The 41,077-nt window shown below is 71.2% G+C and carries 40 protein-coding genes, 6 tRNA genes and 1 pseudogene; 31 read left to right on the top strand and 16 right to left on the bottom strand.

Translation table 11 applies throughout. The features are described 5' to 3' along the window. Window positions 1-163: 163 nt before the first annotated feature. The 3 genes from AB0J04_RS30010 to AB0J04_RS30020 all read right to left on the bottom strand — a co-directional run bounded on the left by AB0J04_RS30010 (window position 164) and on the right by AB0J04_RS30020 (window position 3,595). Complete coding sequence (locus tag AB0J04_RS30010) at window positions 164-1,864, bottom strand: heme peroxidase family protein (RefSeq protein ID WP_363171709.1); 1,701 nt, start codon at window positions 1,862-1,864, stop codon at window positions 164-166. A 142-nt stretch (window positions 1,865-2,006) separates the two neighbouring features. After that, a complete protein-coding gene (locus tag AB0J04_RS30015; RefSeq protein WP_363171710.1) occupies window positions 2,007-2,588 on the bottom strand; it encodes a pyridoxamine 5'-phosphate oxidase family protein in 582 nt (193 codons plus the stop codon). 116 nt (window positions 2,589-2,704) lie between these two features. Then, the gene (locus tag AB0J04_RS30020) at window positions 2,705-3,595 is read right to left on the bottom strand and encodes a hypothetical protein (RefSeq protein WP_363171711.1); all 891 of its coding nucleotides are present in this window, start codon (window positions 3,593-3,595) and stop codon (window positions 2,705-2,707) included. A gap of 191 nt (window positions 3,596-3,786) precedes the next feature. On the opposite strand from AB0J04_RS30020, the gene argH reads away from it, so the two are divergent. The 4 genes from argH (at window position 3,787) to AB0J04_RS30040 (ending at window position 8,520) form a co-directional block, all read left to right on the top strand. Continuing rightward, the gene (argH, locus tag AB0J04_RS30025; RefSeq protein ID WP_363171712.1) at window positions 3,787-5,217 is read left to right on the top strand and encodes an argininosuccinate lyase; all 1,431 of its coding nucleotides are present in this window, start codon (window positions 3,787-3,789) and stop codon (window positions 5,215-5,217) included. A gap of 165 nt (window positions 5,218-5,382) precedes the next feature. After that, a complete protein-coding gene (locus tag AB0J04_RS30030; RefSeq protein WP_363171713.1) occupies window positions 5,383-6,354 on the top strand; it encodes an aldo/keto reductase in 972 nt (323 codons plus the stop codon). Window positions 6,355-6,436: 82 nt separating this feature from the next. Next, a complete protein-coding gene (locus tag AB0J04_RS30035; RefSeq protein ID WP_363171714.1) occupies window positions 6,437-7,000 on the top strand; it encodes a helix-turn-helix domain-containing protein in 564 nt (187 codons plus the stop codon). Beyond that, the gene (locus AB0J04_RS30040) at window positions 6,997-8,520 is read left to right on the top strand and encodes an MFS transporter (protein ID WP_363171715.1); all 1,524 of its coding nucleotides are present in this window, start codon (window positions 6,997-6,999) and stop codon (window positions 8,518-8,520) included. The genes AB0J04_RS30035 and AB0J04_RS30040 overlap by 4 nt, the downstream gene beginning before the upstream one ends. A gap of 91 nt (window positions 8,521-8,611) precedes the next feature. On the opposite strand, the gene AB0J04_RS30045 is transcribed toward AB0J04_RS30040, so the two are convergent. After that, a complete protein-coding gene (locus AB0J04_RS30045) occupies window positions 8,612-9,283 on the bottom strand; it encodes a lysophospholipid acyltransferase family protein (protein WP_363171745.1) in 672 nt (223 codons plus the stop codon). Window positions 9,284-9,684: 401 nt separating this feature from the next. On the opposite strand from AB0J04_RS30045, the gene AB0J04_RS30050 reads away from it, so the two are divergent. The 3 genes from AB0J04_RS30050 to AB0J04_RS30060 all read left to right on the top strand — a co-directional run bounded on the left by AB0J04_RS30050 (window position 9,685) and on the right by AB0J04_RS30060 (window position 11,986). Beyond that, window positions 9,685-10,869 (top strand): glycerophosphodiester phosphodiesterase, encoded by a 1,185-nt coding sequence (locus AB0J04_RS30050; protein ID WP_363171716.1) that lies wholly within the window; start codon window positions 9,685-9,687, stop codon window positions 10,867-10,869. A gap of 67 nt (window positions 10,870-10,936) precedes the next feature. Next, entirely contained in the window at window positions 10,937-11,443 is a 507-nt protein-coding gene (locus AB0J04_RS30055; RefSeq protein WP_363171717.1) for a sigma-70 family RNA polymerase sigma factor, read from the top strand. A 45-nt stretch (window positions 11,444-11,488) separates the two neighbouring features. Continuing rightward, on the top strand, window positions 11,489-11,986 hold the full coding sequence (locus AB0J04_RS30060) for a GNAT family N-acetyltransferase (RefSeq protein ID WP_363171746.1): 498 nt from the start codon (window positions 11,489-11,491) through the stop codon (window positions 11,984-11,986). On the opposite strand, the gene AB0J04_RS30065 is transcribed toward AB0J04_RS30060, so the two are convergent. Both AB0J04_RS30065 and AB0J04_RS30070 read right to left on the bottom strand, forming a co-directional pair. Continuing rightward, complete coding sequence (locus AB0J04_RS30065; protein WP_363171718.1) at window positions 11,976-12,410, bottom strand: hypothetical protein; 435 nt, start codon at window positions 12,408-12,410, stop codon at window positions 11,976-11,978. The two genes, AB0J04_RS30060 and AB0J04_RS30065, sit on opposite strands and share 11 nt — an antisense overlap. Before the next feature lies 1 nt (window position 12,411). After that, window positions 12,412-12,771, bottom strand: a complete 360-nt coding sequence (locus tag AB0J04_RS30070) for a hypothetical protein (RefSeq protein WP_363171719.1) — start codon at window positions 12,769-12,771, stop codon at window positions 12,412-12,414. 140 nt (window positions 12,772-12,911) lie between these two features. Between AB0J04_RS30070 and AB0J04_RS30075 the strand changes: the two are divergent. The 9 genes and pseudogenes from AB0J04_RS30075 to AB0J04_RS30115 all read left to right on the top strand — a co-directional run. Then, window positions 12,912-13,046, top strand: a pseudogene (locus AB0J04_RS30075) (HAD family hydrolase); the annotation flags it as partial. A 387-nt stretch (window positions 13,047-13,433) separates the two neighbouring features. Continuing rightward, entirely contained in the window at window positions 13,434-14,465 is a 1,032-nt protein-coding gene (locus AB0J04_RS30080) for an ATP-binding cassette domain-containing protein (protein ID WP_363171720.1), read from the top strand. Next, window positions 14,462-15,217, top strand: a complete 756-nt coding sequence (locus AB0J04_RS30085) for a methionine ABC transporter permease (RefSeq protein ID WP_363171722.1) — start codon at window positions 14,462-14,464, stop codon at window positions 15,215-15,217. Before AB0J04_RS30080 ends, AB0J04_RS30085 begins: the two co-directional genes overlap by 4 nt. A 67-nt stretch (window positions 15,218-15,284) precedes the next feature. Beyond that, window positions 15,285-16,121: a MetQ/NlpA family ABC transporter substrate-binding protein gene (locus tag AB0J04_RS30090; protein ID WP_363171723.1), complete on the top strand. Its 837-nt coding sequence runs from the start codon at window positions 15,285-15,287 to the stop codon at window positions 16,119-16,121. Between the two features lie 155 nt (window positions 16,122-16,276). Further along, a complete protein-coding gene (locus tag AB0J04_RS30095; protein WP_363171724.1) occupies window positions 16,277-16,915 on the top strand; it encodes a GNAT family N-acetyltransferase in 639 nt (212 codons plus the stop codon). 97 nt (window positions 16,916-17,012) lie between these two features. Then, entirely contained in the window at window positions 17,013-18,230 is a 1,218-nt protein-coding gene (cbiE, locus tag AB0J04_RS30100; protein WP_363171725.1) for a precorrin-6y C5,15-methyltransferase (decarboxylating) subunit CbiE, read from the top strand. Window positions 18,231-18,597: 367 nt separating this feature from the next. Further along, a complete protein-coding gene (gene cobT, locus AB0J04_RS30105) occupies window positions 18,598-22,569 on the top strand; it encodes a nicotinate-nucleotide--dimethylbenzimidazole phosphoribosyltransferase (protein ID WP_363171726.1) in 3,972 nt (1,323 codons plus the stop codon). 141 nt (window positions 22,570-22,710) lie between these two features. Next, on the top strand, window positions 22,711-23,943 hold the full coding sequence (gene cobA / locus AB0J04_RS30110; RefSeq protein WP_363171727.1) for a uroporphyrinogen-III C-methyltransferase: 1,233 nt from the start codon (window positions 22,711-22,713) through the stop codon (window positions 23,941-23,943). 77 nt (window positions 23,944-24,020) lie between these two features. After that, entirely contained in the window at window positions 24,021-24,839 is an 819-nt protein-coding gene (locus tag AB0J04_RS30115) for an RNA methyltransferase (RefSeq protein ID WP_363171728.1), read from the top strand. Here AB0J04_RS30115 and AB0J04_RS30120 read toward each other — a convergent pair whose 3' ends face one another. After that, window positions 24,840-26,189: a serine/threonine-protein kinase gene (locus AB0J04_RS30120; protein WP_363171747.1), complete on the bottom strand. Its 1,350-nt coding sequence runs from the start codon at window positions 26,187-26,189 to the stop codon at window positions 24,840-24,842. 196 nt (window positions 26,190-26,385) lie between these two features. Between AB0J04_RS30120 and AB0J04_RS30125 the strand changes: the two genes are divergently transcribed. From AB0J04_RS30125 to AB0J04_RS30140, 4 genes are all read left to right on the top strand, one after another. Next, window positions 26,386-26,661 (top strand): hypothetical protein, encoded by a 276-nt coding sequence (locus AB0J04_RS30125; protein ID WP_363171730.1) that lies wholly within the window; start codon window positions 26,386-26,388, stop codon window positions 26,659-26,661. Window positions 26,662-26,858: 197 nt separating this feature from the next. Continuing rightward, window positions 26,859-27,053, top strand: a complete 195-nt coding sequence (locus AB0J04_RS30130) for a hypothetical protein (RefSeq protein WP_351907957.1) — start codon at window positions 26,859-26,861, stop codon at window positions 27,051-27,053. 201 nt (window positions 27,054-27,254) lie between these two features. Continuing rightward, complete coding sequence (locus tag AB0J04_RS30135) at window positions 27,255-28,190, top strand: aminoglycoside phosphotransferase family protein (protein WP_363171731.1); 936 nt, start codon at window positions 27,255-27,257, stop codon at window positions 28,188-28,190. Window positions 28,191-28,271: 81 nt separating this feature from the next. After that, window positions 28,272-28,565, top strand: coding sequence for a zf-TFIIB domain-containing protein (locus AB0J04_RS30140; RefSeq protein ID WP_363171732.1), 294 nt, complete (start codon window positions 28,272-28,274; stop codon window positions 28,563-28,565). A gap of 65 nt (window positions 28,566-28,630) precedes the next feature. Here AB0J04_RS30140 and AB0J04_RS30145 read toward each other — a convergent pair. The 5 genes from AB0J04_RS30145 to AB0J04_RS30165 all read right to left on the bottom strand — a co-directional run bounded on the left by AB0J04_RS30145 (window position 28,631) and on the right by AB0J04_RS30165 (window position 29,079). After that, window positions 28,631-28,702: transfer RNA gene (locus tag AB0J04_RS30145), tRNA-Val, on the bottom strand. Window positions 28,703-28,725: 23 nt separating this feature from the next. Further along, window positions 28,726-28,797: transfer RNA gene (locus AB0J04_RS30150), tRNA-Val, on the bottom strand. A 23-nt stretch (window positions 28,798-28,820) separates the two neighbouring features. Further along, window positions 28,821-28,892, bottom strand: a tRNA-Val gene (locus AB0J04_RS30155). A 1-nt stretch (window position 28,893) separates the two neighbouring features. Continuing rightward, window positions 28,894-28,967, bottom strand: a tRNA-Cys gene (locus AB0J04_RS30160). A 39-nt stretch (window positions 28,968-29,006) separates the two neighbouring features. Beyond that, a tRNA-Gly gene (locus AB0J04_RS30165) sits at window positions 29,007-29,079 on the bottom strand. A 189-nt stretch (window positions 29,080-29,268) separates the two neighbouring features. On the opposite strand from AB0J04_RS30165, the gene AB0J04_RS30170 reads away from it, so the two are divergent. From AB0J04_RS30170 to AB0J04_RS30180, 3 genes are all read left to right on the top strand, one after another. Then, window positions 29,269-30,339: a chorismate-binding protein gene (locus AB0J04_RS30170; protein WP_363171733.1), complete on the top strand. Its 1,071-nt coding sequence runs from the start codon at window positions 29,269-29,271 to the stop codon at window positions 30,337-30,339. Continuing rightward, window positions 30,336-31,157, top strand: coding sequence for an aminodeoxychorismate lyase (locus AB0J04_RS30175; RefSeq protein WP_363171734.1), 822 nt, complete (start codon window positions 30,336-30,338; stop codon window positions 31,155-31,157). The genes AB0J04_RS30170 and AB0J04_RS30175 overlap by 4 nt, the downstream gene beginning before the upstream one ends. An 87-nt stretch (window positions 31,158-31,244) precedes the next feature. Beyond that, window positions 31,245-32,069: a GNAT family N-acetyltransferase gene (locus AB0J04_RS30180; protein WP_363171735.1), complete on the top strand. Its 825-nt coding sequence runs from the start codon at window positions 31,245-31,247 to the stop codon at window positions 32,067-32,069. 32 nt (window positions 32,070-32,101) lie between these two features. On the opposite strand, the gene AB0J04_RS30185 is transcribed toward AB0J04_RS30180, so the two are convergent. Next, on the bottom strand, window positions 32,102-32,665 hold the full coding sequence (locus tag AB0J04_RS30185) for a DsbA family protein (RefSeq protein ID WP_363171736.1): 564 nt from the start codon (window positions 32,663-32,665) through the stop codon (window positions 32,102-32,104). Window positions 32,666-32,929: 264 nt separating this feature from the next. Here AB0J04_RS30185 and AB0J04_RS30190 point away from each other — a divergent pair, with 264 nt between their 5' ends. Then, window positions 32,930-33,376: a hypothetical protein gene (locus AB0J04_RS30190; RefSeq protein WP_363171737.1), complete on the top strand. Its 447-nt coding sequence runs from the start codon at window positions 32,930-32,932 to the stop codon at window positions 33,374-33,376. A 143-nt stretch (window positions 33,377-33,519) separates the two neighbouring features. Further along, window positions 33,520-33,723: a hypothetical protein gene (locus AB0J04_RS30195; protein ID WP_093774321.1), complete on the top strand. Its 204-nt coding sequence runs from the start codon at window positions 33,520-33,522 to the stop codon at window positions 33,721-33,723. Window positions 33,724-33,827: 104 nt separating this feature from the next. Here AB0J04_RS30195 and AB0J04_RS30200 read toward each other — a convergent pair whose 3' ends face one another. Both AB0J04_RS30200 and AB0J04_RS30205 read right to left on the bottom strand, forming a co-directional pair. Beyond that, entirely contained in the window at window positions 33,828-34,388 is a 561-nt protein-coding gene (locus AB0J04_RS30200) for a CGNR zinc finger domain-containing protein (protein WP_363171738.1), read from the bottom strand. Between the two features lie 296 nt (window positions 34,389-34,684). Beyond that, window positions 34,685-35,098, bottom strand: coding sequence for an SsgA family sporulation/cell division regulator (locus AB0J04_RS30205; RefSeq protein WP_004002642.1), 414 nt, complete (start codon window positions 35,096-35,098; stop codon window positions 34,685-34,687). A gap of 191 nt (window positions 35,099-35,289) precedes the next feature. Between AB0J04_RS30205 and AB0J04_RS30210 the strand changes: the two genes are divergently transcribed. Together AB0J04_RS30210 and AB0J04_RS30215 are read left to right on the top strand one after the other, a co-directional pair. Beyond that, window positions 35,290-35,751 carry a TIGR02611 family protein gene (locus AB0J04_RS30210; RefSeq protein ID WP_363171739.1) on the top strand — a complete coding sequence of 154 codons (462 nt, stop codon included), beginning with the start codon at window positions 35,290-35,292 and terminating at the stop codon, window positions 35,749-35,751. 77 nt (window positions 35,752-35,828) lie between these two features. Next, window positions 35,829-35,900 (top strand) — tRNA-Val (locus AB0J04_RS30215). Between the two features lie 247 nt (window positions 35,901-36,147). Here the strand turns inward: AB0J04_RS30215 and AB0J04_RS30220 are convergent. Further along, window positions 36,148-36,426, bottom strand: coding sequence for a hypothetical protein (locus tag AB0J04_RS30220; protein ID WP_363171740.1), 279 nt, complete (start codon window positions 36,424-36,426; stop codon window positions 36,148-36,150). 672 nt (window positions 36,427-37,098) lie between these two features. Between AB0J04_RS30220 and AB0J04_RS30225 the strand changes: the two genes are divergently transcribed. From AB0J04_RS30225 to AB0J04_RS30240, 4 genes are read left to right on the top strand one after another with little or no spacing between them, the layout of a single operon-like run. Then, window positions 37,099-38,388 carry an extracellular solute-binding protein gene (locus AB0J04_RS30225; protein ID WP_363171741.1) on the top strand — a complete coding sequence of 430 codons (1,290 nt, stop codon included), beginning with the start codon at window positions 37,099-37,101 and terminating at the stop codon, window positions 38,386-38,388. Then, complete coding sequence (locus AB0J04_RS30230) at window positions 38,388-39,389, top strand: sugar ABC transporter permease (RefSeq protein ID WP_363171742.1); 1,002 nt, start codon at window positions 38,388-38,390, stop codon at window positions 39,387-39,389. Before AB0J04_RS30225 ends, AB0J04_RS30230 begins: the two co-directional genes overlap by 1 nt. Then, window positions 39,389-40,306 carry a carbohydrate ABC transporter permease gene (locus tag AB0J04_RS30235; protein WP_363171743.1) on the top strand — a complete coding sequence of 306 codons (918 nt, stop codon included), beginning with the start codon at window positions 39,389-39,391 and terminating at the stop codon, window positions 40,304-40,306. Before AB0J04_RS30230 ends, AB0J04_RS30235 begins: the two co-directional genes overlap by 1 nt. Window positions 40,307-40,311: 5 nt before the next feature. After that, the gene (locus tag AB0J04_RS30240) at window positions 40,312-40,923 is read left to right on the top strand and encodes a hypothetical protein (RefSeq protein WP_363171744.1); all 612 of its coding nucleotides are present in this window, start codon (window positions 40,312-40,314) and stop codon (window positions 40,921-40,923) included. Window positions 40,924-41,077 lie beyond the last annotated feature (154 nt).

Genomic DNA, 41,077 nt, shown 5'->3' on the forward strand with positions numbered 1-41,077 from the left:
TCCTCGTACTGGACGTACTTGGGCTTTCGGCCGGTGCGGCGAGAGTGCGTGCCGGGCGTCGCGACGGGGCGAACGTTGCCTGCCGCGGCACTAGAGCGGGCCGACGGCACCGGCAGGCCGGGTGGGCCGACCGGGCACGGTGCCGCCTTCCCGCGGGCGACGCTCAGACCACCGGACCCAGCGGGTTGAGCTGGTCCGCGCGGCCCTCGAAGGCGTAGAGCAGCAGGTCCGTCATGTCGAACACGTCGTCGGAGTTACGCGCCTCGACCGGGCTGAGGAAGGGACGCCAGAAGGGGTCGCGCACGATCGAGTGCCGGCTGCCCTCCATGGCCCGGTGGAACACCTCGGCGACGATGCGCCCGCCGACGCCGGTCAGCTTCCCGCCGCCCTTCACCTCGGCCTCGCGCAGGATGTAGAACCACAGCGGCGCGTTCTTGGCGACCGCCTTCGCGAGCCCGGCGGAGAGCTGCGCGCCGCCGCCCTGCGCGAAGTCGGCGGCGGTCAGCGGCTCCACGTCGACCTTCCGGCTGACGAAGTACTCGGCCATCTGCTGTCCCGTCGCCAGCCGCAGCATGGAGGCCCGGGTGAGGTTGCGGAAGGCGAGGTTCAGCTCGATCTCCGGGGGCTTCGGCTGTCCCCGCCCGCCGAAGGCGCCGAGCGGCAGGTTGGCGAGCGGATTGACCAGCAGCGTGTCGATGCGCTTGGCGAGGTTGAACTGCGCCGCGGGCACCTGGAGATCGGCCCGCTCCGGCGCCGCCTCCTGGAAGGCGAACAACCGCCTGAAGTCGGCGATCCAGTTGGTGGGCAGCCGCTCGAAGTCGCCCGCCTCCGGGTCCGTCGGGTCGGCGGGCGGCGGGGAGAGGATGCCGCTGGTGCCGCTGAACCGGAACAGCAGCTCCAGCGTGCCGCGGCCCCGGTCGAAGATCCGGTTCCAGTTGTAGGCGCCCCGGACCATGCTGTGGCCCAGCCGGTAGGCGGCCACGGAGAACTCGATCGGCATGGTCGGCAGGTTCTGCTCGCCGGTCGTCGTTTCGAAGACCCGTCGGCCGTTGCTGAACACGTCGTCGACGATCTCGGGGTCGACGATCCGCTTCAGGAAGTCGTGGCGCAGCATCCACTGGTAGTGCTTGACGACCGTCTCGCGCGCCGACTCGAACAGGACCGCGCTCGACACGCCCTTGCCGACCAGATCGGCGACCACCCGGTTGTGGAAGCGGATGAAGGCGGTGTGGATCTGGGCGACGATCAGGTTCTCGTCGTTGCGCGGGTCCGGGATCAGGGCCCGGCGCCGCTCGGACTTCAGCGAGCCCGAGCCCGTCCGCGGCAGGTCGAACCCGGTGAGGGGCAGGCCCACGACGGACGGGTCGTCCGGTATGCCCTGCGTGGTCCCGGTCTTCAGCCTGAGCCCGTCGTCTTCGTAGAACCGGCGGTCGAAGCGGTGGTCGGGCCCGAGGCCGTAGAGGGAGTCGAGGTCGAGGGCCGGGGATCGGCCCTGGAGGAGCTGACGCACCGTGATCTCGTCCTCGAGGCGCACCGCGGTGGCGTCCAGGGTGAGGTCGTGGTCCACGAACTGTCCGAGGTAGGTGAACCCCGCGGGGACGTCCGGCTGGTCGGGATGGGTCGCCGCGGCGTTCGTCATCGCCTGGGCCAGCTCGGTGCGGGCGGCGCGGTCGAGCTGTTGGGCCGGCCGGGACTGCGGGCCCAGCCGCGAGAAGCGGAACTTGCGCAGGTCCGCCACGGACGAGGCGGGCTGCGCCGCCGCGGGCTCGCCGTCCCGGGACTCGGCGAGGATGCCCTCGCCGACGACGTAGAAGGAGGAACGGACATGGCGTTTGCTCTGTGGTTCACGTGCGGGTCGGAACATGAATCCCCCATGTGGTTCACGCATGCGCGAGAGCGCGCACGGATGAGCCCACGCTAGGGGACGACAGCGGCGGAAGGGCGAATTCCGTCAATTACCTCAAGAAGCCCAAGAGTTGACGGTCTGTACACATGGCCTATGCGCGTCAAAGCGGACTCAACGGCAACGGCAGTCCGGGCAGTCCGTCCATGCTCGTGGCGATGTGCTCCTTCTTCGCGAAGTACGCGCTGAGCGAGTCGTCGTCCTCCCGCGCGAACCGCTTCGCGTGCAGCTCGCGGTCCTCGTCGTACGTCATGAAGGGCACCGCGTAGCCGCAGCTGTCCCGGACGCGTTCGGCGTGCACGACGATGATCGCGCGCAGTCCGTGCGGGGTCGCCTCGATGTCGGGGAAGCGGGCGAGGAGCTCCCGGAAGCGGGGGTCGTCGCGGAAGACCGGCTCGCCGCGGCCGTGCACCCGCACGATGTTCGGCGGCCCCTGGAAGGCGCACCACATCAGCGTGATCCGGCCGTTCTCCCGCAGATGCGCGATGGTCTCCGCGTTGGAGCCGGCGAAGTCGAGGTAGGCCACGGTGTGCTCGTCCAGCACGACGAACGAGCCCTTGAGGCCCTTGGGGGAGAGGTTGACCGTGCCGTCCCCGGCCAGCGGCGCGGTCGCGGTGAAGAAGAGGGGCTGCTCCTGGATGAACGTACGGAGTCGGCCGTCTATGCGCTCATAAGTCTTTCCCATGTCTCACGATTATCCGGGAAGGTCTTCGCGTGTCCAAGGGGAAGAGTGTGGTGCGCACATGCCACAGCGGCCGCCCCGGTCGGCGCTGTGCCGGGGCGGCCGCTGTGCCTGTCACGTCACTGGTTCAACGTGCAGGCGGCCAGTGCCTCGAGGCCCTGCGGCTTGGTGCCCTGGCGGCCGATCGAGATGGCGATGCGGTCGATCGTGGACGCGCGCTTGCCCTCCAGCGGGCCGAGGATCGCGTTCTGCACGAAGTTGGGGCCGCCCTGGCCGACGGTGTTGACCAGCCGGGTGTTGGCCTCGGCGAGCTGCGTCTGGAGCAGTGCCAGGTTGCGGTCGACCTCGGCCTGGGCGGTGGCGGGGATCGCGGGCAGCTGCGAGGCGACGTCCGGGCAGCTGATCGTGCCGGCGGCGCCCGCCTCGGCGCCCGTGTCCTCCGCCGCGCCGTCCTCGGCCCCGCCCGCGCCGGCGGTCTCTTCCGCGCCCGGGGTGGCCTCGGCCTCGTCGCCGGCCGCGTCGCCGGCGCCGGCCTCCTCGCCGGTGTCCGCCGCGCCGCCCGCGTCGAGGGCGCACGTGGCGAGCGCCTCGAGGCCCTGGGGCTTGTCCGCGGTGCGGCCGATGGCGGTGGCGATACGGTTCACGACGGCGATCCGCTTGTCCTCCAGCGGGCCGAGGATCGCGTTCTGCACGAAGTTGGGGCCGCCCTGGCCGACGGTGTCGATCAGCCGCTGGTTGGCCTCGTCGATCTGCGTCTGGAGCAGCGCGAGGTTGCGGTCGACCTCGGCCTGGGCGGTGGCGGGGATCGCGGGCAGCTGCGAGGCCACGTCCGGGCACGAGATGGTGCCGGGGCCGGCGGCGAGCGTGTTGGCGTTGGTGGTGTTGTCGCTCTTGGACGACTCCCCGGCGAGCGCGGAGTTGACGACGACCGCGCCGGACAGTGCCAGAGCGGCGGCCGCGCCGATGACCACCACGCGACGCTTGTTGTACTTCGGAAGAGCCCTGGACATGGGGGTGCCTCACTTGGGTCAGGAGTGGGTTTACAAACACGCGGCCGGCGTTCAGCGGTGAGTACGGGTAAGCGGTTGTCGTTGTTCAAGGCGTCTTCAAATCTCTTGCCGAAGTTCGCCGAATTGACGAATCATGCATGACACTGCATAATCATGCATGACCTTGAGCGCAGCGGTGAGGAGCAACGCAAGTGAGCAGCAACAGCGGTGACGTACGGCTCTGGGGCGCCCGTTTCGCCGACGGTCCCGCCGAGGCCCTGGCGAAGCTGTCCGCGTCCGTCCACTTCGACTGGCGGCTCGCGCCCTACGACATCGCCGGTTCGCGGGCCCACGCGCGCGTGCTGCACAAGGCGGGCCTGCTCACCGAGGACGAACTGAACCGGATGACCGCCGGACTCGACCAGCTCGCCGCGGACGTCGCCGACGGCTCCTTCGTCGGCACCATCGCCGACGAGGACGTCCACACCGCCCTGGAGCGCGGTCTGCTGGAGCGGCTCGGCGCCGACCTCGGCGGCAAGCTGCGCGCCGGCCGCTCCCGCAACGACCAGGTCGCCACCCTCTTCCGGATGTACCTGCGCGACCACGCCCGGATCGTCGGCGGCCTGATCGCCGACCTCCAGGACGCCCTCGTCGGCCTCGCCGAGGCCCACCCGGACGTGGCGATGCCCGGCCGCACCCACCTTCAGCACGCCCAGCCGGTGCTCTTCGCCCACCATGTCCTCGCGCACGTCCAGTCCCTGTCCCGGGACGCGGAGCGGCTGCGCCAGTGGGACGAGCGCACGGCCGTCTCGCCCTACGGCTCCGGCGCGCTCGCGGGCTCCTCCCTGGGCCTGGACCCGGAGGCGGTGGCCGCCGACCTCGGCTTCGAGAACGGCAGCGTCGGCAACTCCATCGACGGCACGGCGTCCCGCGACTTCGTCGCCGAGTTCGCCTTCATCACCGCGATGATCGGCGTGAACCTCTCCCGGATCGCCGAGGAGATCATCATCTGGAACACGAAGGAGTTCTCCTTCGTGACGCTGCACGACGCGTTCTCCACGGGCTCGTCGATCATGCCGCAGAAGAAGAACCCGGACATCGCGGAGCTGGCGCGGGGCAAGAGCGGCCGCCTGATCGGCAATCTGACGGGCCTCATGGCCACGCTCAAGGCGCTTCCGCTGGCCTACAACCGTGACCTCCAGGAGGACAAGGAGCCGGTCTTCGACTCCTGCGACCAGCTCGAGGTCCTGCTCCCCGCCTTCACCGGCATGATGGCCACCCTCACCGTCAACCGCGAGCGCATGGAGGAACTGGCCCCGGCCGGCTTCTCGCTCGCCACCGACATCGCCGAGTGGCTGGTCAAGCAGGGCGTGCCGTTCCGTGTCGCGCACGAGGTCGCCGGCGAGTGCGTCAAGGCGGCGGAGGCCGAGGGCAAGGAGCTGGACGAACTGACGGACGACCAGTTCGCGAAGATCTCCGCCCACCTCACCCCCGAGGTCCGCACGGTCCTCAACGTCAAGGGCGCCCTGGCCTCCCGCAACGCCCGAGGCGGCACGGCCCCGAGCGCGGTCGCGATCCAGCTGGCAGAGGTGAAGGCGAACGTGGCGGCCCAGCACGAATGGGCAACTGCCAAGAAGGCCTGAGGGGAACGCCCTCAGGGGCGCGGGGCTGTGTCGATGTGCGGCTCCGCCGCGTGGGCGCGAACAACCACAACGCACCCGCCCCCGCCGAACCACCGCACAACCCGAGCTCTGAAGCGAGGGCCGTCGCGGGTTACGTTGGTCGCAGCCGACCGAACGGAGCCTGCGATGCCCTTCGCCCGCCTGGCAGCGGCAACGACCCCCACCTGTCACATCGGCTACGGCCTCGCCGCAGTCGGCCGCCCCGGCTACATCAACCTCGGCCGGGACGCCGACCTCGGAGCGGACCGCAGTGTCGAATCGCTGCGCACCCGCACCCACGAACTCCTCGACGCCGCCTACGCCCAGGGCGTGCGCTACTTCGACGCGGCCCGTTCCTACGGCCGCTCCGAGGAGTTCCTCGCCGACTGGCTGAACGCCCGCCCCGACGTCGACGACATCGTCGTCGGCAGCAAATGGGGCTACACCTACACCGCTGAGTGGACCACGGACGCGGAGAAGCACGAGGTCAAGGACCACGGCCTCGCGACGTACGAGCGTCAGCGCGCCGAGTCGGAGGAACTGCTCGGCGCCCGCCTCGACCTGTACCAGATCCACTCGGTGACCCCGGACAGCCCGGCCCTCTCCGACAAGGAACTCCACGCGAAGCTGGCCGAAGCCGCCGCCCAGGGTCTCACCGTCGGCTTCTCCACGAGCGGCCCCGCCCAGGCCGACGCCATCCGCGCCGCCCTCGCCGTGACGGTCGACGGCACGCCCCTCTTCCGCACCGTCCAGTCGACGTACAACGCGCTGGAGACCTCGGCCGGCCCGGCGCTCGCCGAGGCCCACGACGCCGGACTCACGGTGATCGTGAAGGAGGGCATGGCCAACGGGCGGCTCGCGGGGCCGCACGCGCCGGACGCCCTCAGGGTCGTGGCGGGAGAGACCTCCCTCGGCTGTGACGCCGTCGCCCTCGCCCTGATCCTGCGCCGGCCGTGGGCCGGCGTCGTCCTCTCCGGCGCCGCGACCGCCGCCCAACTCGCCTCCAACCTGCACGCGGCCGTCGTCGATCTCGACGACGACCAGCTGGACCGACTGTCCGGGCTGGCCGAGGACCCGCGTGCGTACTGGGAGCGGCGCGGCAGCCTGCCCTGGCACTGAGAAACCCCGCCTGGCCCGCCGACGGTGAGCCACACACGCCCGTGATGAGACATAGACGTCTCATATGGGCTATCCTCGTCTCATGGCCGTCGACCGTGACCACGTACTCCGCAGCGCCGCCGCCCTGCTGACCCGCAGATCCACCGCCACGATGGACGAGGTCGCCAAGGCGGCCGGGATCAGCCGCGCCACCCTGCACCGCCACTTCGCCGGACGCGACGCGCTGGTCCGCGCCCTGGAGGCGCTCGGCATAGCGGAATGCGAGAGCGCCCTGGACCGGGCCCGGCTGGAGGAGGGCCCGGCGGCCGGCGCCGTACGCCGACTCGTCCAGGAGATGGAACCGGCCGCCGCCCTGCTCGCCTTCCTCTACTCGGAGAACCAGCTCTTCGAGGGCGACCAGCACCAGGGCTGGGCGCGGATCGACGACCGCATCGCGACCCTGTTCCGGCGCGGCCAGGCCGACGGCGAGTTCCGTATCGACCTCACCCCGGCCTGGCTCACCGAGGCGCTCTACGGCCTGCTGGCCTCCGGCGCCTGGGCGGTCATGGAGGGCAGGGTCGCGCCCAAGGACTTCACCCACATGATCGTCGAGCTGCTGCTCGGCGGTGCGCTACGGCCTTCGGCACAGCGGAGAGCGGAATCATGACCAGCGCCCTGCAGCGGGCGACCACGACCGAGGCGGTGAAGCGCCCGGACCGTTGGCTCGCGCTCTCCGTCCTCGTGCTCGCCGTGCTGCTGGTGGCCGTCGACGCGACCGTCCTCGGTCTCGCGACCCCCTACATCAGTGAGGACCTGCGCCCCTCCGGCACCCAGCTCCTCTGGATCGGCGACGTCTACTCGTTCGTCATCGCCGGTCTGCTCGTGTCGATGGGCAGCCTCGGCGACCGCATCGGCCGCAAGCGGATCCTGCTCGTCGGCGCCACCGCGTTCGGCCTGATATCGGTCCTCAACGCCTATGCGACGACCCCGGAGACGATGATCGCGGCCCGGGCCCTGCTGGGCGTGGCCGGCGCGACCCTGATGCCCGCCACCCTCGCCCTGATCCGCAACCTCTTCCACGACCCGCGCGAGCGCAGCCTCGCGGTCGGCATCTGGGGTGCGACCGCCTCCGCCGGCACCGCGGTCGGCCCGATCGTGGGCGGCTTCCTCCTCGAACACTTCTGGTGGGGCTCGGTCTTCCTGATCAACCTGCCGGTGATGGTCGTGCTCGTCGTCGTCGGCCTGAAGACACTGCCCGAGTCGAAGAACCCCGACCCGGGCCCCTGGGATCTGATCAGCGTCGTCTTCTCACTGGTCGGCATGATCGCCGTCGTCTACGCGGTGAAGGAGGCCGCCAGTCACGGCCTGACCTGGGAACCGCTGACGGCGGGTCTGCTGGGCGCGGCCGCGCTCCACGGCTTCGTCCGCCGCCAGCTCACCCTCCCCGAACCGCTGCTGGACATGCGCCTGTTCCGCGGTCGCGGCTTCAGCGGCGCGGTACTGGCCGACATGCTGACCGTGCTCGGCATGTCCGGCCTGGTGTTCTTCCTCTCCCAGTACCTGCAGTTGGTACAGGGCAGAGGGCCCCTGGAAGCCGGCCTGGCCGAACTCCCCGCCGCCGTGGGCGCGGTGGCCGCCGGCCTGACGGCGGGCCGTGTGGCCCGCCGCTACTCGGTACGCGCCGTGGTCTCCGGGGGCCTTGCGGCGATCGGCCTGGCCCTGGCCGCGCTGACGACGATCGACGCGACGACCGGCTATCCGATCCTGGGCGCTGCCCTGCTGGCGGTCGGCGTCGGCGCGGGCTTCTCCTTCACGGTGACCTCCGACGTCATCCTGTCCTCGGTCCCCAAGGAGCAGGCGGGAGCGGCCTCCGCGGTCTCCGAGACGGCGTACGAACTGGGCGCGGCCCTCGGCATCGCGGTGCTCGGCTCGATCGTGACGGGCGTCTACCGCGGCTTCCCGTCCCCGACGGGCACCCCCGAAGGCGCACACGAGTCACTGGGCGGCGCGGTGGAAGCGGCGGGCCACCTGCCGCCGACCGAGGCCGAGACCATGCTGGCCTCGGCACGGGAGGCATTCGTCGACGGCCTCGGCGTGGCATCGGGGGCAGGCGCAGCGGTCCTCCTGGCAACAGCGCTGGCAGCGTGGTTCCTGCTGAAGCAACAGCGCCTGGAAGACGCGGGGTGACCTCCGGGGGCGGGCGCCGGGACAGCGCCGATATGCGGCTCCGCCGCGGGGCGCGACCAGCCACAACGTAGCCGCACCCGACAACGAACCCCTAAGCCGCTTTGGCCTTGGTCGCGTACATGTCCACATACTCCTGCCCCGACAACCGCATGACCTCGGTCATCACGGAGTCCGTCACAGCCCGCAGCACATACCGATCCCGGTCCATCCCCTCGTACCGGGAGAACTCCATCGCCTCACCGAACCGGACAGTGACCCGCCCGGGGCGGGGCATCCCCGCACCCCCCGGCTGCAACTTGTCGGTGCCGATCATCGCGAAGGGAACGACCGGCGCGCCCGTCATCAGCGTCAGCCGCGCGATGCCGGTACGGCCCCGGTACAGCCGGCCGTCGGGCGACCGGGTGCCCTCGGGGTAGATCCCGAAGACCTTCCCCTCCTCCAGCACCCGCCGCCCGGTCATCAGCGCGGCGACACCGCCGCGCCCGCCGTCGCGGTCGACGGGGATCATGCCGACGCCGATGAAGAACCAGGCCATGAGCCGGCCCTTGAGGCTCTCGCCGGTGACGTACTCGTCCTTGCCGATGAAGAAGACCTGCCGGTCGCACACGAGCGGCAGGATCATCGAGTCGATGAACGTGAGATGGTTGCCGGCCAGGATGACCGGGCCGTCGCCGGGGATGTGCTCCGCGCCCTCGACCCGGGGGCGGAACATCAGGCGCATGACCGGTCCGAGCACTGTCTTGATCAGCGCGAAGCGGGACAACGAGCCCTCCGATGTCAAGGGAAAACGGTATGAGTCTGTGCAGGTGAGGACGATACTCGCGGCCGTGGGGGTGGCGCACATCGGGTCACCCAGGTCTTACGCACTGTTGACGTACGTTTACCTGTACGGCCGTATCGACCCCGCTTCGTCGCCTGCCCGTCACGTGCGCGGAACGCTGCGAGCCGGCGCTCTCGACTGAGCGCCTTCCCGGCCCGAACCCGTTCAACCGGCCGCATCCAGCCTCGATCCGGCCGTATCCGGCCGTATCCGACGACCCGTCAGGCAGTCGTGCCGCACAAGCCATCCACCGTCACCCGCGTGTTAGGACCGAGGTCTCCCGACGGTCATGTCCACGCCCCTACGATCGGCGCGCACGGACGAGCCGACGGCAGGAGGCCCTCATGGGAACGCAGGACACGCAGGAGTCGAACCATCAGGCGAGCGTGAGCGGAACCGGACGGCGGGCGTTGCTCGGCGCGGCCGTGCTCGGCGCCACCGGAGGCGTCCTCGGCCTGTCGGGCACGGCGAGAGCCGCCGACGCGCGGCACGGGGGAGGCGGCGGTCTGAAGAGCCTGCCCGTCCCGACGGTCATCGGTCACCGCGGCGCCAGCGGCTACCGCCCCGAGCACACCTTCGGCTCCTACCAGCTCGCCCTCGACCTGGGCGCCGACATCGTCGAGGCCGGTGACCTCGTCCCCACCAGGGACGGCCACCTGGTCTGCCGGCACGAGCCGGAGATCGGCGGGACGACGGACGTCGCCGACCACCCCGAGTTCGCGAGCCGCAGGACGACGAAGGTGCTCGACGGCGTCTCGCTCACCGGCTGGTTCACCGAGGACTTCACGCTCGCCGAGCTCAAGACCCTGCGCGCGGTCGAGCGCATCCCGGACTACCGCCCGCACAACACGCTCTACAACGGTCGCTGGGAGATCCCCACCTTCGAGGAAGTCCTGAAGTGGCAGGACGAGCAGACCCGCAAGCGCGGCAAGCAGGTCTGGGTCTACCCCGAGACCAAGCACCCCACCTACTTCCGCAAGCTGGGCCTGGGCCTGGAGGAGCGGGTCGCCAAGCTGCTGCACAAGCACGGCAAGGACAAGAAGAACTCGCCGGTCATCCTGCAGTCCTTCGAGCCGAGCAGCATCCAGCGCCTGAACAAGCTGGTCGACAACCCCCTCGTGGTCCTGCTGTCGGCCGCCGGCACCCGCCCCTGGGACTTCGTCGAGGCGGGCGACCCGCGCACGGTCGACGACCTCGTCACCCGGGCCGGCCTCCGCGAGATCGCGGGCTATGCGAACGGCGTCGGCCCGACCCTCGACCTGGTCATCCCGAAGGACGCGAGCGGCAACCTCACCACCCCGACCGCCCTGGTGAAGGACGCCCACGCGGTCGGCCTGGTCCTGCACCCGTACACCATGCGCAACGAGAACCCCTTCCTGCCGCCGAGCTTCCGCAAGGGCACGGACGCGGACGCCTACGGCGACTCCCTCAGCGTCTTCCGCACCTACTTCGCGACCGGCATCGACGGCGTCTTCACGGACAACCCGGACACCGGGCTGCTGGCTCGCGCGGACTTCGTCAACGGCTGAGTCCTCGTTGGAGTGACAGTCGGCCGCCCGGGCAACCAGCCGCCCGGGCGGCCGCATCGTTCGGCATATGACGTCCGACCTTCTCACCGCCCTGCGCCCGCTCCTCAGCGCGGAGGCCTCCGCCGAGGCCCATGCCACCGGCACCGAACCCGGCGACCTGGAACAGGCGGTCTGGCTCCGCCTGCTGGAGCACCTCGCCGCCGAGGGCCCGCCGCTCGACCCCCAGGGCTGGCTGCGCCGGGCCGTCCGCGCCGAGGTCCGCCGCACCCGTCGGACCATCCGCCGGGAACAGCCGTACGCGAGCGACCCGGCCGACGACACCGCCCGCGGCCCGGAGCAACTCGCCCTCGCCGCGGCCCGCCACCGCGCCCTGCGCGAGGCCGTGCACCGGCTGCCCGGCCGGTGCTCCCGCCTCCTCCAGGCGCTGCTCTCGCCGGAGGACCTCACCTACCGCGAGATCGCGGGGGAGTTGGGTATCTCACAGGGCAGTCTCGGACCGGAACGCTCCAGATGTCTGGGATGTCTGCGACGTTTGCTGACTCCGGAGGTTGCGGCCGGTGAAGTGCGGGGATAGGAGTGAAGGACCACAGGCGATCAGGTGAGCGGGAGGCGTGCGCACATGGGCATGAGCGTGACCATCTCGGTGGCGACCGAGCAGGACACCGAGCAGATCTTCAGGCTGCAGTACCTCTGCTTCCAGAGCGAAGCCGCGCTGTACGGCAACTACCGCATCGCCCCGCTCGTCCAGACCCTCGACTCGGTCCGGCAGGAGCTCACCACCGACTGCGTCTTCGTGGCCCGGCTGGGCGACGAAGTGGTGGGCTCGGTACGCGGCAACCTCACGGAGGACGGCGCCGCGGCCATCGGCAAGCTCTGCGTCCACCCCCGCCTCCAGGGCCACGGCATCGGCGCACGGCTGCTGCGCGCGGCCGAGGAGGCGCTGGCCGAGGAGCGCGGCGCCAAGAAGTTCCGCCTCTTCACCGGCCACCGCAGCGAGGGCAACCTCCGCCTCTACCGCCGCGTCGGCTACGAGACCGTCGGCACCTCCGAGGGCACGGACGGCGTGCCGATGATCGTCCTGGAGAAGCAGGCGGGGGAGTACGCGGCTACCGCGTAGCGGTCGTGGGGGGCGTGGCGGTGCGGGACTTGCGCAGCCAGTACAGGGCCGACAGCGGCAGCAGCACGGGAATGAACACGTACCCCATCCCGTACTTCGACCACACGGTCGCGTCGGGGAAGGCGGACGGCTCCATCAGCGTCCAGGTGCCGACGACGAGTACGCCCGCCAGCTCGGCGGCGCAGCAGATCCGCGCCGCCCTGCGGGCCGTCTCGCCGCCCCGCACCAGCGAGTACGTGATGAAGCCGTACACCACGCCGGCCACCGCCGACAGTGAGTACGCCAGCGGCGCCCGGTCGAACTCCGTCGCGATCTGGTACGCCGACCGCGACACGGCGCCGACGACCATCACCCCGTAGAACCAGACGAGCAGTATCCCGGGCCCGCTGATGAGCCGGGCCGGCTTCTCCTGTGTCGCCGTCATCTCAGCCTCCCCAGATGTCGAAGAGCCGCACCTCGAGCACGGCGAGCACCACGCCGCCCGCCGCGACCGTCACCGAACCCCAACGGGTCCGCTCGGCCAGCGACATGAACCCCGCCGCCGGAACGCAGGCGAAGGCTCCCAGCAGATACGCCACGAAGATCGTCGTGCCCTGCTCGGGCTTCTCGCCCCGCGCCAGCTGCACGATCCCGATCACCAGCTGGACCAGGGCCAGAGCCGTGACCACGGCCATCGCGATGAAGTGCCAGTCCTTCGTCGGCTGGTCGCGGTAGGCGGCCCAGCCGCACCAGGCGGCGAGCAGCAACGCGGCGACGCCGGTCACCAGCGTCAGTGCATCAAGCATGCAGCGACCTTAATACGGCGTATCCGGCACCCCACGATCGGCCCCGCGGCCCGACGAGGGACGGCGCCCTCCTCTCCACCCTCGCCTCGGTCCAGCGCTGCTGGAACCGGTGGGCGGCCGAGTACGGGAGCCCTGTCCGCTCGCGCATGACCACCGTGGCGTCGGCCACAACCCACCTTGCCCATGAGCTTGTCGCCGACCTCGTGGTGGACGGCCTCTCCGTCTTGTCGGCGCTGGTCACCGACGGGGGAGTGGTGATCTCCGTACGCGGCTGAGGGGTGTCCGAGGGCCGTCCATCACTGTCCATCATCCGGACAGCGCAGTCTTTGTCAGGACCGTACGTCTGCTTTACTGATGCTCATGACCACGACGAGCAGCCGCACCCTTGCGACCGAGGCGACCATGACGCCCGGTGCTCGTTGTATGTGTCGAATGCGCGCCTTCTAGAGGGCCCCCGCACCACCCGAGCTCGCGCCCCGAAGCGAGACGCCGTGGCAGGTCCGTACGCCGCACTTCTGCCGCACGTGACATCAGCCGCGCCCCGCGCACATGTTTCTCCCCGGTTCCCCGCCACAGCGAGAACCGTGTCGCGTCCCTGACAATCTGCACCCGTGCGCCCGGGCACACCCACGCCCGCGCACTCGACAGTGACGGAAATCCACGTGATCACCACCACGGGCCTGACCAAGGTCTACCGCTCGCGCGGCCGTGCGGTCACCGCCCTCGACGGCGTCGACCTGCACGTCCGCGAAGGCGAGGTGTACGGCGTCATCGGCCAGTCCGGCGCCGGCAAGTCCTCGCTCATCCGCTGCATCAACCTCCTGGAGCGCCCCACCGCCGGCACGGTCACCGTCGCCGGCCAGGACCTCACCGCGCTCGCCGGCCGCGGACCCCGCGCCGGCAAGGAGCTGCGGCAGGCGCGCAGCCGGATCGGGATGGTCTTCCAGCACTTCAACCTGCTGTCCTCGCGAACCGTGCAGGACAACGTCGAACTGCCCCTGGAGATCCTCGGCGTCTCAGGGAAGGAACGTTCCCGCAAGGCACTGCAACTGCTCGACCTGGTCGGTCTCGCCGACAAGGCGAAGTCCTTCCCCGCCCAGCTCTCCGGCGGTCAGAAGCAGCGCGTCGGCATCGCCCGCGCCCTGGCCGGCGACCCGAAGGTACTGCTCTCCGACGAGGCCACCAGTGCCCTCGACCCCGAGACCACCCGCTCCATCCTCCAGCTGCTGCGCGACCTGAACCGGCAGCTGGGCCTGACCGTGCTGCTCATCACCCACGAGATGGACGTGGTGAAGTCGATCTGCGACTCGGCCGCGCTCATGGAGAACGGCCACGTCGTCGAGTCCGGCACGGTCAGCGAACTGCTCGCCACCCCCGGCTCCGAACTGGCCGCCGCCCTCTTCCCGGTCGGCGGCGAGGCAACCGGCGACGACCGCACCGTCATCGACGTCACCTTCCACGGCGAGGCCGCCACCCAGCCCGTCATCTCCCAGCTCTCGCGCACCTACAACATCGACATCTCGATCCTCGGCGCGGCCATCGACACCGTCGGCGGCCTCCAGGTCGGCCGGATGCGCATCGAACTGCCCGGCCGCTACGAGGACAACGTCGTGCCGATCGGCTTCCTGCGCGAACAGGGCCTCCAGATCGACGTCGTGGGCGAGTCCCCGCTGGTGAACGAGGGTGCCAAGTGACCTGGTCCGAAATGCAGCCCCTGCTGTCCCAGGCCTGTTGGGACACCCTCTACATGGTCGGCTGGTCCACGCTCATCGCCGTCGTCGGCGGTCTCCCGCTCGGCATTCTGCTGGTCCTCACCGACCGGGGCGGCCTGCTGCAGAACACCGTCGCCAACAAGGTGACCGGGCAGATCGTGAACATCGCCCGCTCGATGCCGTTCATCATCCTGATGGTCGCGCTGATGAACTTCACCCGCACGATCACCGGGACGACCATCGGCCGTGACGCCGCGATCGTGCCGCTCGCCATCGGGGCCATCCCGTTCTTCGCCCGCCTGGTCGAGACGGCCGTCCGCGAAGTGGACGGCCGTCTCGTCGAGGCCGTGCAGTCGATGGGCGGCAACACCTGGACGATCGTCCGCAAGGTCCTCGTCCCCGAGTCGCTGCCCTCGCTCATCGCCGGCGCCACGACCACCGTCGTGGCGCTCATCGGCTACTCCGCCATGGCCGGCACGGTCGGCGCCGGCGGCCTCGGCGACATCGCCATCCGCTACGGCTACCAGCGCTTCGAGACCGAGCTGATGTGGATCACGGTGGCGATCCTCGCCGTCGTCATCTCGCTCATCCAGTTCGCCGGCGACTACGCGGCCCGCTCCCTGCACCGCCGCGGCGGCTCCTCCGGTCCCGCCCCGAAACTCCGCCTCCTGAAGGCGAAGGCGCAGGCGCAGGCGAGCGAGCCGGCTGCCGCGGACGTCGGCAAGGTCGCGTAACCGCCCCCCCAGACTCCCCGCACCACCCATCGCGGGGTCGCTCCACCCTTAAGGAAAGGCACTTTTCGTGCGTAACACCGCCAAGATCACCACCGCCGTCCTCGCCGCCGGAGCCCTCACCCTCGGACTCAGCGCCTGCGGCTCGGACAAGGACTCCGGCAGCACCGACGCGAACGCCACGCTCACGGTCGCCGCCACGCCCACCCCGCAGGGCGAGATCCTCGCCTACATCAAGGACAACCTCGCGGCGAAGGCCGGCCTCAAGCTCGAGGTCAAGGAGTTCACGGACTACGTGACGCCCAACACGGCCGTCCAGCAGGGTGAGGTCGACGCCAACTACTTCCAGCACCAGCCGTACCTGACCGACTTCAACAAGAAGAACGACACCGACATCGTCGCCGTGCCCGGCGCCACCGTGCACCTGGAGCCGCTGGGTCTGTACTCCCAGGGCGTCAAGAAGCTCGCCGACCTCAAGACGGGCGCCACCGTCGCCCTGCCGAACGACACCACCAACGAGGCCCGCGCGCTGAAGCTGCTGGAGGCAAGCGGCCTGATCGGCCTGAAGGACGGCGTCGGCTACTCCGCGACCCCCAAGGACGTCACCACCAACCCCAAGAACATCGAGTTCAAGGAGCTGGAGGCGGCCCAGCTGCCCCGGTCCCTCGCCGACGTCGACGCCGCCGTGATCAACGGCAACTACGCGCTGGAGGCCAAGCTCAGCCCGGCGAAGGACGCCCTCGTCGCGGAGTCCGCCACGGACAACCCGTACGCCAACTTCCTCGCCGTGAAGAAGGGCGACGAGGACGACCCGCGCGTGGTGAAGCTCGCCGAGCTGCTCACCTCGCCCGAGGTGAAGAAGTTCATCGAGGACAAGTACGACGGCGCCGTCGTCGCGGCGTTCTGACCCGCACCGACCGCCCTGCCCACGGGGTCCGCTCCCTCACTCGGTGCGGACCCCGTGGTGGGGTTCCGCGCTCACATGCTGCATGCTGGGCAGTTCAGCGAGCCCTGACGGGCCGGCAGGTCTCATCCGAGATTTCGAAGGTTACGGAGTGGCGCATGACAAGCACCTTCCCCACCATCTCCATCAGCACGGAGCGGTTGGGCTTGCGTCCCCTCGACGAGGACGACGTGCCCGCGCTGGCCGACATGATGAACGATGAGCAGGTCGCGGCCTGGACCGCCGTGCCCCAGCCCTACGACCGGGCGGCCGCCCGCCGCTGGATCACCGAGTACGCGCCCGCCGAACGCACCGCCGGCCGCGGCCTCGACCTCGCCGTCACCGAGTTCCTCACCCAGCGCCTGGTCGGCGTCGTCCAGCTGGCCAAGACCAACTGGCACGTCCGCTCCACCGAGATGTCGTACATCATCGCCCCCTGGGCGCGCGGCGAGGGCTACGCCTCCGAGGCGGCGCTGGCCACCGCCCAGTGGCTGTTCACCGACCAGAAGTTCGAGCGCGTCGAGCTGCGTACGGCCGCCGACAACACCGCCTCCCAGCAGGTCGCACAGAAGATCGGCTGCATCAGCGAGGGCGTGCTGCGCAACGCCTGCATAGCGCGCGCCCGCGCCGAGGACGGCACCTGGAACGACGTGCGCACCGACTACATCGTGTGGAGCCTCCTCCCGGAGGACGTGGAGGGCGCCGGGGAGCACTTCGCGGAGAGCGGTGGTTTCACGTCGTACACCGACTGGAACTGACCTCCGGCCCGGGTGCCGGCGCCCTTGCCGGGACCTGCCGAGCAGGTACCCTCACGGAGCCCGCTACCTGCGTGAACCCCCGGGGGGACTGACGACGATGGCCGACCGCGTCACGGTGATCGGCTGGGACGGCTCGCCGCTGACCGCAGCGGCCCGCTCCGCGCTGGGCGCCGCCACCCTCGTGGCCGGGGCCGCCCACCACCTGACGCTGCCCGAGGTCCCGCCCGGCGCGGAACGCATCCGGCTCGGCAGCGTCTCCCTCGCCGCCCGCCGCGTCGCCGGCCACCGCGGCACCGCGGTCGTCATCGCCGACGGCGACCCGGGCTTCTTCGGCGTCGTACGGACCCTGCGCGCACCCGAGTTCGGCCTGGAGGTGGAGGTCGTTCCGGCCGTATCCGCCGTCGCCGCGGCCTTCGCCCGGGCCGGCATGCCCTGGGACGACGCCCAGGTGGTCGTCGCACACCGACGCACCCTGCGCCGCGCGGTCAACGTGTGCCGCGCCCACACCAAGGTCGCCGTCCTGACCTCCCCCGGGGCCGGACCCGCCGAGCTGGGCCTGCTCATGGAGGGCGTGCACCGCACCTTCGTGGTCTGCGAGGAACTCGGCACCACCCGCGAACAGGTCAGGATCACCACCTCCGACAAGGCGGCCGACCACATCTGGCGCGACCCCAACGTCGTCATCGTCATCGGCGGCCCCACCGGGCCGGCCGTCGCCGGCGACACCGGCTGGATCGCCGGCCGCGCCCCGGGCACCGGCCCGCGCGGCTGGGCCCTGCCCGCCGAGGCCTACGGCGGCGGACTCGGCGAGGGCGAGTCGGAGCTGCTGCGCGCCGCCCAACTCGCCCGGCTGGGTCCGCGCGTCGGCGACCTCGTCTGGGACATCGGCTGCGGCAGCGGCGCCTTCGCGACCGAGGCCGCGCGGGCGGGCGCCGCCGTCCTCGCCGTCGACCGGAACCTGGAGGCGTGCGCCCGCACCGACGCCGCCGCGCGCCGCTACGGCGTCCAGCTCCAGATCGTCCACGGCACCGCCCCGCACGTGCTGGAGAACCTGCCCGAACCGGACGTCGTCCGGGTCGGCGGCGGGGGAGCGGCCGTGGTCTCCGCGGTCGCCGACCGCCGCCCGCAGCGCATCGTCGCCCACGCGGCCACCCGCGACGCCGCCGAGCTCGTCGGCCGTGATCTGTCCGAGCACGGCTACCGGGTCGAGTGCGCCCTCGTCCAGTCCGTCGAACTCGACACGCGGGCCTGGACGGAGACGGAACGGAGCGTCGCGTTCCTGCTCAGCGGGGCTCTTCCGGACCGTACGAAGTGACCGGGTCCGCCCTCCCCGTGATCCTGTTGTCGTACCGCGCGCGGTAGGCTGGCCGATCGTCGCACCGCTTCCGTTCGCCCGGCACTTCGTCGGTCAATGTCCGGAAAACGCATCCCTTTTGGGGTAGGTGTGGTACGGCAGTACCGGAGGGCGCGCAACGTGGCGCAGTCCACAGCGGAGCGTCGCGGATCAAGCTGTCGCGATGCGACGACGGCCGGGACAATGCCACTGAATGGCTTTGTCGCTTTTTCGGGCGGGTCGTTCGTGCCGCTGGGCACGGACGCTCGTTCTTCACTACGGGGCGGTCGGTGCGCCGCTCCGGGTGAGCGGGTCGTAGGAGCACTAACCGATGGGCGAGGGGTTACGCATGACCGACACCGGCCAGATCCCGGCCGAGGGGCTGCCGGAGAGCGCAGGCATGGTGGAGCAGCCGGGCGCCTCCGCGCACGGTGCGTACACCTACCTCTCCGACACCACGGCCGAGGACGAAGACCTGTTGCTGCTGCCGGGCGCCCAGAGCGCCTGGGGCAACGAGGTGGCGCCGCCCGCGCCCGAACCGGTGGTCGAGACGGTGGTGCACGAGCCGGGTCCGCACGAGACGGCCGGCCGCGACAGCGGCTCGGTCGACCTCAGCGCCGTCCGCCTCCCGAGCCCGTCGGCGCCCCAGTCGGCCCCGCGCCGTCCGCTGCACCTCGGCCCGCCGATCCCCGACGCCTCCGCCAGCCCGGTCCGCTCCCTGGCCGACCGCGGCCCCGCGGACGCGCCGGTACGCCAGCCCGTCGCGCCCGCGTCCGGCCCGGAGTACCTGGACGCGCCGGCCATGCGTGAGATGCCCCTCCAGGGCGCGTCCCCCTGGGGCGCCGCGCAGGCCACGGCCCAGGCCACGGTCCAGGGACCGGTCGCTTCCGGGGTGACGACTGCCGAAACGGTTGCTCCGGCACCGGCCGAGCCGATGGGCGTGGCCCAGGCCGCGGTGGCCCGCGTGGCGACGGAGGCGATCGCCGCGACCGTGCCGGCTGTCCCGCAGGAACCCGAGGCGGCCGTCCCGGGCGGCTCTGAAACGTACGGAGTCGTCGACCCCGGCCAGCTGCTCGGCGCCGCGATGATGGCGGAGGCCGAGGAGGCTCCCGCATACCCGGTCGCGGACGCCGGACAGATCGCGGCCGAGGTCCCCGTCCCCGGCGAGGACCAGGCAGCGGACGTCACCCCGGAGCCGGTCGTCGAACCGCCGATGGAAGCACCGCAGGCACCGCAGGCACCGGAAGCACCGGAGGCCGTGCAGGCGGTACAGGCCGTCGAGCCTGCCCCGGTCGAGACGGTGGAGCAGGTACCGGAGGTCCCCGAGGCGAACGCCGTGGAGGTGATCGCCGCCGAGGAGCCCCGGCTTCAGGAGCAGGTCGCCGAGGTCCCCGCGGCGGAGGCGGTGCCGGTTCCGGTCGTCGACGTCGTTCCCGAGGCCTCGGTTCCCGACCCGGCCGAGACCCCCGAGCCCGCGGCGACCGTGACCCCGGAGACCCCGGCCCCCGTGGAGGAACCGGCCGCACCCGTGGCCGTCGTCGCCGAGCCCGCCGCCCCGGAAGCCGTCCGGTTCGCCGAGGTCCCCGCCCAGCAGGCGGAGCCCGAGCTCGCCGTCCAGCCGGTCCCGGAAGTTCAGCCGGAGCCGGAGCCGGAGCCGGAGCCGCAGCCGGAGCCCGAGGTCGCGCACGAGGCCCCGGCCCCCGTGGCCATCGTGGAACCGGTACCGGAATCGGAATCGGAATCGGAACTGGTATCGGAGCCGGCGCCCGAGCCGCAGCCGGAACCCCTGGCCGAGATGACGAAGACGGCGGAGCCGACGGAGACCACGGAGCCGCCCGTAGAGGCGCCCGTCGTCGCCCCCGAGCCCCCTGCGGCCCCCCTCGTGGAGGCGGTCGCGGCCCCGCAGCTCCCGCAGGATCTGCCCGAACAGCAGTCGCCCCAGAGCGAGTTGCCCCCGGAGCCTCTCCAGCCCGCAGCGGCCTCACCCGAGCCGCCCGCCGAGGCGCTCGTCGCCACCCCGGACCCCCAGCCGGACCGGCCCGCAACGGACCAGCCGGTGGCCGAGGAGACGACTGAGCAGCCCGTCGCCGAAGAGCCGGTGGCCGAGCAGCCCGTCGCCGAAGAGCCGGTGGCCGAGCAGCCCGTGGCCCAGGAGCCCTCGGCCGAAGAGTCCGTACCAGTGCAGCACGTGGTCGAGGAGCCGCTCGTCGAGGAGCCCCTCGGTGAGTTCGTGCAGGTCGAAGGCACGGTGCCCACCACCCCGCACCTGGCCCCGACCCCGTCGCACCCGATCGTGCTCCCCACCGAGGAGCAGCCGGCTCCCGAGGCGGAGGCAGCGGCGGAGGCTGCGGCGGAACCCCAGCAGGCTCCTGTCACGGTCCCCGTCCCCCGCGCCGCCGACCCTGCTCCCGCCCTCGCCCCCGCTCCCGACCCGGCGATCCCGGACGCGGAGCAGGAGGCCGACGTGGACCCCCACGTCGCACCGGACGTCGACCCCGATGTCGCACAGAGCCCGGAGGACCTGGAGACCAGGGCCGCCGACCAGGAGGAGACCCCGGCCGCCGTGGAAGAAGTCAGAGAGTCCACCGGCCCCGCCGCGCCCGCGTACGACGACGCCGAGCGCGAGGCGGTCCTGAAGGTCATGCGGGAACGCCGGGACATCCGCAACGGCTTCCGCGGCGACCCCGTCCCGCACGAGGTGCTGCTGCGCGTCCTGGAGGCCGCCCACACCGCGCCCTCCGTCGGCCACTCGCAGCCCTGGGACTTCGTCGTCATCCGCTCGGCCGACACCCGGCGCGCGATGCACGAACTGGCGATGCGCCAGCGCGACGCGTACGCGAAGTCGCTGCCCAAGGGCCGGGCGAAGCAGTTCAAGGAACTGAAGATCGAGGCCATCCTCGACACCCCGGTGAACATCGTCGTCACCGCCGACCCGACCCGCGGCGGTCGCCACACCCTGGGCCGGCACACGCAGCCGCAGATGGCGCCGTATTCCTCCGCGCTCGCGGTCGAGAACCTCTGGCTCGCGGCCCGCGCCGAGGGCCTCGGCGTCGGCTGGGTCAGTTTCTTCGACGAGCGGGAGATGGTCCGCGGGCTGGGCCTGCCCGACCACCTCGAAGTGGTCGCCTACCTGTGCGTCGGCTACGTCGACGAGTTCCCGGACGAGCCCGAGTTGATGCAGGCGGGCTGGGCCAAGCGCCGCCCGCTGTCCTGGGTCGTCCACGAGGAGACGTACGGCCGTCGCGCGCTGCCCGGCGAGGACCCGCACGACCTGCTCGCCGAGACCGTCGCCAGTGTCCGCCCGCTGGACGCCAAGGCGCTCGGCGAGGCCTGGGAGCGTCAGAAGCGCATGACGAAGCCGCCGGGCTCGCTCGGCATGCTGGAGATCATCTCCGCGCAGCTGTCCGGCCTGTCCCGGCAGTGCCCGCCGCCGATCCCGGAGCCCGCGGCCGTCGCGATCTTCGCCGGCGACCACGGTGTGCACGCCCAGGGCGTGACCCCCTGGCCGCAGGAGGTGACGGCCCAGATGGTCGCCAACTTCCTCGGCGGGGGAGCGGTCTGCAACGCCTTCGCGTCCCAGGTGGGCGCCGAGGTCTGCGTGGTGGACGTCGGCGTCGCGTCCGAGCTGCCCGGGACCCCCGGTCTGCTGCCCCGCAAGATCCGTGCGGGCACCTCCGACATGACCACCGGTCCCGCGATGACCCGCGAGGAGGCCAAGCAGGCCATCGAGGTCGGCATCGAGACCGCCCGCGACCTGGTGGCGGCCGGCAACAAGGCGCTGCTCACAGGTGAGATGGGCATCGCCAACACGACCGCGTCCGCGGCCCTCATCTCGGTCTTCACGGGCGCCGATCCGGCCGAGGTCACCGGCCGCGGCACCGGCATCAACGACGAGACCCTCGCCCGCAAGACCGAGGTCGTCCGCCGCGCCCTGGACCTCCATCAGCCGGACCCGGCCGACCCGATCGGCGTTCTGGCGGCGGTCGGCGGCTTCGAACACGCGGCGATGGTCGGCCTCCTCCTCGGCGGTGCCTCGCTGCGCACGCCCGTCATCCTGGACGGCGTCAGCGCCGGCGCCGCCGCCCTGGTCGCCCGCGCCATCGCCCCCGAGGTCCTCGCGGCCTGCATCGCCGGGCACCGCAGTGCCGAGCCGGGCCATGTGGCCGCCCTGAACAAGCTGGGCCTGCGCCCCCTGGTCGACCTCGACCTCCGCCTCGGCGAGGGCACGGGCGCGCTGCTGGCCCTCCCGCTGGTGCAGAGCACGGCGCGGGCGATGCACGAGGTGGCCACGTTCGACTCGGCGGGGGTCACCGAGAAGTAGGACTTTTGCGGGGTCGGCGGGCCTGCGCTCCTGCGTGCCCCCCGACCCCGCCGTACGCTGAAGCCACCTCTAAAATCGGCACGTCAGGGCCGCTCCAGAGCCGCAGCGCCCACTCTCTGCCCGTTCGAGGAGCCGCACCTCATGGCCGAACACCCCGCCTACCCCGTAGGCCTCCGCCTCACCGGCCGCAGGGTCGTCGTCCTCGGCGGCGGCCAGGTCGCCCAGCGCCGCCTCCCCGCGCTGATCGCAGCGGGCGCGGACATCCACCTCGTGTCCCCCGAGGCCACCCCCTCGGTGGAAGCCATGGCGGACGCGGGCGAGATCACCTGGACGAGGCGCGCCTACGCCGAAGGCGACCTCGCCGACGCCTGGTACGCCCTGATCGCCACCGGCGACACGGAGGCGAACACCCGGGCCTCCGCCGAGGCCGAACGCCACCGCGTCTGGTGCGTCCGCTCCGACGACGCCGACGCCGCGACCGCCTGGACCCCGGCGACCGGCCACAGCGAGGGCGTCACGGTCGCCGTCCTCACCACGGACGCCCGCGGCCGCGACCCCCGCCACACCGCCGCCATCCGCGACGCGGTCGTCGAGGGCCTGCGCGACGGCACCCTCGTCGCCCCCCACCACCGCACCCGGACCCCCGGCGTCGCGCTGGTCGGCGGCGGCCCCGGCGACCCCGACCTGATCACGGTCCGCGGCCGCCGCCTCCTCGCCGAGGCGGACGTCGTCATCGCCGACCGGCTCGGTCCGCGCGATCTCCTCGCCGAACTCCCGCCGCACGTCGAGGTGATCGACGCGGCGAAGATCCCGTACGGCCGTTACATGGCCCAGGAGGCCATCAACAACGCGCTGATCGAGCACGCCAAGCAGGGCAAGTCGGTCGTCCGCCTCAAGGGCGGCGACCCGTATGTGTTCGGCCGCGGCATGGAGGAGCTCCAGGCGCTCGCCGAGGCGGGCATCGCCTGCACGGTCGTCCCGGGCATCTCCAGCTCGATCTCGGTGCCGGGCGCGGCCGGCATCCCGGTCACCCACCGGGGCGTCGCCCATGAGTTCACCGTGGTCAGCGGCCATGTCGCCCCCGACGACGAGCGTTCCCTGGTCGACTGGCCCTCCCTCGCGAAGCTCACCGGCACGCTGGTGATCCTGATGGGCGTCGACAAGATCGGGAAGATCGCCGAGACGCTCGTGGCGCACGGCAAGTCGCCCGACACCCCGGTCGCGCTCGTCCAGGAGGGCACGACGGCCGCCCAGCGCCGCGTCGACGCGACCCTGGCGACGGTCGCCGAGACGGTCCGCGACCAGGAGGTCAGGCCGCCGGCGGTCATCGTCGTCGGCGCGGTCGTCGCCGTCGGCCCGCGGGCGTCCGAGTGACCACCTCCGAGTAACCGCGGGTAACACAACCGTTCCGAGCCGTTGGCACCACACCCAGGACAAGGCAGTATCACCCTGTGGCCGATCTCATCACCGTTGAGGACCCCGACGACCCGCGCCTGCGCGACTACACCGGCCTGACCGACGTCGAGCTGCGCCGCAAGCGCGAGCCCGCCGAGGGCCTGTTCATCGCCGAGGGCGAGAAGGTCATCCGCCGGGCCAAGGGCGCCGGGTACGAGATGCGCTCGATGCTGCTCTCCGCCAAGTGGGTCGACGTCATGCGCGACGTCATCGACGAGCTCCCGGCGCCGGTCTATGCCGTCAGCCCGGAGCTCGCCGAACGCGTCACCGGCTACCACGTCCACCGCGGCGCGCTGGCCTCCATGCAGCGCAAGCCACTGCCGACCGCCGCCGAACTCCTCCAGACGGCCCGCCGGGTCGTGATCATGGAATCCGTGAACGACCACACCAATATCGGGGCGATCTTTCGGTCCGCCGCCGCCCTCGGCATGGACGCGGTGCTGCTCTCCCCGGACTGCGCGGACCCCCTCTACCGCCGCAGCGTGAAGGTCTCGATGGGCGCGGTCTTCTCGGTCCCGTACGCCCGTCTGGACACCTGGCCCAAGAGCCTCGACTCGGTCCGCGAGGCCGGCCTCACCCTCCTCGCCCTCACCCCGGACGAGAAGGCCCGCAGCCTCGACGAGGCGGCCCCGCACCGGATGGACCGGGTGGCCCTCATGCTCGGCGCGGAGGGAGACGGCCTCTCCACCCAGGCACTGGTCGCCGCCGACGAATGGGTCCGCATCCCCATGTCCCACGGCGTCGACTCCCTCAATGTGGGAGCCGCGGCCGCGGTCGCCTTCTACGCAGTGGCGACGGGCCGCCCGCAGCCCTGACTAGGGCAGACCCCCGGGCCGCACGGGCTGCTGCTCGTGCCGGACGACGCGGCCGTCCCCGCCCAGTCCGCGCGCCGGGCCGTCGCAGCCCTGGACGACGGCGATGCCGAGCGCGACGAACAGGGTCACGACGACGAAGACGAACAGCCGCTGGCGCAGCAGCCGCGGGTTGGCCGGCCGCCGTAGGCCCCCCTTGGTTCTCGGACCCGGACGCCCGCCGCGGGGCGCCGGCCGGCTGCCGGTGCCGGGACGGGTGTTGCGCGAGCCGGGCGCCGGCCGGGCCCCGGACCGCGACGACGAGGCACTGCCACCACGGGAGGCGCTTCCCCCACGCACCGGCGCCCCGCCCCGCGAAGGAACCGAACCACCGCGCGAGGACGGCGCCCCGTTGCGCGGCGGCGGGGTGCCCGGCCCGCCCGGCTGGCGCAGGGCGCGCTCCGGATAACCGGTTTCGGAGAGCCGTCCCGTGGGGCGGTCCGCCTCCGCCGCCCGCGGGACCGGAGGCCGCGAGTCCGCCAGACCCTGGGCCTCGCGGGTCGCGATCTCCTTCAGCCGCAGGGAGAGATCGAGCGTGCTGGGCCGTTCCTCGGGATCCTTCGCCAGACAGGCGCGCACCAGTGGGGCCAGCGCGTCCGGCACGCCGTGCAGCTGCGGCTCCTCGTGCACCACCCGGTACAGCATCACCTCGGAACTGCCGTGCCCGAAGGGCGAGTCGGAGGTCGAGGCGTAGGCGAGCGTCGCGCCGAGCGAGAACACGTCGGTGGCCGGGGTGACCAGCGCCCCGCGCACCTGCTCCGGCGCGAGGAACCCGGGGGAGCCGACCGCCGTGCCGACATGCGTCAGCGTGGAGGCGCCCGTCGCCCAGGCGATGCCGAAGTCGATGATCCGCGGGCCCTTGGGGGAGAGCAGGATGTTGGACGGCTTCAGGTCCCGGTGCACGACCCCGGCCTCGTGGACGGCGACGAGCCCCTCCGACAGCGCGGCCCCGATCGAGGCGAGCTCGGCGGCCCCGAGCGGCCCGTCGTCGTTGACCTTGTCGTGCAGCGAGGGCCCGGGCACGTACTGGGTGGCGAACCACGGCCGGTCGGCGTCCAGGTCCGCCGCGACCAGCCGCGCCGTGCACCCGCCCCGGATCCGCCGGGCGGCCGACACCTCGCGCGCGAACCGCGACCGGAACTCCTGGTCCTCCGCCAGATCGGGCCGGATCACCTTCAGCGCGACCCGCTGCCCTTTCTTGTCGGACCCCAGATAGACGACGCCCATCCCGCCCGCGCCGAGCCGTCGGTGAAGCCTGAACGAGCCGACGACGCGCGGGTCCTCGCGCCTCAGGCGCATCATCGCCATGTTCATCCCCGCTGCCCGGTCCGTGTGACGTGGCACAGCTTACGTTTCCACGGCCGTTCGCGCGCAGAGGCCGCGCCCTCTCGTACCGATCGATTGTCAGTGCCCGGTGGGAGACTTGAAGGGTGGTCAGGAGGCCTGCGAGCAGGCGCGCTTTGGCGGCTTTGTGACCTCAACCACCTGTCACAGAAGGGGGATTGAACCCGTGAAGGGTGACCGAGTGGAGATAGTCGTCGACGCCGGCGACACGACCCGCACCTATGAGGTGACGGCGAGCAGAGCAGGCCGCCGAGTGGAGTCGGCGGTCCGCAGAGGGGTGGTGGAAGTGAGCGAAGTCACCAGAACCGGCACGCCGGTCCGCACGGCCCGTTTCATGGCGAACAGGGTCCTCGCCCTGGTCGAGCACCCCGTCCCCCGCGAGGACAGCTCGGAGAAACCGGTCTGGACCGGACACCCCTTCCGGGAAGACCCCGAGACCTAGGACTTCGTCTCCACCCAGGGGAGTAGTCCCCAGGTCACGGCTCATCCTCCGGGAGGCCCGGCAATCGGTACGAGGGCATGACGTCCCACGCCCGCCGCCCGCCTAGATTTGAGGTCAAGCGGCGGGTGCAGCACTCGTCCCCCGAGGTCAGACACCCGCCGCTGCCAACGACAACTGATCAGGTCAGGAGAGGGACCATGGCCCTTACGGCACCGCGGACGACGATCCGCACGCAGGGACGCACCACGTACTCCCGCCGCACGGGCCGCCGCCACCCCCTGGTGGCGACCTTGATGGCCCTTCCCCTGGCGGTCCTGCTCCTCGTCGTCTTCGACGGCTGGGAGACAGTGGCCACACAGGCGTCGTCCGTGGGAGTGATGCTGGGGCGCTGAGAGGCGACCCCAGGCCCGGAAGAGCGGTCCGGGCGGGGACATCCACCCATGAAACCCCGTGGGGACGGGGGTGCGGCGGACGGCAAAAAATGCAGGCGCAGCTGGGGAGCTGCGCCTGCATTGCTTTTCCCCGGCGGACGGTTCCAGCGGCCTTCTGCGTACCCTCGCGAGGAGACCGCACGCCGCCGCCCAGGGAGCCCCGTGACCGCACATCCCCTGCTCACCGAGCTCACCCTCCGCGCCGGAGCCCAGGCCCACGACACCGCCGCGGCCTGCTCCTGCGGCGCGGCCACCCTCGCGGACCGCCCCGACGCCACCGTCGTCCGGCACGCCGACACCGTCGCGAAGGCACACGCCCCCGACACCGACCCGGCCGACCTCGCCCCACGCCTGGTCACCGCCGTCCGCCTCCCCGACGTCCTGCTGCCGCCGCTCACGCCGGCGCCGACCCGGCTGCACGGCCGACTGGTGACCTTCTGGCCGTACGGCGCCCCGGTGGACCCGGACGACCCGGACGCGGCCCCCTGGGAGGCCGCGGCCACCCTGCTCGCCCGTCTGCACCGCACCCCCGCCCCGACCGCGCTCCCGCCGATGCGGGGCCCCGCCAAGGCCGCGCACGCGGTGGCCCGGCTGCGCGCCGCCGGCTCGCACCCCGCCGTCGCGCCCGTCCTGAGCGCCTGGCGCGCGCTCCCCGGCTGGGCCCGCGCCGAGGCCCCCATGCCCGACGCGACCACCCTCTGCCACGGAGACCTCCACCTCGGACAGCTCGTCCGCCATCCCGCCCCCGACGGCCCCTGGCGGCTGATCGACGTCGACGATCTCGGCGTCGGCGTCCCGGCCTGGGACCTCGCCCGCCCCGCCGCCTGGTACGCCTGCGGTCTGCTCCCGCCCGAGGAGTGGACCCGCTTCCTGGCCGCCTACCGGGCCGCGGGCGGCCCCGCCGTCCCCGAGGCCGGCGACCCCTGGACCGCCCTGGACGTCCCGGCGCGCGCACTCACTGTGCAGGGTGCGGCACGTGCTGTGACCAAGTCGGTGGCGGAGGACCGGTCGTTGGACGAGGTCGAGCAGTGCCTGGTCGACGCCTGTGCCCGAATGGGTTTTGTCCCCCCGCGGTTCGCGGCAAGCCGCGCGAAGTAGGGTGCAACCGACCGCAGCCGGACAGTGTCTGTCCTGGCGGCAGGCGAAACAGCACCGACCGGCGAGGAGTTGAGCCGAACCATGCAGTGCCCGAAGTGTCATGCTCAGATGCACACCTACAACCGCAACGGCGTCCAGATCGAGCAGTGCAGCAACTGCCGTGGGATATTCCTCGACTACGGCGAGCTGGAGGCGCTGACCCGCCTGGAGGGCCAGTGGAGCCAGCAGGCGCCGCCGCCCCCGGCCGCCCCGCAGGCCTATCCGGCCGCCCCGGTCGCTCCCGCCTGGGGCGCTCCGCACGGCGGGCACCACGGGGGCCACCACGGCGGCCACCACCGCAACAAGAGCTTCGGCCGCATGCTGTTCTCCAGCTGACCGGACAGCCTGACGGGCAACGGAAGAGCCCCCGACCGCGAAGGCGGCCGGGGGCTCTCGGCGTGTGGACGATACTGGGATTGAACCAGTGACCTCTTCCGTGTCAGGGAAGCGCTCTCCCGCTGAGCTAATCGTCCGGGAGGGGGTGGTGCGTGCTGCGTGCGCGATACTGGGATTGAACCAGTGACCTCTTCCGTGTCAGGGAAGCGCTCTCCCGCTGAGCTAATCGCGCGAGGACCCGATGAACCGGATCAGTGGACGATACTGGGATTGAACCAGTGACCTCTTCCGTGTCAGGGAAGCGCTCTCCCGCTGAGCTAATCGTCCTTGGAGGTGGAGACGGGATTTGAACCCGTGTAGACGGCTTTGCAGGCCGTTGCCTCGCCTCTCGGCCACTCCACCAGGAGTGTGGGGTTCGGGAAGATCCCCCCACTTCCTGCGAGCGGACGACCAGGTTCGAACTGGCGACCTCAACCTTGGCAAGGTTGCGCTCTACCAACTGAGCTACGTCCGCTTGTCGTTTCCACTCGGCTTGCGCGTCGCGGCGACGTGTTGAACTCTAGCGGATTCCCGGGCCAGCACAAAAACGCGTTTGTGCAGCGTGCTGCGCTGCGTCCGCTCGCGGACCTGGTCAGGCCCCTGGCCGGGACATTGCGGGACATGCCCCCGTCACCCCCGGGACGCCCGCCATAGACTCGACAACGTGCTCGACCTCCCACCCCTCGCCCGTTTCGGCTCCCGTGTCGCGACCGGCCTCCTCGACGTGACCAGCGATCCCGCGGCTCTCGAGGGCGCCGGCTTCTGGGCCGTCTGCGCCGACTTCGAGGGCCGTCCGGTCTGCGCGCGCTTCGCCGACGTGCGCGAAGAGCCCGTGCCGGACCCGGTGCCGGGGGCTTGGCGGGGGCCCGCGGCCGGTGACTGGACGTCGTCGCTCGACCGCGCCACGTACACGGCGGGCGTCCGCCGCATCCGTGAGCACATCGCGGCGGGCGAGGTGTATCAGGCCAATCTCTGCCGCGTGCTGACCGCGCCGGTGGCGGCCGACGCCGACGTGGACGCACTGACCGCCCTGCTGGCCCGGGGTAACCCCGCGCCTTATGCAGGAACGATTCGCCTCCCCGCTCGCGGCATCGAGACGGCCACCGCCTCCCCCGAACTCTTCCTGCGCCGCGAGGGGCGGATCGTCGAGTCCGGACCCATCAAGGGCACCGGGCGCACCGAGGCGGACCTCCTCGACAAGGACTACGCCGAGAACGTGATGATCGTGGACCTCGTCCGCAACGACCTCGGGCGGGTCTGCGCCACCGGCAGCGTGACCGTCCCCGACCTCTGCGCCGTCGAGAAGCACCCGGGGCTGGTCCACCTCGTCTCCACGGTCCGCGGCGAACTCCCCGACGGCGCCGGCTGGCCCGAACTGCTCGACGCCGCCTTCCCGCCCGGCTCGGTCACCGGCGCCCCCAAGTCCAGCGCCCTGCGGATCATCGAAGCCTTGGAGACGGCGCCCCGCGGCCCGTACTGCGGAGGCATCGGCTGGGTCGACGCCGACCGGGGCACGGGCGAGCTGGCCGTCGGCATACGCACCTTCTGGATCGACCGCGCCGACACGGGTACCGCCGTGCTGCGGTTCGGCACCGGCGCGGGCATCACCTGGGGCTCCGACCCCGAGGCCGAGTGGGAGGAGACCGAGCTGAAGGCCTCCCGGCTGCTCGCGGTAGCGTCGGGAGCGTACGAAGTCACGGCCTCCTGCGAGGCCGAGGGAGAGGGACTGACGTGAAGATCTGGCTCGACGGCGGGCTGCAGGACGCCGAGTCCGCCCGTGTCTCCGTCTTCGACCACGGGCTGACCGTGGGCGACGGCATCTTCGAGACGGTGAAGGCGACGCACGGCCGCACGTTCGCGCTCACCCGTCACCTCGACCGGCTGACCCGCTCCGCGCGCGGCCTCGGCCTGCCCGACCCCGACCACGACGAGGTCCGCCGCGCCTGCGCCGCCGTCATCGAGGCCAACCCGATGCCGCTCGGCCGCCTGCGCATCACCTACACCGGAGGGCACGGCCCCCTCGGCTCCGACCGCGGCGATCGCGGACCCACCCTCCTCGTCGCCCTCGGCGAGACCACCCGGCGCGCCGACTCCACGGCCGTCATCACGGTCCCCTGGACCCGCAACGAGCGCGGCGCGCTCACCGGGCTCAAGACGACCTCGTACGCCGAGAACGTCGTCGCCCTGGCCCGCGCCGACGAGCACGGCGCGAGCGAGGCGCTGTTCGGCAACACGGTCGGGCAGCTCTGCGAGGGCACCGGCTCGAACGTGTTCGTCGTCCTGGACGGCGAGATCCACACCCCGCCGCTCGCCTCCGGCTGCCTCGCGGGCATCACCCGCGAGCTGGCCGTCGAGTGGACCGGCGCCCGCGAGACCGACCTGCCGCTGGACGTGCTGGAGCGGGCCGACGAGGTCTTCCTCACCTCCACCCTGCGCGACGTCCAGGCCGTCCACCGCGTCGACGACCGCGAACTCCCGGGCACACCCGGCCCGGTGACCGCCAAGGCGATGCGGATCTTCACCGAGCGGGCCGGGGACGACCTCGACCCCTAGGGTCGGTCCGGATCTGTGGGGGAAAGATCCGTAAGGGGCACGGAAAACAGGCTGACGTCGGTCCGTACGGCGGGTAGAAAGCCCCTGATGACCACGACTCTGCGGCCGACCGAGCCGCTTCAGCGCGCCACCGACGGGGCGCTGTCGCGCCACTACCAGGTATGCGTGAACAGCCGTCCCGTCGGAGCGGTCCACCTCGCGACGTCCCCGGTCTTCGGGCCCGGCGTCGCACAGATCCAGGACCTGCGCATCGAGGAACCGGACCGTGGGCGCGGCCGGGGCACGGTGGCCGCGCTGGCCGCCGAGGAGGTGGCCCGCGGCTGGGGCTGTCGGCGGATCGAGCTCAGGGTGCCCGCCACGGCGGAGGCCGCACTGCGGCTGGTGACGGCGCTCGGCTACGTCCATCGCAACCGCGGCATGGAGAAACCCCTCGGCGACACCGCGCCTCGACTGCCCGCGGGCAGTCGGCCCCGGCCCATGACGGAAGCCGAGTTCGCGCCCTGGCTCGAACACGGCATCGAGGTCTATGCCCAGGACTGGACCGACCGCGGGGTGCCCGAGGAAGAGGCCTGGGCCAGATCACGACGGGACCACGACGTACTGCTGCCGCAGGGACGGACGACGGAGAACATGCGGTTCAGCGTCCTGGAACACGACGGCGAGCAGGTCGGCACGCTCTGGGTGTCGATCGCCGACGACAAGGCGTTCGTCTTCGACGTCGAGGCCGACGAGGCCTTCCGCGGCCGGGGCCACGGCCGCTCCCTGATGCTGCTGGCCGAGGCCCAGGCCGTCGCGGCCGGCAAGCGCGTCATGGGCCTCAACGTCTTCGCCGGCAACACCCCGGCGGAGCGGCTGTACGAGTCGCTGGGGTACGTGCCGGTGGGCTACTCGATGTACAAGAACCTGCTCTGAGCCCACAGCCCACCGCTGCGGAGCCCGTTGCGTCACCCCTGCTCGGCCAGCAGCCGGTCGGCGATCTCCTCGACGCGCTCGCGCAGCCCCTCCTGGCTCTTGCCGCCGTCGAGGCGCTCGCCGCCGATGACGTAGGTCGGGGTGCCGGTGACGCCGATCGCCTTGCCCTCGGCATGGTCGGCGTCCACGATCAGAATGTGCCGGCCGTCGATCAGCGCGGTGTCGAACTCCTCGGCGTCGAGCCCGAGTTCGCCGGCGATCTCGACCAGGAAGGGTTCTCCCTTACGGCCCAGCTCCTCGACCCGGCCCAGCACCGCCTCGACGTACGGCCACCCCTGGCCCTGCTCCAGCGCCTCCTCCGCGGCCTGCGCGGCGGCGAAGGCGTGCTTGTGCTTCTCCAGCGGGAAGTGCCGCAGCCGCAGCTCCAGCCGGTCGCCGTAGCGCTCACGCAGGGCCCGCAGGTCGTCCAGGGCGCCACGGCAGTCCGGGCACTGCAGCTCACACCAGACGTCGAGGACGACGGCGGGACCGGCGGGCGCCGGGGCGGAGGCCGCGTGGGCGGCGGAGGGGGAGGGGGAGGGGGGCGAGTCGCTCATGACGTCAGTCTTCCAGCCCCAGCCCGACCGCCCCAATCCGGACGGCTCCGACCGCACGCCAGGGAGGTCTTCCACGACCCCGAGGAGCGTGTTCGTGCGGCACCTGCGGAGGAGCCGACCCGGAGATGTCCCTGATGTCCGGCCGGAGCATGGCCCGAGAGCGGTGCGCAGGTGCAGGATGGAAGGGACGAAGCGTGCGCCCGACGGCTGTGGCGCCGAGTCGTTCGCAACCCTGCCCGAGACAGCCACGCCTGGAGGAACCGGATGATTGCCGAGACCGTCTGTTCCGCCGTCGCCGCGGCCGGCCTGGGCATCGCGGTGGTCACGGCCTACCGCAAGCGCTTCCTGGCGGCCGCCCGCATCGCGGCCTACGCCCTCGTGCCGCTCGGCCTCGTGATGACGGGCGTCGTCGAATGGGTCGCCGACACCGCGTTCAGCCCCACGGCCTGGGCGGGCTTCGCCGTGCTCGGCGGGGCCTGGGCCCTCTTCGCCACCACCCGCGCCGTGGAGCGCCACCGCGGCGGCACCCGCAGGGAACGCAAGGCGGCGGCCCGCGCGGCACAGTCCCCTGCCGTGGCCCCCACCGCCTCGGCGCCTTCCCTGGGCCAGGCCTCCCGCCCGGCGTCCCGCCCCGCGCCGGCGCCCCGGGCGACCGGCGCCTCGGAAGACTTCAGCGACATCGAGGCCATCCTCAAGAAACACGGCATATGAGGCGCGACTCGTGAAGCGCGGTGCGTGACACGGGCCGGGCGAGGCCGCCCGGGATTGAAACGACACAGTCGGCCTGCCCGTGCGCGGAAGTGATCACGGCCTGAAACCGACGTCACGGAATCCGGCGAACACCCGCTCATTCCGTGCGTGTTGATCGCGCGAGGGGTGTCACCTGCGTCATCATCGCCCGCGAGATGCTGGACACGACACAGAGCGACGCCGCGCCGCCCAAGGACGAGCCGCGCGGGTGCCTCTTCGCCCTTTCCCAGCCACCGCTGATGATCTTCCTTGCGGTGATCGGGTGTCTGCTGCTCATGGCTTCGCTGCATGACCTGCTGCTGCTTTGAGCCTTACCCGCGGTCCCCGGCGTCACCCGCCGGGGCCGCGCCGGCATCGAGGACCACCCGAGCGGTGTCGGGCGCCGCCCCATGCCGGGACGGAGACGGCACGCTCAGCCCGCGGCCTCCTTGCGGCGTGCCCGGTAGGCGGCCACGTGCAGGCGGTTTCCGCAGGTGCGGCTGTCGCAGTACCGGCGGGACCGGTTGCGGGAGAGGTCGACGAAGGCGCGTCGGCAGTCCGGGGCCTCACAGCGCCGCAGCCGTTCTTCCTCACCGGCGACCACGAAGAACGCCAGCGCCATCCCGCAGTCGGCCGCCAGGTGGTCGGCGATGGAGGCACCGGGCGCGAAGTAGTGCACATGCCAGTCGTAGCCGTCGTGATCGGTGAGGCGCGGGGTGGTGCCCGCGGCGGCGACCAACTCGTTGATCAGTGAGGCGGCGGTCCGGGGATCCGACGCGGCGAAGATCCCGGCGAACCGCCCGCGGACCTTGCGCACCGCGGACAGGTCGAACTCGGACAGCGTACCGACGTCACTGATTTCGTGCTTCCGTACGAAATCCGCGAGGGTGGCGACATCCGGCAGCGCGTCCGGAGTCGTGTCGTCCTCCGGTGCGGTGTTCACCAGATCCACCACGGCATCGAGCGCACACCGGGTGTCGTGGGTGATCAGCACGTTTCGCTCCCTGGCCTGGGGGTCGGGCGGGCGCCCGCCGATGCTGGCCGATGGTAGCCGCACCGGGCGGTCGAACCTTGTCCGATCGTGCCCCCGATTCTCTGGGCCGGGGAAGTCCGGAAGCCCGGGAAGCCGGGCCTGTACGGCGCTGGACGCGGCCCGGCAGGGCCCCTACGCGCGCCGACGCCGCACCACGGAATCCCGTGGCACGGCGTCGACGCATCCCTATTCGGTTGTCGTGGCCCGAGCCGTCTCCCCGAGTGGACGGCGCCGGGCGGCTCGGTGTGAGCCTCGCCCTAGCTCTCCGCCAGGATGTGCGAGAGCTCTTGATCGAGATCGAAGTGCCGGTGTTCCGTGCCCGGGGGCACGGCCGCGTCCGTCCGCTTCAGGAAGGACTCCAGGGCCCTCGCAGGGGCCTCGAGCAGAGCTTCCCCCTCCGGGGAGCTCAGTGCGATGCAGACGACGCCCTGACCGTGACTGCGCGACGGCCAGACGCGGACGTCGCCGGTGCCCGTCGGCCGGTGCAGGCCTTCGGCGAGGAGGTCGCGGGCGAACACCCACTCGACGGTCTCTTCGGCTCCGGTGTGGAAGGTGGCGTGCACGGCGTAGGGGTCGGCCGTGTCGTACCGCAGGCCTGCGGGGACAGGCAGGGAGGACTCGCTCGACACAACGAGGCGCAGGTGCAGCTCGCAGCTGACCGTGGTGTTCATAAGCGCCAGGGCCTTTCGCTCAGTGTGCGCTCGGGGATTCGCACGTCGGCGAAATCGACATGCCACCTACGGTGCCGTTGTAAACCCCTCTGAGTGTTTTGCGTGCCTTTACGTAACTCTTCCGGCCGAGGGCGCGTTCGCGAAGTACCACCATTCCGGTGACCGGAATCTCTCGGGTAGGGTTTGGCTGTATGAATACGGGGAGTGACGAGGTCGGCGAGGCGGTAGTGGCGGCGGACGGGTCGAAACCGGGTGGCGCGGCGGAGGAGCAGCAGGGCCAGGGGCTCGGCTCCCGAGCCCCCGAATTCGTCAAGGCGCGTCGCGTGCTGCATCTGAGCTGGCAGGTCGGTGTCTTCGTCCTCGGCCTCGCCGTCGTGGGGGCCGGCATCGTGATGCTGCCGCTGCCCGGTCCGGGCTGGGTCGTGATCTTCGGAGGCATGGCGATCTGGGCGACCGAGTTCGTCTGGGCCCAGCTGGTGCTCCGCTGGACCAAGCGCAAGGTCACCGAGGCCGCCCAGCGGGCCCTCGACCCGAAGGTGCGGCGCCGCAACATCATCCTGACCTCGATCGGCCTGGTGATCATCGGCGTTCTCATGGGTGTCTACCTGTGGAAGTTCGGCCTCGAGATGCCCTGGAACATCAAGGACCAGTGATCCGCCGCGGCGGCGCGGGAGCGGTCGGCCGTGGTCACAGCCACCCCGTGACATGGGGTAATGTTCTCCCTGCGTCCGGGCGATTAGCTCAGTGGGAGAGCGCTTCGTTCACACCGAAGAGGTCACTGGTTCGAACCCAGTATCGCCCACCGGAACGTCGGCCCGTCTGCGAATCCGCAGACGGGCCGACGTCGTTCGTGCGAGCGCCAGGAGCTCGTCCCCGATGCACGCGCCACGCGACGGCTCAGCCTCCGATGCACGCGCCACGCATGAGCGAGGGCGCCGATGCACGCGCCATGCATCAGCCAGGGCTCGGGGCGCGCGGCACGTGTCGGCCAGGGCTCCGGTGCACGCGCCGCGTGTCAGCCAGGGCTCGATGCGCGCGGCACGCATGAGCTAAGGCTCCGATTTGCGCGGCACGTCACGGGAACGGGCTGCGATGCGCGTGGCATGGCTTGGGCTCGGCCTCCGATTCATACGGTCGTCGCGAACTGCGGCCGCGGTGAGCTGCGGCAGTCGTGAACTGCGCGCACCGCGTCTTGCGGCGGCAGTCGCCATCTCGGCATCGGCGGCGGCAGTCGCCACGTCGGCGTCGGCGTTGACCTGCGCGCCAGCCTCGGCAGCCGCCACCTCGGCGTCGGCGTTGACCTGCGCGCCAGCCTCGGCAGTCGCCACGTCGGCGTCGGCGTTGACCTGCGCGCCAGCCTCGGCCTCCGCCTCCGAATCGCGTGCCCCGTCAGCCCCCGGCCCCCGATTCGGGCGTCACAGCAGAGCTCAAGCAACGATTCATACCGCCGTTCATGCCGCCGCCCCGAGCTCGCGCCCCCGATTCTCGTGGCACCTCAAAACGCGCACCCGATCCGCGCGGTCGTCCGTCATCGCCCCAGGCCCCAGGCCCCAGGCCCCGGCGTCACCCTGATCGTCAAGTCGAGCGGTGACCGTCCGCAGTCGTCCCCACCTCACCCCCTTACCACCTGACCGCGCGCCCTGCGCCCCCTCATCCAGCCATGCCGTGCTGTCACGCCGTCAACTCGCCTCCCTCCGTGCGTCATTCGTCCCGCCCGCCCCACATCCCCCGTCCGCGCAGGCGGATTTCAGTCGTCCCACTCCGTCGCTCGCGGTCTGATCCTCTGTTCGATTGCCCGAACGCAAGCCTCTCGCCAGGGAGTTCGTCACATCTCGGGCGTCGAGTGCTCGCCGCGCACCCCTGTCGCCGCACCGCCGTCTCACAAGAAAATCCTGTCCGAATCATTGACGCTCCCTCAAGCCCCTCGTACCTTGTGCCAGCAAGCGCTTTCTTGAAACGATTCATGCAAGCGGCAACGACGCTGCGGGGAGGGCCCGACTGTGGGAACCAGCAGGAATGTTGAGAGGCGTACGGTTCTGAAGGCCGCGGGAGCCACGGCGGTCACGCTGGGCTTGGCGGCGACCACCGGGTGCGGGGGCGACAGCGGTACCTCGTCGGACGGGACGGTGACGATCCGTTACGCGTGGTGGGGTTCCGAGGACCGCGCGGAGCGCATCAACAAGACCATCGCGCTCTTCGAGAAGAAGTACCCGAAGATCAAGGTGAAAACGGACTTTCAGCCGTACCTCGACTTCTGGAAGAAGTTCAACACCCAGGCTTCCGGTGGCAATCCGCCGGACGTGTTCCAGAATGCCATTGGATTCCTGCGGAAATACGACGCGAAGAACGTACTGCTGGATCTCAGCGAGCAGGTCAAGGCGGGCAACCTCTCCACGGAGGGCTTCCGGGCCGGCCTCGCGACGTTCGGCGAGGTGGACGGGAAACTCCTCGGAGTTCCGGTCGGTTCCAACTCGATGGCGCTGGTGATCGACAAGCCCGTTTACACCAAGGCGGGCGTCAAGCCGGAGCAGGGCTGGACCTGGGACGACTTCCACGCGGCGATGGCGAAGATCCGTGACAAGACCGGGCGCGCCGGCGACAGCGGCATGTACGGCGTCATGTACCTCTATGACCTCTACCTGCGTCAGAACGGCAAGGCGTTCTTCAAGGACGACGGACTCGGCTTCACCGAGGCCGATCTGACGGACTGGTGGACGAAGGCCAAGCAGGGCGTCCAGGACGGCATCTACGCCGACGCCAAGAAGGTCGCCCAGGTCAAGCCCAAGTCGGCCGTCTCCGCGGAACTCGCCGCCGGTGAGTTCACCTGGGACAACTTCACCGTCCGCTACACCTCCGAGGGCAAGAGCGAGTACGGACTGGCTCCCATCCCGACCACGGACGGCAAGAAGACCGGCCAGTACCTCGGCTCTCTCATGCTCAGCGGCTCCAAGCGGACGCAGCACCCCAAGGAGGTCGCCCAGTTCATCGACTTCATGGTGCACGAGCCCGAGGTCGCCAAGATCATGGGCTACGACCGTGGGGTGCCCGCGACGCAGGCCCAGTTCGACGCGTTCAAGCCGACCGACGAGGTCAACAAGTCGATCGCCGCGTACGAGGAGTCCCTCGTCGCCTCGGGCGTCCTGGAACCGATCACCCCGCACCCGAACGGCGCGGACATCTGCGAGTCGGCCTTCCTGCGGATCGCCGAGGAGCTCGCCCTGGGCACGCGCTCGGTGGACGAGGCCGTCAAGCAGTTCTTCACCGAGTCGAAGACGGCTCTCGCCGGCTGATGGGAACCGCCGTGACACACGCCCCTGCGATGGTGGAGGGCCTGGCCAAGGACTCCGAGCCGCGGCACGGTCCGGTGAACTCCCCGCGCCCCGCCGAACTCAAGCGGCGGGGCCGTCGGGAGAACCTGGCCGGCTATCTCTTCATGTCTCCGTGGATCGCCGGTTTCCTGCTGCTCACAGCGGGCCCGATGATCGCCTCGCTCTACTTCGCGTTCACCGACTACAACCTGTTCGACGCGCCCAGGTGGATCGGTCTCGACAACTTCTCCGAGATGTTCGGCGATCCGCGCTGGCGTCACTCGGTGCAGGTGACGATGTGGTACGTCGTCGTCGGGACGCCGCTCAAGCTGCTCGCGGCCCTCGGCGTGGCGCTGCTGCTGGCCCAGAAGCGGCGCGGGCAGGCCTTCTACCGGGCCGCCTTCTACGCGCCGTCGCTGATCGGGGCGAGTGTCTCGGTCGCCATCGTCTGGAAGGCGATCTTCTCGGACGACGCGATCGTCGACCGTACGCAGAAGCTCTTCGGGATCGACGTCGGCGGCTGGACCGGCGACCCGGAGATGATCATCTACAGCCTGGTGGCGCTCACCGTCTGGCAGTTCGGCGCCCCCATGGTCATCTTCCTGGCGGGCCTCAAGCAGGTCCCCCGGGAGCTGTACGAGGCGGCCGAGGTCGACGGGGCCGGCCAGTTGCGGCGGTTCTGGAACATCACGCTGCCGATGATTTCCCCCGTCCTCTTCTTCAACGTCCTGCTGGAGACGATCCACTCCTTCCAGATCTTCAGTTCGGCGTACATCGTCGGCGGCGGCGCGGGAGGTAACGCCTGTGGTCCGGCGGACGGCTCGATGGTCTACACCTGCTACCTCTATGTCCAGGGCTTCGAGAACAGCCGGATGGGTCTGGCGTCCGCCATGGCCTGGATGCTGCTCATCGCGGTCGCCCTGGTGACGGCGGTGCTGTTCTGGTCCCAGAAGCGCTGGGTGCACTACGAGGAGGGCGCCTGATGAGCGCACAGGCCACCGAGATCGCCCCGGCCTCGACCCCGTCCACGAAGTCCACGAAGTCGACGAAGGGCGGCGCGTTCCGGCGCAGGCTGCCCGGATCGCTCGCCTGGCACCTCGGCTCCCTCGCGATCCTCGCCGTGATCCTCTACCCCGTGGTCTGGGTCATCGGCGGCTCGTTCAAGAAGAGCGAGGACATCGTCGGCAGCCTGGATCTCTTCCCGGGCTCCCCGATCACCTCGAACTACACCCGGCTGTCCGAGGGCATCGCGGACATCTCGATCTCCACGTTCTTCCTCAACTCGCTCACGCTCGCGGTCGGTTCCGTGATCGGGATCCTGCTCTCCTGCTCGCTGACGGCGTACGCCTTCGCGCGGATCAGGTTTGCGGGCCGCAACCTGCTCTTCACGCTGGTGATCGGCACGCTCCTGCTGCCCTACCACGTGCTGCTGATCCCGCAGTACGTGCTGTTCCGCAACATGGGCATGATCAACTCGTACACGCCGCTGCTGCTCGGGAAGTACCTGGCCACGGAGGCGTTCTTCGTCTTCCTGATGATGCAGTTCATGCGCAACCTGCCCAAGGAGCTCGACGAGGCGGCCCGGCTCGACGGCTGCGGGCATCTGCGCATCTACTGGTCGATCGTCCTCCCGCTGTGCCGTCCGGCCCTGATCACCAGCGCGATCTTCACCTTCATCAACTCCTGGAACGACTTCATGGGGCCGTTGATCTACCTCAACGAACCCGACAAGTACACGGTCTCCCTCGGGCTGAAGATGTTCGTGGACCAGGAGGGCGTGGCCGACTACGGCGGCATGATCGCGATGTCGCTGGTCGCGCTCCTGCCGGTGCTGGCCTTCTTCCTCGCCTTCCAGCGCTATCTGATCGACGGCATGGCGACGTCCGGGCTGAAGGGCTGACCGGCATGTCCGAGGCGCGTGTGAAGGCCCGTAACCCCGCCCGCCGGGCGCGCAAGGAGTCCGTCGTCGCCGAGCGGTTCGGCGTGTTCGCCGAGTGTCTGCTCACCGGCGTGTGGATCGCCGTGGCCTCGCTCGGGGTGGTCACCTACCCGGCGGCCTTCGCGGCCGGGGCGCGCCACCTGCGTCGGCACACCGCCCACCAGGGCGGCGGCTGGCGGGAGTTCGCCCGCGACTTTCGCGCGGCCGTGCGCGGCGGCTGGCTCGCCGGGCTCGCCGGCTGGCTCGCGGTGGCCGCGGTCTGGGTCGACGTCCAGGCTGTACGGGCCGGGCTTCCCGGCGGGCCGCTGGTCGGCGCCGTCGGCGTGTTCGCGCTGATCGGGCTCGCCGTCGCCGGACTGCGGGCGGCGGCCGTATGGACGCCGGACGCCACCTGGCGGGACCTGCTGCGGCAGGCGGGCCGCCGGACGGTGCTCGACCCGGCAGGTTCCTTCCTCGTCGTCGGCGGGCTGGCCGTGGTGGCCCTGTCCGCCTGGTTCGTCGCGCCGCTGGCGGTCCCTGTCCTGGGGGCCGTCGCGGCGGCGGCCGTGGCCGTGGAACAGCGGTACCGCGACCGCTGACGGCAGTCACCCAAGGTCGGCGTCCGGGACGGGCGCCGCACCTCGCTCTGTCATGCCCCTGACTAGTGCCGCGGCAGGCAACGTTCGCCCCGTCGCGACGCCCGGCACGCACTCTCGCCGCACCGGCCGAAAGCCCAAGTACGTCCAGTACGAG

Source organism: Streptomyces sp. NPDC050263 (genome assembly GCF_040655955.1).
GTDB lineage: Bacteria > Actinomycetota > Actinomycetes > Streptomycetales > Streptomycetaceae > Streptomyces.

What these genes read in the sequence shown, in the direction of transcription:
- AB0J04_RS30190 (WP_363171737.1), top strand. Translation starts at nt 32,930, where the DNA reads ATGATTGCCGAGACCGTCTGTTCCGCCGTCGCCGCGGCCGGCCTGGGC.
- AB0J04_RS30050 (WP_363171716.1), top strand. Translation starts at nt 9,685, where the DNA reads ATGGGAACGCAGGACACGCAGGAGTCGAACCATCAGGCGAGCGTGAGC.
- cobT (WP_363171726.1), top strand. Translation starts at nt 18,598, where the DNA reads ATGACCGACACCGGCCAGATCCCGGCCGAGGGGCTGCCGGAGAGCGCA.
- AB0J04_RS30240 (WP_363171744.1), top strand. Translation starts at nt 40,312, where the DNA reads ATGTCCGAGGCGCGTGTGAAGGCCCGTAACCCCGCCCGCCGGGCGCGC.
- AB0J04_RS30015 (WP_363171710.1), bottom strand. Translation starts at nt 2,588, where the DNA reads ATGGGAAAGACTTATGAGCGCATAGACGGCCGACTCCGTACGTTCATC.
- AB0J04_RS30055 (WP_363171717.1), top strand. Translation starts at nt 10,937, where the DNA reads ATGACGTCCGACCTTCTCACCGCCCTGCGCCCGCTCCTCAGCGCGGAG.
- AB0J04_RS30235 (WP_363171743.1), top strand. Translation starts at nt 39,389, where the DNA reads ATGAGCGCACAGGCCACCGAGATCGCCCCGGCCTCGACCCCGTCCACG.
- AB0J04_RS30060 (WP_363171746.1), top strand. Translation starts at nt 11,489, where the DNA reads ATGGGCATGAGCGTGACCATCTCGGTGGCGACCGAGCAGGACACCGAG.
- AB0J04_RS30180 (WP_363171735.1), top strand. Translation starts at nt 31,245, where the DNA reads ATGACCACGACTCTGCGGCCGACCGAGCCGCTTCAGCGCGCCACCGAC.
- AB0J04_RS30030 (WP_363171713.1), top strand. Translation starts at nt 5,383, where the DNA reads ATGCCCTTCGCCCGCCTGGCAGCGGCAACGACCCCCACCTGTCACATC.
- AB0J04_RS30120 (WP_363171747.1), bottom strand. Translation starts at nt 26,189, where the DNA reads ATGAACATGGCGATGATGCGCCTGAGGCGCGAGGACCCGCGCGTCGTC.
- AB0J04_RS30230 (WP_363171742.1), top strand. Translation starts at nt 38,388, where the DNA reads ATGGGAACCGCCGTGACACACGCCCCTGCGATGGTGGAGGGCCTGGCC.
- AB0J04_RS30040 (WP_363171715.1), top strand. Translation starts at nt 6,997, where the DNA reads ATGACCAGCGCCCTGCAGCGGGCGACCACGACCGAGGCGGTGAAGCGC.
- AB0J04_RS30020 (WP_363171711.1), bottom strand. Translation starts at nt 3,595, where the DNA reads ATGTCCAGGGCTCTTCCGAAGTACAACAAGCGTCGCGTGGTGGTCATC.
- AB0J04_RS30130 (WP_351907957.1), top strand. Translation starts at nt 26,859, where the DNA reads ATGGCCCTTACGGCACCGCGGACGACGATCCGCACGCAGGGACGCACC.
- cbiE (WP_363171725.1), top strand. Translation starts at nt 17,013, where the DNA reads ATGGCCGACCGCGTCACGGTGATCGGCTGGGACGGCTCGCCGCTGACC.
- cobA (WP_363171727.1), top strand. Translation starts at nt 22,711, where the DNA reads ATGGCCGAACACCCCGCCTACCCCGTAGGCCTCCGCCTCACCGGCCGC.
- AB0J04_RS30070 (WP_363171719.1), bottom strand. Translation starts at nt 12,771, where the DNA reads ATGCTTGATGCACTGACGCTGGTGACCGGCGTCGCCGCGTTGCTGCTC.
- AB0J04_RS30210 (WP_363171739.1), top strand. Translation starts at nt 35,290, where the DNA reads ATGAATACGGGGAGTGACGAGGTCGGCGAGGCGGTAGTGGCGGCGGAC.
- AB0J04_RS30095 (WP_363171724.1), top strand. Translation starts at nt 16,277, where the DNA reads ATGACAAGCACCTTCCCCACCATCTCCATCAGCACGGAGCGGTTGGGC.
- AB0J04_RS30010 (WP_363171709.1), bottom strand. Translation starts at nt 1,864, where the DNA reads ATGTTCCGACCCGCACGTGAACCACAGAGCAAACGCCATGTCCGTTCC.
- AB0J04_RS30065 (WP_363171718.1), bottom strand. Translation starts at nt 12,410, where the DNA reads ATGACGGCGACACAGGAGAAGCCGGCCCGGCTCATCAGCGGGCCCGGG.
- AB0J04_RS30205 (WP_004002642.1), bottom strand. Translation starts at nt 35,098, where the DNA reads ATGAACACCACGGTCAGCTGCGAGCTGCACCTGCGCCTCGTTGTGTCG.
- AB0J04_RS30140 (WP_363171732.1), top strand. Translation starts at nt 28,272, where the DNA reads ATGCAGTGCCCGAAGTGTCATGCTCAGATGCACACCTACAACCGCAAC.
- AB0J04_RS30035 (WP_363171714.1), top strand. Translation starts at nt 6,437, where the DNA reads ATGGCCGTCGACCGTGACCACGTACTCCGCAGCGCCGCCGCCCTGCTG.
- AB0J04_RS30185 (WP_363171736.1), bottom strand. Translation starts at nt 32,665, where the DNA reads ATGAGCGACTCGCCCCCCTCCCCCTCCCCCTCCGCCGCCCACGCGGCC.